A 57,671-nucleotide genomic window follows, 5' to 3' on the forward strand; every position below is an offset into this window, starting at 1 on the left:
AACAGCTGGTGGAACTCGGCATGTCGGATCTGCGGCATCCGCCCCTGCACGTGGCCACCGGGGTGCGCTTCGCGCGCCGCCTGCTGGAACAGTCCACGCCGCTGTGGAATCTGCGTTTCCGCGAAGAGGTCGCGCCCGCGCTGCTGACCGGCGTTGCCGCCCATGCGATTCGCCCGCCGCGCTCGATTCCGTCGGCGGGCGTGGCCGCCCTGCTCGGCGCCCTCGCCCATGTGGGCGGCTGGCCGGTGCCGCGCGGCGGTTCGCAGGCCATCATGGCCGCGCTGGCCGAGGACCTGAAAGCCCATGGGGGACGGATCATCACGGGACACCGGGTGGATTCCATCGACGAGTTCGCCGAGGTGAAGACGGTTCTGCTGGATATCGCCCCGGCCGAATTCCAGCGCATCGCCACGCTGCCCGCCCGCTACGACTTCTCGCTCCGGCACTTCCACTACGGCGGCGCGGCCTGCAAGGTCGACTTCGCGCTCTCCGGCCCGGTGCCGTGGCGGGCGCTGGGCTGCGATCGCGCGGGCACTCTGCATCTGGTCGGCACCCGCGCGGAAGCCGTCGCGGCCGAAAAGGCCGTCGCCGCCGGGCAACACGCCGAGCGCCCGTTCGTGCTTGCCATCCAGCCGGGCGTGGTCGACGATTCCCGCGCCCCGGCGGGCAAGCACACGCTGTACACCTACGCCCACGTCCCCAACGGTTCGACGCGCGATCTCACCGAAACCATTACCGCGCAGGTGGAACGCTTCGCCCCCGGCTTCCGCGATCTGATCCTGGCCACCCACGTGCGCACCGCCGCCAAGATGCCCGCGCACAATCCCAACTACATCGGCGGCGATATCTCGGCGGGCGCGATGACCTTGCGGCAGACCGTCTTACGCCCCGCCCCGCGCTGGAATCCGTATTCGACGCCGCTGCCGGGCGTGTACCTGTGCTCCTCGGCGACGCCGCCCGGCCCGGGCGTGCACGGCATGAACGGCTACTACGCCGCCCGGCACGCGCTGCGCCGCGAGTTCGGCGTGCGCACCGATCCGCTGGAACTACTGGCGCGCTGATTCGGACCGGTAGAGATCCGGTTCGATATAGAGGTGCCGGACGGCCGGAACCGCCTGCCGCACCCGCACTTCCGCCGCGTCGATGGCGATGGCCGCCGCCTCGATGTCCAGTCCCGGCGTCATCGCCACCTTGGCCGCCACCAGCAGCTCGTCGGGCGCGAGGTACTGGGTCTTGAGATCCAGCACCCGATCGATCCCGGGCCCGCCGACGAGCTGCTCCCGAATCCGCCGATCCTCTTCCGCCGGCGCGCCTTCCCCGATGAGCAGGCTCTTCATCTCCACGATCAGCACCACCGCGATGAATCCGAGCAGGACGCCGATGGCCACCGTCCCGACCCCGTCCCACACCGGATCGCCGGTGAGTGCGGTCAATCCGACGCCGAGGAACGCCAGCCCCAGCCCGATCAGCGCCCCGGAATCCTCCAGCAGCACCACCGGCAGTTCCGCGCTGCGCGTGCTCCGGATGAACGCCCACCAGCTCTTGCGCCCTTTCAGCGGCGCCGAGGCTTTTTTGGCGGTGAGCAGACTGTAGGACTCCAATGCCATCGCGATGACCAGGATGGCGATGGCCACCCAGGTATCGCTCAGATGCTCCGGATGCCGGATCTTGTGGATGCCCTCGTCGATCGCGTACAGCGAGCCCACGGTGAAGATGACCAGCGCGACCACGAACGAATAGAAGTACCGGTTCCGCCCGTACCCGAACTGATGCAGCTGATCGGCTTCCTGCTCGGCCCGCCGCCGGCCCACCAGCAGCAGGCCCTGATTGGCGGTGTCGGCCAGCGAGTGCACCGATTCGGCGAGCATGGACGCCGATCCGGTGATCGCCGCGCCGATGAACTTGGCGAGGGTGATGCCGGCGTCGGCGGAGAATGCCGCCAGCACCGCTTTGCGACTACCGGATGCCATATCGTTCACGCTACGGCGATTTCCGGCCGAACCGGCGCTACACGCCCTACGCGTCGACGGTCTTGGTCCGGTACAGGTCCGGCTCCAGGTAGATGACCCGCGTCGCCGGAACCGCCTCGCGCACACGCGCTTCGGCCGCGTCGATGGCATCGGCGATCTGGTCGATCTCCAGCCCCGGCACGATCGAGATCTTGGCGGCCACCAGCAGTTCCTCCGGCCCCAGATACTGGGTCCGCAAGTGGATGACCCGGTCGATGTGCTCCCCGTCGACCAGCCGGTCGCGAATCTTCGCCTCGTCCGCGGGCAGCGCGCCCTCACCGATCAGCAGGCTCTGCATCTCGATGATCAGAATGACCGCGATGATGCCCAGCAGCACGCCGATGCCCAGCGTGCCGACGCCGTCCCAGATCGGCTCCCCGGTCAGTACGGTCAAGGTGATCGCCACGAAGGCGATGAGCAGGCCGATGAGCGCCCCGGTGTCCTCGAGCAGCACCACCGGCAGTTCCGGATTGCGCGAGGTGCGGATGAACTGCCACCAGGAGGCATTGCCCTTGAGCGGCTTGGATTCCCGCATGGCGGTGACGAAGGAGAAGCCCTCCAGCGCGATGGCGATGCCGAGGATGACGATCGCCACGATGGCGTTCGAGAGCTCCTCCGGATGCTGGATCTTGTGGATGCCCTCGTAGATCGCGTACAGCGAGCCGAGCGCGAAGATCACCAAGGCGACCACGAACGAATAGAAGTACCGATTCCGCCCGTACCCGAAGGGATGCAGCTGATCGGCCTGCTGTTCGGCCCGCTTCTGCCCGAGCAGCAGCAGGCCCTGATTCGAGGTGTCCGCCACCGAGTGCACTGCCTCGGCCAGCATCGACGCCGACCCGGTGATCGCCGCGCCGATGAACTTCGCCGCCGCGATACCGGCGTTGGCGCTCAACGCCGCCAGGATCGCCTTCTTACCGCCGGACATTTCCGCCTCTCCGCGCCTTCAGCGCACGGCCTGAGGGCCGTATCGATTCGTGCACGCGTGGTGCGGTCGGGTGCTGAACAGATTCTGGGTGTGTCCCAGGAATTACCCGGATCTTACGAGATCAGTCGCCCGGTCGCGGCCGGTGAACTAGTCCGCTCCGGCGGTGGCGCAGAACAATTGGGCCGGTCCGTCCGCGGCGGCGGCCCGGATCGGTCCGTCGGCGGCCGAAATCCAAGCCGCGCTGCCGCATTCGACGATGAGTTCGTGCTTGCCCTGCAGCAGTCGCACATTCCCGTGCGTGCACAGCGCGATGCCGGGTCCGGCGTGCAGCGGGACCGGATCGGCGTCCGCCGCGAGTTCGATTCGGCTGAGCGCGAATTCGGGCGCCGGCGTGTCGTACCGGTAGATTCCCGGGCCCGTCTGCTCGGCTTCGATGATCGGCAGCTCGAGCGGTTCGAAGTCCAGCACGCGCAGCAGTTCCGGCACGTCCACGTGCTTGGGCGTGAGCCCGCCGCGCAGCACATTGTCGGAATTGGCCATGATCTCGACGCCGACGCCGCTGAGATAGGCGTGCAGATTTCCGGCCGCGAGGAACAGTCCCTGGCCCGGTTCCAGGGTGATGCGATTGAGCAGCAGCGCCGCCAGCACCCCGGCATCGCCCGGATAGGCCTCGGCCAGTTCCAGCGCGGTGCGCACCTCGGCGGTGAATTCCTTGGGCGTGCCGTCGTATCCGGCGTCCCGCTCGGACAGGTACCGCACGCACCCGTCCAGCACCTTCGGCAGCAGATTGGCCAGGGCGTGCTGCGGCAGCGCGATCCAGGTGGTGAACAGCGTGCGCAGCCCGGCCGAATCCGGCTGCGCCGCGAGCAGTTCCGCGTACGGCGTCAGTTCCGGCACGTCCAGCGCGGTCAGCAGCCGCACGGTCCGGCGCGGTTCGCGGAACCCGGCCAGGGCCTCGAACCGGTTCAGCGCCACCACCAGTTCGGGTTTGTGGTTCTCGTCCCGGTAGTTCCGCATCGGCGCGTCCAGGGCGACCCCGGCGTGATTCTCCCGGGCGTAGCCGGCCCGCGCCTGCTCGATGCTGGGATGCGCCTGCAGCGAGAGCGGTTCCTCGGCGGCCAGGATCTTCAGCAGGAACGGCAGCCGGCCGCCGAATTCGCCCGCGACCGGGCCCAATTCGCGTTGCGGGTCGGCGCTGACCAGCTCCAGCAGCGATTCGCTGTGGCCGTTGATCTGCACCCGCGCCGGATCGGCGGGGTGGGCGCCGAACCAGAGTTCGGCCTCCGGATGCGCGGAGGGAACCGGTCGTCCGCACAGCTGAGCGAGCGCGGTGCGTGATCCCCAGGCATAGGAGCGCAGCGCACCAACGAGTTCGTGCACTAGTAGTGTCCCCCGTCATAGCGTCCCGGTCCGGCGGCCGGGCGGGAACCGAGTAGTCGTAGGTAGGCGGCGGCCATTTCGAGCCGCAGGGCCAGCACCGCCAACTGTGCCAGTTCGCCGCCGGGCGCGGGCGCCAGGGGCTGCCCTTCGGCGCCGGCGGGGGGAGTACCGGCGGTGGCGGCCGCTTCCGCGTCCACATTCACCAGATCGGCGTCCACCAGCCCGGCATCGGCGGAGAACACCCCGAGCCGCCGCCGTACCGCGAATTCGTCGGGACTGGTGGTCAGCACGAACACCCGCACCTGCTGGACGGGCGCGGGCCCGTCGAGCTGCTCGTCGTGGAACAGCGGATCGAAGTCTGGCGCGGACACGCCGGCCGCCTCGACCAGACGGCCGTGCGCCGCAATGCTTTCCGCCAGGGTCGCGGCAGTGGCGATCTTCCCGGCGCCGGCCAGCAGCACCTCGCAGCCGTGCACGGCCAGCTCGGTGGTGGCGGCGGTGTCCCCGGCCAGCACCAGGCGCGGCCGCTGCTGCATGCGGGTGGCCAGGGTCTTGGCGGGATTGTGGAAGGCCTCGTGCTGCGGTCCGTCGCGCAGCGCCTCGGCGTCCAGCAGATCGGCGAGCTCGTTCAGATCCGGCACCAGCGGACCGACCCGATTGGGGTCGACGGCGGCCAGCACCGCCATGCCGACGGCGAAGAAACGCAGCAGCCGATTGTGATCGAGCACGGGCAGCCGCGGCGGCAGCATGGTGGCCCGGCCGGCGGCGGCCGCGCGCAGCGGTCCCTCGTCGGGCGCGGCCACGATGACCTCCGCACCCCGGCGCAGCGCCCGGTCCACGGCTTCGGCGAGACGCGGATCGCCCGCGTCGTCACCGGCCACCAGCACCACGTCCAGCGGTCCCACCCAGGGCGGGATCGAGGTCGCGGGCACCAGCGGCATACTCGTGCGATCACCGAGCGCGGTGATCAGCAGACCGGCGGCGCGGGCGGCCCGCCCGGCGCCGGAGACGAGTACCAGACTGCGCGGCCGCAGGTCCTGCAACCGAGCCAAAGCATCTTCGGAAATGGCCGCGGCGGTAGCCCTGACCAGGGCTCCGCCCGACGCGGCGGAGCGCAAGCCACCGCCGGTGTCGGCCGCCTCCAGCGAGGCGACGTCATCGAGGTCGAGTACCGGTGTCCCAGCGATCATCGGGCGTTGCCACCTCCCCTCATCGGGTCACCAGGCGCTGGTGAATCCAAGCTCTGTGATTCCACTATTCCAGTCAGGCGCGGACGATGCTCAGGATCTCGGTTACGAGTGCGTCTACTTCCTCCTGCGATCGTGCTTCGACATTGAGCCGAAGCAGCGGTTCGGTATTGGAGGCGCGCAGGTTGAACCAGGCGCCGTCGGGCAACTGCACCGTGACTCCGTCCAAACGGTCCACCGACTTGGCGCGCTTGCCGAACGCCTCCAGTACGGCGGTGGTCCGGTCCTGCGCGTCGGCGACCGTGGAGTTGATCTCCCCGGACGCGGCGTAGGTCGAATAGGCCGATGCCAGTTCCGACATCGGGCGCTCCTTCTCGCCGAGCGCCGCCAGCACGTGCAGGGCCGCGAGCATGCCGGAGTCGGCGCCCCAGAAGTCGCGGAAGTAGTAGTGCGCGGAATGCTCGCCGCCGAAGATGGCGCCGGTGGCGGCCATCTGCTGCTTGATGAACGAGTGGCCGACGCGGGTGCGCACGGGGGTGCCGCCGAGTTCGGTCACCAGCTCCGGCACCGCCTTGGAGGTGATCAGATTGTGGATGATGGTCGCGCCCGGCTCCTTGGTCAGCTCGCGCTCGGCAACCAGCGCGGTGACGGCCGACGGGGAGACCGGATCGCCCTTCTCGTCCACCACGAAGCAGCGGTCGGCGTCGCCGTCGAAGGCCAGGCCGATATCGGCGCCGGTCTTGCGGACGTAGGCCTGCAGATCCACCAGGTTCTTCGGATCCAGCGGGTTGGCTTCGTGATTGGGGAAGGTGCCGTCGAGTTCGAAGAACAGCGGCTCGATGGTGTACTGCGGCAGCGTGCCCAGCACGGCCGGGACGGTGAACCCGCCCATGCCGTTGCCGGCGTCCACCGCGATGCGCAGCGGGCGGGAATCGCTCAGGTCGACCAGCTTGTGCAGGAAGGCCGCGTAGGCGGCGAGCAGGTCCTGCTCGGTGGCGGCGCCGCGCGGGCCGTCGTAGGCCGGGACGCCGGTGACGACCTCGTCGGAGATGGTGGCCAGGCCGGTGTCCTGACCGACCGGCAGCGCCTTGGCGCGGCACAGCTTGATGCCGTTGTACTTGGCCGGATTGTGCGAGGCGGTGAACATGGCTCCGGGGCAATCCAAATGGCCGGAGGCGAAGTACAGCTCGTCGGTGGAGGCCAGCCCGATGTGCACCACGTCCAGGCCCTGCGACTGCACGCCGTCGGCGAACGCCTCGGCCAGGGCGGGGGAGGAATCGCGCATATCGTGCCCGATGACCACGCGCTGCGCGCCCTCGGAGCGCATCAGCCGGGCGAAGGCCCCGGCCACGTCCCGGACGAAGTCCGCGTCGATCTGTTCGCCGACTACTCCTCGAACGTCATAGGCCTTGATGACTGCTTGAACGGACTCGGCGGACCGGGCGACTGTCATAGGGAACACCCTAGTAGCTCTCGGCGACGAGTCGTATTCGGCGGTGCGCTGCATGTCCCGTATTCGCTCGTAAGGCGTCGAGCTAGTTCGGCGGATCCGGTAGGACACGTAGATGGCCCCTCCGGCCGGTGCGCCCCGTACGGGTCGGGCGCTGCGGGGCCGGGGCGTAGTCGGTGTAGCCGCGCGGGTCGGGATCCGGTGTCCGGCGGCGCAATCCGGCTTCGCGGACGGCTTCGGCCAGCGCGGTGAGATCGTCGTCGTCGGGCGTCGAGGAGGAGAACCCGCCCTCGTGCTTGACCAGCTCCCAGCCCTTCGGGGCGGTAATCCGGGAAGCGTGCGTTTCGCACAGGTCCCAGGAGTGCGGTTCGGCGACCGTCACGAGCGGACCGACCACGGCCATGGAGTCCGAGTACACATAGGTCAGCGTCGCGACGGCCGGGTTCTTGCAGCCGGGCCGGCAGCAACGACGCATGGGGATCACGCCAAGCAGGGTAACCCCGTTCGCGGCTCGCTGGGGACAGACACGCTCAATGGACTGCGTCTCACTTGTCCCCGTACGGGCCTTGGTTGCCAGGGCGAACACCGTTGTCGGCAACACAGTAGATTCGGGGTATGACTCGTTCCCGTCGTCGGCGACCGCCCACCGCGCGGTCCGTGATCCGCCGCGGGCGCGGTGTGCGCGGGCCGATGCTGCCGCCGACGGTGCCGGCCCGGCGGACCCGCGGCCAGCAGTTCGACCGCCTGGTGCTGGAGGCGTTCGCGCCGCTGGAGAGCCGCTGGCACGAACAGCTCACCAAGCTCGATATCGCGGTGGACGATGTGCCGAAAATCCGCCCGTTGCATCCGGATTCGGTGCAATGGCCGGACGAGGTGGTGGCCGACGGCCCGGTGCCGCTCTCCCGCCTCATCCCGGCCGGCGTGGATCGCTACGGCATGGCTACCCGAGCCCGGGTCGTGTTGTTCCGCAAGCCATTAGAGCTACGCGCCGGAGACCCCGACGACCTGGTGGACCTGCTGCGCGAAGTCCTGGTGCAGCAGATCGCCACCTATCTCGGTGTGGACCCGGACGTCATCGATCCGGAGCCGGAATAGGACCCCTCCCGTTCGGGGGAGATCCCGGGCGACTCGGCCCACTGCCGTTCGGGGGTGAAGCCCCTGGGATCCGGGCTTCCTCCCATCCGGGGGTTCGGGGGCGAAGCCCCTGAGGGTCCCGGGAGTGGGTCCATGAAAGCTGTTGCTACAGCCGAGCTTTCAAGATGCTGCGCCTGCCCGCGCAGCATCCTTCCCTAGATGATGCCGCGCTTGAGGCGACGGCGTTCGCGCTCGGACAGCCCGCCCCAGATGCCGAAGCGTTCGTCGTTCTGCAGCGCGTATTCGAGGCATTCGTCGCGGACCTCGCAGCCGAGGCAGATCCGCTTGGCCTCCCGGGTGGAACCGCCCTTCTCGGGGAAGAACGCCTCCGGGTCGGTCTGAGCGCAGAGCGCCCGTTCCTGCCACTGTTCGGCTTCGGTGAGCCGGCTTCCTCTGGAGAAATTGTCGAACATTTCGTCAGCACCGGTGACGATCAAGCTCAAACGCGGCGGTTCGGGCTGGTACTGGGCTCGCGCCCACTGCCCACCCCCCGGTCGTGCAGTCGTCAACGGTTCACCCCCCTCGTACCCGATTCGTTCGTCGGCGCAGAAGTCAGATGCTGCGCCAGCTGTGGAATCGGTTTGCGATACACCGCCCGGAATGCCTGACGGGGCCAGCTCATCGGCCATCGCTCCGCCTCCTCACTGTGTGTTAGCGCAGAATGATTAATCCGTCGGAGCCGATCCCACCGACGGCCCAACACCGCGACGTAGTCCCGCGGCCATCCCCGAGCTCGTCACCCCGGTGCGAACAGCTGTTCGAAAACCCGTCCGCGCCTTGCACTCTCACGCGGACCCGGAATGACATGCCTGTGATTAGACACGCCGGGAGCGTCGATGGTCAAGCTGCCGAAGCGATTCCGTTACCATCCTCGACCCCCTTTCCCACTGTTCCCGCAGTTCAAACAGCAAATTCACAGCAAATGGGTAGCGGGGCATCTTCCGGCGTAGAACGCATAGGCTGTGCGGATGTGACTCGAGAACAAGCGGACACCGCACCCGGCACCGGCCTCCGGATCGCGGTACTGGTCGGCGGAGTCGGCGGCGCGCGGTTCCTGATGGGCGTGCGCGAACTGCTCCCCGGCGCGGACATCACGGCCATCGTCAATGTCGGCGACGACGTCTGGATGCACGGCCTGCGCATCTGCCCTGACCTGGACACCTGCATGTACACCCTGGGTGGCGGCATCGATCAGGAGCGCGGCTGGGGGCATGCCGACGAGACCTGGCACGCCAAGGAGGAGCTGGCGAAATACAACGCGCAGCCCGATTGGTTCGGACTGGGCGACCGCGATATCGCGACCCATCTCATTCGCTCCGAAATGCTGCGTCAGGGTTACCCGCTCTCGCAGGTCACCGAGGCCCTCTGCAATCGGTGGCAACCCGGTGTGAAACTGCTTCCGGCAACCAACGACCGCTGTGAAACGCATGTAGTTATCGGGGACCCGGAGAACCCTGGCGAACGTCGCGCGATCCATTTCCAAGAGTGGTGGGTGCGCTATCGAGCGAACGTCGAGACCCATGGATTCGTGACTATTGGGGCAGAACAAGCAAAACCCGGCCCAGGTGTGACGGAAATCATAGAGGCCGCTGACGTGGTGTTGCTGGCCCCTTCCAACCCCGTCGTGAGCGTCGGCGCGATCCTCGCCGTACCGGGCATTCGGGGCGCGCTGCGCACCACCGCGGCCAAGATCGTCGGCCTCTCCCCGGTGATCGGCGGCAAGCCGCTGCGCGGCATGGCCGACGAATGCCTCTCGGTGATCGGCGTGGAGACCACCGCCGAAGCCGTCGGCAACCACTACGGATCCCGTTCCGCCACAGGCATATTGGACGGCTGGCTGATCCACAGCACGGACACCGCGGACGTCCCCGGCGTCGAGGTCCGCAGCGTCCCCCTCATCATGAGCGACCCGGCCGCGACCGCCGATATGGTCCGCGAGGCCCTCGACATCGCGGGAGTGAAGCCGTGAGCGCACTGGACGACACCACCGTGCCCGCCGCGGGCGCGCCGGGCGTCACCGCCACGACCCCGGGCGCGGCTTCCGCGCCGCTCGGCGATCACGCCGCGGGCGGCGAGCTGACCATCCTGCCCGTGCGCGGTCTGCCCGAATTCCGGCCCGGCGACGACCTCGCGGAAGCCCTTGCGGCGCAAGCGCCCTGGCTGCGCGACGGCGATGTGCTGGTGGTGACCAGCAAGATCGTGTCGAAGGTCGAGGGCCGCATCGTCGAGGCCCCCGCCGACCCGGAGGCGCGCGACGCCTTCCGCCGCGAACTGGTCACCCAGGAGGCGGTGCGCGTGCTCGCGCGCAAGAACCGCACCCTCATCACCGAGAACAAGCTCGGCATCGTGCAGGCCGCCTCCGGCATCGACGGCTCCAATGTGGAGCAGGGCGAATTGGTGCTGCTCCCGGTCGATCCCGACGCCAGCGCCAAAGCCCTGCGCACCGCCCTCGCCGCACGCCTCGGCGTCCAGGTCGCCGTGGTCATCACCGACACCATGGGCCGGGCCTGGCGCACCGGCCAGACCGACGCCGCCATCGGCTCCTCCGGGTTGCGGGTGCTGCACGACTACGAGGGCGCGATCGACCGCCAGGGCCACGAACTACAGGTCACCCTGGTCGCCGTCGCCGACGAACTGGCCGCCGCCGCGGACCTGGTGAAGGGCAAGCTGGGCGGCGTCCCGGTCGCGGTGGTGCGCGGCTTCGAATACACCGACGACGGTTCCACCGCCGCCGACCTGCTGCGCCGCGGCGAGGAAGACCTCTTCTGGCTGGGCAGTGCGGAGGCCATCGAACTGGGGCGCAATCAGGCTGTGCCGCTGCGCCGTTCGGTGCGTCAGTTCGCCGGCACTCCCGTCGAACCGGAGGTGATCCGGGCGGCCGTGAACGCGGCGCTGACCGCCCCGGCCCCGCATCACACCCGCCCCGTGCGATTCGTGTGGCTGCGCAAACGCGGCCTGCGCGACCAACTCCTGGAGGCCATGGCCGAGAAGTGGCGCGCCGATCTCACCGGCGACGGCCGCGACCCCGAATCGGTGGAACGCCGAGTAGCCCGCGGCCGCATCCTCTTCGACGCCCCCGAGGTGATCATCCCGTTCTGCGTCCCCGACGGCGCGCACGACTACCCCGACGAAACCCGCCGCGCCGCCGAGAAAACCATGTTCACCGTCGCGGTCGGCGCGGCCGTGCAGGGCCTGCTGGTCTCCCTCGCCGTCAAGGGCGTAGGCAGCTGCTGGATCGGCTCGACCATCTTCGCCCCCGAGGTCACCCGCGACGTCCTCGGCCTCGAACCGGACTGGAACCCCTTGGGCGCGATCGCGATCGGCTACCCCCTCGAGGAACTCGCCCCCCGCGAGGCCCGCGAGTCCGGCATCGGACTGGTGGAGCTGTGATGCGCGGCGGTCCGGAGTCGCGGCGCGGTGCGGCGGCGGAGGTGCGGGCGTGAGCGCCGAATCCTTGCACAAGTCGGCGGTAGACCTGCTCGAAACCTGGTCCCCGGCAACGGGTCCGGAGCAGTCCATCCGCGAATCCATGCTCGCCTTCCTGGGCTCGGCCCCGCGCGGCTGCCTGCGCGAGCACGCCGCCGGCCACATCACGGCCTCGGCGGTGGTCTTCTCCCACGACGAGAAGCAAGTCCTGCTGACCCTGCACCCCCGCGTCGGCCGCTGGATCCAATTGGGCGGCCACTGCGAGGAATCCGACGATTCGGTCAGTGCCGCGGCCTTCCGCGAAGCCACCGAGGAATCCGGCATCCCCGACCTGATCCTGCAACCCGGCCTCTACGGCGCGCAGGCACACCCCATCACCTGCTCCCTCGGCATCCCCACCCGCCACCTCGATCTGCTCTTCAAGATCAAGGCCCCGGCCGGCGCCGTCCCGGTACGCAGCTCGGAATCCACCGACCTCCGCTGGTGGCCGGTGGACGCCCTCCCCGCCGACGCGGACGTCCTGTTGTTCCCGTAATCTCGAAGCCGTACACGTTCTCAGGGCGGGGTGAAATTCCCCACCGGCGGTAATGGCAGACGGACCGATCCGTTTGCACGAGCCCGCGAGCGCCACCCGCGAGGGTGGGTCAGCAGATTCCGGTGTGATCCCGGAGCCGACGGTCACAGTCCGGATGAAAGAGAACGCGGCACCGGCCCGTCCGCTCCGCGCGGTCGGCCTGTTCGCGTATTTCTGCCCTGGGTGACATCGCGAACAGGAGGAAATTCCATGTCACCCACTACGAATCGAATCGCACTCGTCGCCGCGGGCTGGCACTCCGAGATCGTCGGCAAGGCGGTCGAAGCCTGCCGGAACGGTTTGGCCGAGCGTGGTTTCCCCGAGGTCGACGTCATCGAGGTCCCCGGGGCCTTCGAAATCCCTTTGCAGGCCAAGCGTTTGGCGACCAGCGGCGCCTACGCCGCCGTCGCGGGCTGCGCGCTGGTGGTGGACGGCGGCATCTACCGGCACGATTTCGTGGCCTCGACGGTGGTGGACGCGCTCATGCGGGTGCAGCTGGAAACCGATGTGCCGGTGTTCTCGGCCGTCCTCACCCCGCACCACTTCCATGAGCACGCCGAACATCTGGAGTACTTCGCCCGGCACTTCGAGGTGAAGGGCGCGGAACTGGCCAAGGCGATCGTCGCGACACTGGCCATCGACCTGAAGGTGTAGACAGTGGAAAACCGCCCGGCGCGTAACGGGGGGAAATGCGCGCCGGGCGGTTCACTGGTCCAGACCCTGGGTGGGTTGGGTTCAGGCCGGGACCAGGTTCTTGCCGGCCGGAGCGTCGGCCGGATGTTCGTCGACCATGGTGGTCTCGTCGAAGGGCAGCTTCTTGTCCAGCACCGCGCGGACCCGCTCGGTGTCGATGCTGTTGGTCCAGGTGCCGACCAGCACAGTGGCGACGGCATTGCCCGAGAAGTTGGTCAGCGCACGGGCTTCGGACATGAACCGGTCGATGCCCACGATCAGCCCGACCCCGTCCAGCAGTTCCGGGCGGTGACTCTGCAGGCCGCCGGCCAGTGTGGCCAGGCCGGCACCTGTCACACCGGCCGCGCCCTTGGACGCCACGATCATGAACACCAGCAGGCCCAGCTGCTCGGTCCAGGACAGCGGCTTGCCCATGGCATCGGCGACGAAGAGGGTCGCCATGGTCAGGTAGATGGCGGTGCCGTCCAGATTGAACGAATATCCGGTCGGCACCACGACACCCACGGTGGTGCGCTCCACGCCCAGATGCTCCATCTTGGCGATGAGCCGCGGCAGCGCCGACTCCGAGGACGAGGTGGCCACGATGAGCAGGTACTCCCGCGCCAGGTAGCGGCACAGCTTGAAGATCGACACCCCGGCCACCGCCCGCAGCAGCGCGCCCAGCACGCCGAAGACGAACACCACGCAGGTGAGGTAGAAGGCCACCATCAGCAGCGCCAGCTGTTTGACCGCGTCGAGTCCGGTGCGCGCCACCACATTCGCGATGGCGCCGAACGCGCCGATCGGGGCCAGCCACAGGATCATGGTCAGGATCCGGAACACCAGCTGCTGCACCAGCGCGATGCCGCGCAGCAGCGGTTCGCCCTTGGCACCCATGGCCTGGATGCCGAAGCCCACCAGCAGCGCCACGAACAGCGTCTGCAGCACCTTGCCCGCGGTGAGCGAGCTGACCAGCGTGGTCGGCACGATCTCCTTGATGAAATCCCAAGTGCCGCCCGCGCTTTGCGCGTCCTTGGCGTACTTGGCGACCTCCTTGGCGTGCGCGGCCACATTCAGCCCGTCGCCCGGATGCAGCAGGTTGCCGACCACCAGGCCGATGGCCAGCGCCGCCGTGGACATGATCAGGAAGTAGCCGATGGCCAGCCCGCCGACCTTGCCGACCTTGGCCGCGGCCCGCACCGAGCCGATGCCGAGCACGATGGTGCAGAAGATGACCGGTGAGATCATCATCTTGATCAGGTTCACGAACAGGGTGCCGAGTTCGCCCACCGATTTGCCGAATCCGGGCGCCAGCCAGCCGACGAGAATGCCCGCGAGCACCGCCAGGATGACGGCCAGATACAGCCAGTGCGTGCGATCCCGCTTCTTCGGCGCCGCCGCGGGGGATAGCGCAGTTGTCGATTCAGTCAATTTCGGAAAGCCTTCGGGTACCGGATGGTGTGAGCCCGCTCACGTACTTGCATAGAGAATGATGTCCTGGGCAGTGACGCGGGTCACTGTTTCGTAAGTTATGTTCACGCGGCGATTGGCAGGACCGCCGCGCGCGGAAGGTTTCACGGAGGCGTGGTGACAGGTCTGAGCAGGCGGCCCCGGCGTGGGCGCACCCTGGCCGGGCAGGTGTTCGTGGTGCAGCTGGTGGTGCTCGCGGTGGTGATCGCCACCGGTACCGCGCTGGCGGTGCTGCGCTTACGCAGCGCCCAGGACGACGCCATCCGGGTGCAGGTCACCGATATCGCCGTCAGCGTCGCCCGTGCGCCGTCCACGGTGTCCGGGGTGCGCGCGCCCAATCCCACCACGCTGCTGCAACCGGTCACCGAGAGCATTCGCCAGGCGACCGGAGTCGACTTCATCGTGGTGATGGCCCCCGACCGCACCCGCTACACCCACACCGACACCACCCGCATCGGCCAGCCCTTCAGCGGCAATATCGATCGCGCGCTGGCGGGGGAGACCTTCACCGAAACCTACACCGGCACACTGGGTCCCTCGATCCGCGCCGTCACGCCGGTGCGTGATGCCGACGGCCGCATCGTCGCGCTGGTGTCGGCGGGCGTCACCCGCGCGCACATCGGCGATCAGGTGCGGGCGCAGCTGCCCACCATCCTGGCGGTGGCGCTGGCCGGGCTGGCGGTGGTCACGCTCGGCTCACTGTTGTTGCGGCGCAGGCTGTTGCGGCAGACGCACGGGCTCGGCACGGCCGAGTTGCGCGCCATGTACGAGCATCACGACGCGGTACTGCATTCGGTGCACGAGGGCCTGCTGGTGTTCGGCCGCGACGGCGAGCACGCCGAGGTGGTCAACGACGAGGCCCGCCGCCTGCTCGATCTGCCCGACGGCCCGATCACCCGCGCCGACCTGCCGGTCTCGTTGCAGCGCATGGGAACCGAGGAGGTGCGCGACGAGATGCACGTGACCGCGGACCGGGTGCTGGTGGTGAATCAGGACGAGGTGGAGCACGACGGCCGCCGCATCGGCACCGTGCTCACCCTGCGCGATCACACCGAATTGCGGGACGTGCTGGGCGAATTGGATTCGGTGCGCGACTTCGCCGAATCGCTGCGCGCCCAGGCGCACGAGGCGGCCAACCGGCTGCACACCGTGATCAGCATGGTGGAGCTGGGCCGGCCCGAGGACGCGGTGGACTTCGCGACCGCCGAACTCGAACTCTCCCAAGCCCTCATCGACCGGCTCACCAGCGCGGTCGCCGAACCGGCGGTGGTGGCGTTGCTGCTGGGCAAGGTGGAGAAGGCCGCCGAGCAGGGGGTGGAATTGACGGTCACCGGGGACACCGTGGTGGATTCGGTGGAACCGCTCACCGCGCACGAGATGGTCACGCTGCTGGGCAATCTCATCGACAACGCGGTGGACGCGGTGCATCACGACGAGGACGCCTGGGTGGAGGTGACGGTGCGCAGCGACGCCGCGGAACTGTATGTGCGGGTGGCCGACAGCGGTCCGGGCATGTCCGAGGAGGTGTTCACGCGCGCCACCGAACGCGGCTATTCCACCAAGACCGACCATCAGGGTCTGGGGCTGGCGCTGGTGCGGCGGCTGGTGGCGCGCCGCGGCGGTGAGCTGCGGGCGCAGTCGGAGCCGGAATCGGCGGTGCTGGTGACGTTTTCGCGGGACGGCAAGCGATGATCCGGGTGCTGATCGTGGAGGACGATCCGAAAATCGCGGCGGCGCACCGGTCCTACGTGGAGCGGTTGCCGGGCTTCACGGTCGTGGCGGTGGTGCACACCGGAAAGGACGCGATCGCAGCCGCCGGGAAGTCACAAACCGATTGCGATCCGGTGGATTTGGTCTTGATGGATATCGGTTTACCGGATATGAGCGGTCTCGCCGTGGCCGCCGCATTGGCCGGGCTGCGACCGCGGCCCGATGTCATCGCGGTGACCTCCGCGCGCGATCTGGCCATGGTGCGGGCCGCGGTCGCGCACGGCGTGGTGCTGTATCTGTTGAAGCCGTTCACCTTCGCGGCTTTCCGGGAGAAGCTCGATCGCTATCTGCGATACCGGGCCGCGCTGCCGGCGGGGGAAGCGGCGGTCTCGCAGCAGGACATCGACCGCGCCTTCGGGGCGCTGCGAACGTCGGATCATCGTGCGACCTCGCCGAAAGGCATTGCGCCGCAGACCATGGACGAGGTGGCGCGGGCGGTGCGAGCAAACTCCGGCGGGTTGTCCGCCGGGGAAGTCGGGCGTGCCGTCGGCGTTTCGCGGGTTACCGCTTGGCGATACCTGGAACGTATGGCCGAAGACGGTGTGCTGGAACGCCGGACCGACTACGGTCGGACCGGGCGGCCACAGGTTCGATACGTCTGGTCGCACTGAGCGGTTGCTCACCGCAGGTTTGCAGGTGATGTGCGGTGACCGACACCACAGGGACGGGTGCTCCGGAACAGACCGTCCTGGTTGTAACGGTTGCCACCTTCGCCACTCAAAATGTTCTGTAACAGCGTTAGTGTCTGTACATATCTAGCTGCGAAGTTATAGAGGTATCTGATTAGCGGGGCAAACGTGCAAAACGTCGGCAAACGGTCGAGTTCGCCGGATTCCAAACGCCACTTGTGGTTCCTGGGGCTCATCGCCCCTGCGAGTGCGTTGCTGCCTTCACAGTTGGTACTGCGAACCGACCTCGAGGTCTTCTGGTGGATCGGACCCATCATCGTCCTCATAGTCATCCCCGTCCTGGATTGGGTCGTCGGCGAAGACGGCAGCAATCCCAAGGACGAGGACTACGAGCTACTCAGCAACGACCGGTATTACCGGTGGTGCACCTACCTGTTCCTGCCGGTGCAACTCGTCGGCCTGGTCATCGCGTCCGCGATGTGGGCCGGATCGGATCTGTCCGTGGTCGACAAGCTCGGCCTGGCCGCCACCCTCGGCTTCGTCAGCGGGATCGGCATCAACGCGGCCCACGAGCTCGGGCATCGTTCCGAGCAGCTGGAGCGCTGGCTGTCGAAAATCGCTCTGGCGCAGTCGGGTTACGGTCATTTCTTCGTCGAGCACAACCGGGGGCACCACGCCCGGGTGGCCACCCCGACCGATCCGGCCAGCGCCCGGCTGGGTGAATCGCTGTGGGAGTTCCTGCCGCGCAGCGTGATCGGCGGTTTCCGGTCCGGCATCGGCATCGAACGCGACCGGCTGCGCCGCAAGGGGCACCGCTGGTTCTCCATCCACAATCACATCCTGCAGGCCTGGTCGATGACGCTGGTGCTCTTCGGCACCCTGATCGCGATCTTCGGCTGGGCGCTGCTGCCCTGGCTGCTGCTGCAGGCCGTCATCGGCGTCGGCCTGCTGGAAACCGTCAACTACGTGGAGCATTACGGCCTGCTGCGCCGTCGCCGTCCCAACGGCCGCTGGGCCCGTACCTCGCCCCGCGACAGCTGGAACAGCGATCGCCTGGTCACCAATATCTTCCTGTTCCACCTGCAGCGGCACAGCGACCATCACGCCAATCCGGGACGCCGGTACCAGACGCTCCGGACTTCCGAGGAGGCTCCCCAGCTCCCCGCCGGATATGCCACGATGCTCCTGCTGGCCGCCGTCCCGCCGCTATGGCGCTACGTCATGGATCAACGTGTGCTCGCGCACTATGACGGCGACATCAGCCAGGCCAATATCCAGCCCCGCAAACGGGAGCGGATTCTGGTGCGGCACGGGCTGGCCGCGGCGGCGTAATCGACAAACCGGGGCAAGCGTGCGTACAGTGTACGCACGCTTGCCTTCCCGCATGTCCGCCTCCAGGCCGGACCGTCTAGCCTTTAGGGCAAGCAGCCGACCAGGAGAGGCAGATGACGACCGCAGTGTCCAGCATGATGACCGCTGACGTCCGCAATGGGATCGACTTCAAGGTGGCGGACCTGTCCGAGGCCGAGTTCGGCCGCAAGGAGATTCGCCTCGCCGAGCACGAGATGCCCGGCCTGATGGCGCTCCGCCGCGAATACCACGACGTGCAGCCCCTCAAGGGCGCGCGCATCTCCGGCTCCCTGCACATGACCGTGCAGACCGCCGTCCTCATCGAGACCCTCACCGCGCTCGGCGCGGAAGTCCGCTGGGCCTCCTGCAATATCTTCTCCACCCAGGACCACGCCGCCGCCGCGGTCGTCGTCGGCCCGCACGGCACCGTCGACGAGCCCAAGGGCACTCCCGTCTTCGCCTGGAAGGGCGAGACCCTGGAGGAGTACTGGTGGGCCGCCGAGCAGATGCTCACCTGGCCGGGCGAACCCGCCAACATGATCCTGGACGACGGCGGCGACGCCACCATGCTCGTCCTGCGCGGCGCCCAGTTCGAGAAGGCCGGCGTCGTTCCGCCCGAGGACGAGACCCACTCCGCCGAGTACAAGGTCTTCCTGAACCTGTTGCGCGCCAGCCTCGAAGCCGACAAGGGCAAGTGGGGCAAGATCGCCGAGTCGGTCAAGGGCGTCACGGAGGAGACCACCACCGGCGTCCTGCGCCTGTACCAGTTCGCCGCCGCCGGCGAATTGTCCTTCCCCGCAATCAATGTCAACGACTCGGTCACCAAGTCCAAGTTCGACAACAAGTACGGCACCCGCCACTCCCTGGTCGACGGCATCAACCGCGGCACCGACGTCCTGATCGGCGGCAAGAAGGTGCTGATCTGCGGCTACGGCGACGTCGGCAAGGGCTGCGCCGAATCCCTGAAGGGCCAGGGCGCCCGCGTCCAGGTCACCGAGATCGACCCCATCAACGCCCTCCAGGCGCTGATGGACGGCTTCGACGTCGTGACGGTCGAGCAGGCCATCGCCGACGCCGACATCGTGGTCACCTCGACCGGCAACAAGGACATCATCACCCTCGATCACATGAAGGCGATGAAGGCCCAGGCCATCCTCGGCAATATCGGCCACTTCGACAACGAGATCGACATGGCGGCCCTGGAGCGCTCCGGCGCCACCCGCCTGAACATCAAGCCCCAGGTCGACCTGTGGACGTTCCCGGACTCCGGCCGCTCCATCATCGTCCTCTCCGAAGGCCGCTTGTTGAACCTCGGCAACGCGACGGGCCACCCCTCCTTCGTCATGTCGAACTCCTTCTCCAACCAGGTGATCGCCCAGATCGAACTCTGGACCAAGCCCCAGGAGTACGACAACGAGGTCTACCGCCTCCCCAAACACCTCGACGAAAAGGTTGCCCGCATCCACGTGGAAGCCCTCGGCGGCACCCTCACCAAGCTCACCAAGGACCAGGCCGAATACATCGGCGTGGACGTGGAGGGCCCCTACAAGCCGGAGCACTACCGCTACTGAGCGAATCCGCTTGTAACCCAAGCTGAACGGGCCGGTCGCCAATGCGACCGGCCCGTCTGGTCTGCGGTCCAGCTATGCTCGTCGAACATGATCACCGTAGGGGTGCGGGGAGGGGAGGGGCTTCGGCATGATCGATCTGGGATCCGATACCGCCGTATTGCGTGACGAGATCGAGGCTTTCTACGCGGGTTTCGGCAATGCCGCCGCCTTGAAGGAAGCGTTTCGCGCGGCGGCGCTGCTGGTGCCGATCACCGCGGAGCGGCAGTTCACTGTCTCGAAATTCGGGGGAGTCGCCTGGTTGTGTGTGTTCACCGGGGAGGAGCCTTTCGCGGAATGGCTTTCGGCGCGTGCGCAGTTGCAGCCTGGCGGTAACCATCGCTATCAGACGTTGAGTGGCTGGCGGTTGGCCGAATACGCCGACGGTTGCGCCGAGCCCACCGGGGTCGCGGTGGATATCGTCGGCCCGAGGCCGATGGCGTTCCCGCCGGCACTCGCCGACGATCAACTCGAAGAGCTTCGGAAGCAGGGGGTGTAAATCGTGTCGGACAATTTGGAAGTCCCGGCGGAAACGTTGATTCAGGCCGCGCAGGGGATCACCGCGACCATCGGCGAGCTGTCGGAGATCGGGGTGAAGGAGGCGGCGGCCTCGGGTCGCGGTTTCTCGGCCTTGGCGCTGTCGCCGCTGGAGGCCGGAAAAGAAGTCGTGCAGAAGGGGTTCGAGGAATTCACCAACCGGTGGTCCTGGGGCGTGCGGAATCTCGTGCAGGCCGGCAATTCGATTGCGGAGACGCTGGGTCTGGCGGCCGGTCGCTACAACATGATGGAGCAGGCCAGCAAGGACACGCTCAAGCAGATCTACACCAACCTGGTGGGCAATCCGCACCTGTCGAGTGACGAGATCAAGAAACGGACGCTGGGGGAGACGCTGGCGGACAATCCGTTCAACCAGGTCCTCAATGCCGACTACTCGGCCGCGTCTTTTCGCGAAGCACAGGCGAAGATGCAGCAGAACGCGCAGGTCATCCAAACGGTCGGGCCGCAGGCGCTGGCGAATGTGAGTGCCGCATCGCAATTCCTGGGCGGACCCAAACTCCCGGCCAGCGGTCTGCCCGACGCGGGCTGGAACACTCAGGGAGCGGAACAGGCTGCCGCCATTCTGAATCCGCAGAAGAGCTGAACCGTGGGGTTGTCCAATCGTCTGGGCCTCGACAACCTGGTCGACATCATCGACCGCGGCGTGGAGAAGGCGACCGAGACGCTCGGCCACGCCGCCGATACCGTCCTCGAAGGTCAGGCCGCGCTCGCCGACAAGCTCGGTCTCGACGGGGTATCCGAGTTCCTCAACGACCTCGGCGACCAGATCGAATCGATCACCGGTGGGGCGGTCGACGAGCGTGAACTGTGGCAGTCCGAGGATCCGAAGGAATTGATCCGCGGCGAGCCGAGCGAGATCGATTCCGTCGTCAAGACATTGGGGAAGATGGCGGAATCCATCTCCTCCACCGGCGACGCGCTGCGCGCCATCGACACCGCGAACTGGACCGGCGAGGGTGCGGACGCTTTCAACGCCGTCTACGACAAGCAGCCGAAACTCTGGTGGGACAGCGCCGAAGCATTCACCGCCACGGCCGGCCACCTGAACGTCTGGTCCCACGCGGTCCAGACCGCGCAAACCCGTGCCTCCGAAGCCGTCACGGAATGGAAGCGGGCCGCCACAGAGGAAGAAACCAAGAAGAAGTGGTGGAACTCCCTCACCGGCGATCAGCAGAAACAGCAGGGCTCCCTGAAGGACACCTGGAGCGAGATCCGGCGCAACGCACACCAGATCCTGCTGGACGCCCGTACCGCCCGTGACACCACCGCCACCGAAGTCGCCGCCAATATCGCGGTTTCGACCGGCAAAGCCCCTGAGAAACCGCCATTCACCTCCCGTCTGGCAGCCGACTTCAGCGACCTTTCGGACATCGCCGAACACGCCAAGAACAGTTTTTCCAACGGCTTCCTGACCGGTCTGTCCAGCACGGTCGCGTTCATACGCGCGGTCAATCCGACCGACACCTACAACATGACCCACCCGGCGAAATACCAGGAGGCCATGTCGAACCTGGGCACCGGCCTGGTCATCGCCGCCTCCGACCCCGCCGCAGTCATCGACACCATGGTGACCGAGGCCCGCACCAACCCGTTCGAATTCGCGGGCATGCTCACCAGCGAGGTCGCGCTCAACCTCGTCACCGGTGGTGGCGGCAGCGCCAAAACCGCTGTGTCGCTGATGGACAAGGCGGGCACCGCGGCCGTCAAGACCACACGCCTGGTGGACGATCTCCCCACCGGGGTCCGCCCCAAATCGAATCTGGCCGACAATCTCGGCGACACTCACGGACCCTCCCACTCGGCCCCCGCCGCGGAGAAACCGGTGGCGGAGAAGCCCAGCGCCGGCGTGCCGCGCGAGACCGACCCCGCACCCAATACGTCGATCGACGCCGGTACCCAGCACGGTCCCGCCCCGGAATCCGCCGCGCCGAAACCGGAATCCGAAGCGCCGGGCCACACCACACACGCAGACCCCGAGCCCGATGCCCCGGTCTCGCACGGCGAACCGAAATCCGAGGCGCCGTCGAGCCTGCACGACCGCGGAGAATCCGGGCAGCCGAACCCCGGAACCCACACCAACCTCGAAAACCCCTCTCCCCGTGCCGATTCCCCCGCCGCGCACCCGAGCGCTGAAACGCATGCGCGTACCGAAGCCCCGACCGGCAGCCACCCCGCGTCCGAGGCGCCCGCGCGCGCAGAGCCCGCCGCGCCGCACTCCAGTGCCCCGGAATCCGGGTCCCCTGCCGCGCCCCACTCCAGCGCCCCGGAATCGGCATCTCCGGCCGCGACCCACGAGCCGGCTCCGGCCCGGTCCGAACCGGCGGCATCCACCCATGAACCCGGCGCCACTCCGGCCCGGGATGTCTCCGACGCAGCTCCGGCGGCACCGAAATCCGATGCGGCTCCGAGCAGTCCGAGATCCGATGTGGCTCCGGCGTCGCTGAGATCGGACGCCGACCCTGCCCCGCACGCACCGAACCGAATCGGCGACGAGGCTCCGGTAGCTCGCACCCCGGACCACGCTCCCAGCGAGGGTCGCGCCAACCCCGACTCTCCAGCGACGACGGTCCATCCCAACAACACCGCGCCGACCCATGCGGGCCGGGCACCCGAATCCTCCACCGCGCCCAAGCCGCACGACAGTTCTCCCTCGCGCCCCGGCGAGGCGAACAACCGCCCCCACGGCCGCGACGCCGAGCCCGCCCGCCGCGAACCCGCATCCGAGCGTCCCGGTCCGCACGCCGAGGAACCCAGCGGCCCGCGCCACGCCGACCCGGAACCACGAGACCGCACACCGGACTCGGAGCACCGCACCCCATCCGATCGCGATGGCGCGGGTGACGGGACGCCGCCCCATGCCGAATCACCCACCGCCCGAGCCCTTCCCGACGAAGGCGCCCCGCGCTGGCCGGGCGAGTCCGGTGCGAGCCACGGCCCCAGCACGCACGAAGCTCCCAACGCTCACGAAAGACCCGGGCACGCCGAAGCGCCCGACCACGCGCCGGACGGTGACGGTCCCGGAAACAAGGGCACTCCCGAACCCGACGATGCCGGCGGCCCGAAGCACACCGACACCGAACCCGCCGCCGACGATGCGGGCCCGGCCCACCGCGCCGACTCCGATCAACAACAACTCGGCGAAGGTTCACACGACGGCCCCGAGGCCTCTCAAACACCCGGCAAGGTCGACGGCTGCGGCGACCCGGTCGACGCCGCCACGGGCGAATTCTTCGTCCCCGAAACCGATCTCACGCTGCCGGGCATCCTCCCGCTCATCCTGGTCCGCCGCCACCGCTCCAACTACCGCCTCGGCCGCTGGTTCGGCCCTTCGTGGTCGGCCACTCTCGACATCCGCCTGGTAGTAACCGACCACTCCGTAACTTTCATCGGCGAAGACGGCCTCGTCCTCACCTACCCCCACCCCGAGATCGACCACCCCGTAACCCCCACCACCAGCGCCCTCCGCTGGACCCTCACCCGCACCGACTCCGGCGGCTACCGCGTCTGGGACTGCGACCGAGAACTCCTGTGGCACTTCGCCCCCGACCCCGTCCTGGGCGGACTCGACGCAGCCCTCGGCAACTACGCCATCTCCGCCATCACCGACCGCCACCGCAATCGCATCCGCTTCCACTACGACGCCGACGGCAACCCCACCGAGATCACCCACACCGGCGGCTACACCGTGCGCCTCACCACCGCCCACGGCCGCGTAACCAGCGTCGCCGTGGTCGACCGCACCACAGCCACCGAAACCCTCATCCCCGTCCGGCATTTCGGCTACGAAGCAGGCCAACTCGCCGCGGTCACCAACTCCTACGGCGGCACCACCCGCTACACCTACGACGACCACCACCGCATGCTGTCGTGGACCGACTCCAACGACAACTACATGCTCAACACCTACGACGAGCAAGGCCGCGTCGTTCGCCAACAGGGCATCGGCGGCGTCCTCAGCTGCGAATTCGACTACCTCACCTTCCCCGACGGGACCGGCTCCCTCACCACCCACACCAACTCCCTGGGCGCCCGCACCGCCCGCGGTTACGACACCGACCTCCGCCTCCGGGACATCCTCGACCCCGCCGGCGCCCAAACCCATTTCGACTACAACACCGACCGCAACCCCCTGCGCGTTATCGCCCCCGACGGCGCCACCACCCACTACGCCTATACCGAACACGGCGACGTAGCTTCCATCACCCGCCCCGACGGCCACGCCCTCACCATCGACTACCTGTTCCGCCACCGTCCCATCCGCATCACCGAGGTGGATGGCACTGTGCGGCAGCGTGAATGGGACGACCAGGGCAACTTGATAGCCGGCGTCGACCCATTGGGCAATCGCACTGAACGCACATATCACTCCTCCGGTGCTACCGCCACCGTCACTGACTCCACCGGTGCAAGGACCATTCTCGAAGCAGACGCGGCTGGTCTTCCCTCTCTCATCACCGACCCGTTCGAAGCCCGAACGCAAATCATCCGAGACGCTTTCGGTCGGCCTCATCGAATCACCGACGCCCTGGGAGCCACCTCCACCTACACCTGGACCCCAGAAGGCAAACCCCTAACCCATACTGATGCCACCGGGCACACCGAATCTTGGACCTATGACGGCGAGGGCAATCTCCTCACACACACTGACTCCAACGGCGGCACGACTCGCTACACCTACAAAGCCTTCGACCTACCTGCCACTCGTACCGATCCAACAGGTGCAACCACAAAATTCACCCATGACACCGAACGTCGTCTCACCGCTGTAACCAATCCCAACGGTCAAACCTGGCACTACGAGTACTCGTTGGCGGGACGTCTCGTATCCCAGACCGACTACCAGGGTGCAACCACCCGCTACACCCACGATCACGTCGGACGCACTGCGACCATCACACCCGCCAACGGCATCACTCGCCACCACGAGTACGACATCCTTGGTCGTCTGACGTCCATTACCGCCGATTCCGGTGAGTGGATCACCTACACCCACGACATCGTGGGTCGCCCCCTAACCGCCACCACGGGACACGAGGATTCCCCTGTACATTCTCTGGAATTCGCTTATAGCCCAGCAGGTGTACTTGTTTCCCAACAAATCGACGACCAAGCTCCGATGCGGTTCGAATACGACCAATATGGCCGTCGAATCAGCCGTGTTACTCCCTCTGGTGGGGAAACCTGCTGGAGCTATGACTACCTCGGCCGTCCGAGTTCCCTTTCTGTCGACGGCAACGGCGTCGATTTCACATATGATTCGTCAGGCCGTCTGACGCGGTGGCAGGCGGACGAGCTGGCCGTCGATCACATCCGTGATCCAGTTGGTCGTCTCCTTCGCCAAGAGGTGACAGCTCACCCGGCTAGATTCCTCAATCTGGGACTCGATACCGCGCCGCGCCCGATGCCGCGCCTGGTTCGCAACGACGAATACGGTTGGCGTTCAGACGGATACATAACGAGCCTGACCACTCACCGCCCAGAAGACACACCGCAGCATTACGACTATGAATTGGATCCAGTCGGGCGAATCGCACTTGTCACTCACAATGGCACGGCCGTTGAGCGCTATGCCTACGATGAGCTCGGCAATATTACGAGTAGTGCCACGCCTATCGTGAAGTCGGAAATGGGCGTCGGCGCCGAATTCGGTGTAGGCTCGAGTTCTCTCGAACATCTCGCACCGCATGAATACCTCAACAACCTGCTCGTCAGTGATGGCCGTCGCCGCTATGAATACGATGATGCTGGCCGTCTCGTTCGTAAGGCTTCAGTTGGCATTTCGGGCGACTCGGATGAGTGGTCTTATCGCTACAATGGATTCGATCAGCTTACTGACATATTAACCCCGGAGGGGCAGCATTGGAATTACACCTATGATGCCCTAGGTCGTAGGGTGAGTAAGCGAAAGCTCGCTCCGCAAGGTGCCGTGCTTGAACAGGTGGATTACATCTGGGACGGCACTGATCTTATCGAACAGATGGTGGCCGGGTCATATACTCGTTGGTGCTATCACCCTAAGTCCAAGAAGCCGATCGGCCAAACCGTCGGTGGAGGCACGAAAAAGCGCGAATTCCGGGTGATTATCACTGACCTGGTCGGGCGGCCGATCGAGTTGGTGGATCCCAGTACTGGGCACACCGTTGGCACTGCGAATGCCAGCACCTGGGGTCGTACGACCTGGTCGGGATCGGACAGCACCTTGTTGCGGTTCTGTGGTCAGTACGAAGACATGGAGACCGGCCTGCATTTCAACGTGCATCGGTACTACGATCCCGAAATCGGTCGGTATCTTACGTCGGATCCGCTGGGGTTGACTCCGTCTCAGAATCCGAATTCGTATCCTCACAATCCAATGGTATGGAGTGACCCGCTTGGCCTAACTCCTGAGGGGTGTGACCCACCGGTATTTCGCGGCACAACGGTGGGTTATGAGGGATCGCCGGGAACGCAACGCGTCGAGGTTACTCCGACCTCATCGGATCCCGGAGTAGCAACCATTTTCGGGACACACTCGGAGCAGTTCGGCGAAGCAGTTGTGCAGATCGCTCGTCCCGAGGATATTTTGGGAGTGGAGCGATATCTCGGATATATTCCTGCAGAGGCAGAGGTCGGCCTCGGGATCATCCCGGTGGAGTTTGCTGCCAGGGCGAGTATTGAAATACCTGTATCATTCGCCCGATCTATTCTTGAGGAAATGGGTATAAGACTGCCTGCTAAGATTGGGGTAGACGATCTTAGCCCATTGCTCCTGGAGACTCCTAAGCTGTCCCCAGGGCAAATCGAGCACTTCATAGAGAGGGCGGCTAATTATGGGAAATAGTGGTGCGATGGAAATATTGCAACCAGTCGAGTTTGCTCATGGCTCCGCAACCTGCGTGGTTCGGTGCGTTGATGGCACAGTGAGTGTAGGCGACTCTGTCGTTGGTGGAGTAGACGAAAATGGATCTGAGCGTACGATTGATGGATTCAATATTGCGGGGATTCGGCGATATGGAAAGTCGGTAGAGTTCTTCGACACGCCGCACTCGGCTGAGGTTCGGATATCGGGTGGGTCGCCTGATCGAATGTCCGGCCTGGTTACCATTCGTACGGAGCCTTCGACCATCGATGAATGTTGATAAGTTGATTGAACTTGTCCACCAGGCTGTTAGTGACGGGTTGGTCGCGGAGGGTGCATACGAGGGTATCGATGAACTAGCAACGGTAAGCACTGGTCGGACCCATGTATCGGGGTTGTTGAGTACATACCGGAGAAGATCGAGGCTTGCCAGCAACGGACCGCAACTTCAGCGGTGGACTGACGATCTTATCCAGTTTCTGGAAGGTTATGACGGCGGGATTGTCACCTCCGTGTATGTGCATCGATCAGATGGCTGGGATCGTACATTTTTGGCTGACCGCGAAGGTTCCAGAATTCTCTTCTGGATGAAGATGTTGGACTTACCTACCTGGGTGCCACCGGCCGGTAGTGATGGGTGGTATGTGAGAACCTGGGTCCGGCCGGCGGAGGTTGAACCCGGCAGCGGGGTTGCGGAGCAGCTCCGGCTTATGCAGCTGCTCGCCACGGGCATGGTTTCCGCGCCGGAATTTGCCAGGGCCTGGTATGCGGCCAGGCACCGGTCGATCGATCGAGATGAGCGTGTTCGAGAACCGTTCGGTCGTCTGCTTGATCGGGTGTTCTTCTGTTTAGAGGATTACCCCATGGATTCCTCCAGCAGGGAGGAAGGCGACTTGACTGATGAAGAGCTGATCGCGGAAGTTCGAGTGGTGTTGGGTGACATCACTCGTCTGTGAAATTGGCCAAGGACGTTCGCGCGGTGGAAACGGTTGGGTGAGGGAGCTCAGGCGCGGATGAGGGTGCTGGTTCGGCCTGTGGGCGTGGTGGTTTCGGAGAATCGGGTGCGGCGTTCGCCGGGGTGTAGTGGAGGGTGGGCTTTTGCTCCACTAATGGCGTCTGTTGGTAGTTTTCTGCGGGTGGGGCCGGAAAGTGGAGCAAAAGGCTCATGATGTTGCGGGGGTGGTGATGGGTGTGTTTGTATCGGCTGTCGGGCGGGGTGGCTGATTGGCTGCGGCGCGGGGTGTTTGGGGAGGCGAGGGTATGTTCGAACTGCTTGGGGCGGTTACGGGGATCGGGTTGGTGATTTTCGTGGTCGTGATGTTGATCGTGAACGGTAGGTCCTCGAAACGGCCGCCGTATGGTTCGCCGGGGGCTGGAATGCCGTACTACCCGCCGGGGCGGTATCCGCAGCCGGGACCGTATGCGCCGCAAGGGCAATGGTCTCAGCAGCCTGCGGGCTATCAGCCGCAGCAGGGTTACCGGTATCCGCAGCCGAATGGTCCGCAGCCGGGGCAGTATGGGCATCCGCAACAGCCGCCCGGGTATCCGCCTGCGCAGTAGGGCGAGTCGAAGGTTGAATCGCCAATTTTGAAACGTTGGTTGTTCAATCCTTGTAGGCTGCCTGGCATGTCGAAAAGTGCTGTGACCCGCCGGTTCTCGCGGGCGACCTTGGGTGCGTTCGCTGTTTCCGCTGTTATCGCTACTGCGGGTACCGCTTCTGCGGCTCCGGTTGTGCTCGAGCCCGTTGCGCCGGTCGCGGGTGGTAGTACCGGGTCGCTGGACTCGTTGTCGGGGAATGGGCCGTCCGGGTCTGCGGGGACGGGGTCGAGTGCCAGTCAGTTGATCAATGCTGCTATTTGCACTTTGACGGGTGGGACTTGGTTGCCGGTTATCGATATTTGCGTGAAATAGACCCCCGGGTAAGGGGACGGGCCGGTCGCTCAGTGCGGCCGGCCCGTTTTCGGGGATTGTGAAAGGTGTTGTGTTACCGGGAATTTCGGTGCGTCACTTGTGGAATGCGGGTGGGAGGGGGTAGCCCTTCTCCTGCATTGCTTCTCGGGCTCGGTTCGGGTAGTCGGTGATGATGCCGTCTACGCCCTGGTCGAGGACCAGGGCGATCGTTGCCTTGTCGTTGACGGTCCACGGGATCACCTTGATGCCGAGATCGTGTGCCTTGGAGACGTATTCGGCGGTGGTGGTGAGCTTGAAGTCGGCGTCGCCGGCCTTCACCTCGCTGTTCCAGGGGTTCACATAACTCGGGGAGGAGATGTCGGCGCCGAGAGCCTTGATCGCGCCCAGGGGATCTCCGACGTGATCCTCATAGCGGATGGGCTGGAGCCAGGGGCTGTTCGGTTTGAAGGTGGAGTCGTCGTAGAGGGCCACGGTGGGGATGGTGGAGTTGCGGGCTTTCACCAGGGGGAGGCTGCGCCAGTCGAAGGATTGGATTTCGACCTTGTCGGTGGCGCCGGCGTCGTGGACGGCGCCGAGGATGACGTCCACGAATTCCTCGGGGGTGGCGGACTGTTCGGGCTTTTCGCCCTCGATCTTCGTTTCGATGTTGTAGCGGAGCGCTTCGAACGCGCCGGGGTAGGTCTTCACCAGCTCGAAGAGCTCGGGGAGGCGGGCGATCTTGTTGCCTGGAAGTTCTTGGGCCTCGGGGAAACCGGCGAGCTTCTTGCCGCAGTCGAGGGTGCGGATCTGGTCGTAGTTCAGGTCGTGGACCAGTTTGCCTACATAGGGGAACTGCGGGTCGTCGGGGAAGGCGGGGGCGGTGTCGGTGCACTTCTCGGCTTGGATGGCGGGGTCGTGCCAGATGAGCGGCACCTTGTCCTTGGTGAGGACGATATCGAGTTCGAGGGTGGAGACACCCAGTTCGATGGCCTTGGCGAAACCGGGCAGCGACTCCTCGATGGTCATGCCGCGCCCGCCGCGATGGGCTTGCAGATCGAACTTGCGGGTCGCGTCCGCGGCGGCGGTGGCGCTGGTGGTGGCCGAACCCTTGTCGTCCGAGCTGCCACAGGCGGTCAATCCGACTGCCGCTATCGCTGCTCCTAAGATCGCAAAAGCGCGCTTGAGCTGCACTGACTTGACGCCTAGGGAAGTCATGGGCGGGACTATAGCAATCATTCAGCCACTGAAAATTCGGATGTTCGGCGCAAACCGCCTCCCAGCGCCGCTCGACCACGATCGTTAGGTACCCTCGCGGACATGGGTGCGTTGGTGGTCATCGAGGGTCTGGACGGCGCGGGCAAGCGCACGCTGACCGATGCCGTGGTGGCCACGCTCACCGCACGCGGGCTGCGGGTCGCGACGCTCGCCTTCCCGCGCTACGGCGCGTCGGTGCACGCCGACCTGGCGGCCGAGGCGCTGCGCGGTGGCCATGGAGATACCGCCCAGTCGGTCAACGCCATGGCGCTGCTGTTCGCCCTCGACCGCGCCGGCGCCCGCGACGAATTGGCGAAACTGCTGGCGGACAATGACATTGTGCTGCTGGACCGGTATGTGGCGTCCAATGCCGCCTACTCCGCCGCCCGCACCGAGCAGGACGCGCGCGGCGAAACCGTCGCCTGGATCGGCCAATTGGAGTTCGAAAGGTTCGCCCTGCCTGTCCCGGATGTCCAGATTCTCCTGGATGTCCCGGTCGATGTGGCGGAGGAACGCGCCCGGCTGCGGGGTGAAGCCGATGCGACTCGCGCACTCGACGCCTACGAGAAAGACGGAGGGCTGCAACGGCGGACCGGAAACGTCTATCGTGAGCTGGCCGAAATCAACTGGTTTGGACCGTGGTGGGTGCATCGGAGCGGTGACGATCCGGCAACACTGGCGGCGCGGCTCGCGGAAAATGTTGCTGGATAGGGTTGGATGTGCGCCGACAGGTCACGAGTGTTGGCGTGGCGGCCCGATCGGAGCGCGGAAGGTGACAACATAGTAGTTATGAAGCCGAAGATTCTGGTCGTCGACGACGATATGGCTCTCGCGGAGATGCTCACGATCGTCTTGCGCGGTGAGGGTTTCGACCCTCACGTCGTCGGTGACGGCACGCAGGCGCTGACCGCGGTCCGGGAGCTGCGTCCGGATCTCGTGTTGCTGGATCTCATGCTGCCCGGCATGAACGGCATCGACGTGTGCCGGGTGCTGCGAGCCGACTCGGGAGTGCCGATCGTGATGCTGACGGCGAAGACCGATACGGTCGACGTCGTCCTGGGGTTGGAGTCGGGCGCAGACGATTACATCGTCAAGCCGTTCAAGCCGAAGGAACTCGTTGCTCGCGTGCGGGCCCGCCTGCGCCGCACCGAGGAGGAGCCGCAGGAACTGCTCTCCATCGCCGACATCGTCATCGATGTGCCCGCGCACAAGGTGACTCGCGGCGGTCAGCAGATCTCGCTGACTCCTTTGGAATTCGATCTGCTGGTCGCGCTTGCCCGCAAGCCGCGCCAGGTGTTCACCCGCGAAGTGCTCCTGGAACAGGTCTGGGGTTACCGGCATGCCGCCGACACCCGCCTGGTCAATGTGCACGTACAGCGGTTGCGCGCCAAGGTGGAGAAGGATCCGGAGAACCCTGAGATCGTGCTGACCGTGCGAGGTGTGGGCTACAAGGCCGGACCGCCGTGATCGCTGGTTCCAGAAACCGCGTTCAGCGGTGGCTGGCGGTAGTGGTGGCCTGGTTCCGCAATGTCGGAGAACAACTGGGCCACGTCTGGCGGCGTTCGCTGCAATTGCGCGTCGTCGTGTCCACCCTCACCCTGTCGCTGATCGTGATCACGATTCTCGGAGTCGTGCTCACGAGTCAGATCACCGACCGGCTGCTGGACGCGAAGATCAACGCGGCCGTCGAGGAGATGGGCCGTGCGCGAAACACGGTGCAGGCCACGCTGACCGGCGTGCACGATTCGAGCACCCAGCTCGCCCGCTTGGAGGATGCCCGCCGCGCCCTGGCCGGGGGCGGCGGCTCCCAATCCGGCGGCGCGGCAGGCAGTTACGACTCGGCGCTGGCCATGATCGGCGATTCGCAGTCCGAGCTGAATGCCGGCCCGATCCAGGAAATCCCCGCGGAACTGCGCCATTTCGTGCAGGAACGACAGGTCAGCTATCAATTCGCCACGGTCTCCGATCCGGATGGGTACCGCGGTTCAGCGCTGATCATCGGATCGCCCGCCGCCGACATCCCCACGCTGGAGATCTACCTGATCTTCCCGCTCACCAACGAGCAGAACAGCCTCAGCCTCATGCGCGGCACCATGCTCATCGGCGGCATCGTGCTGCTGGTGCTGCTGGCCGCCATCACCGCGCTCGTCACGCGACAGGTCGTGCTGCCCATCCGATCCGCCGCGCGCATCGCGAGTCGTTTCGCCGACGGACGCCTCAAAGAGCGCATGCTGGTGCGCGGCGAGGACGACATGGCCAGGCTGGCCATGTCGTTCAACGAGATGGCCGAGAGTCTGTCCAACCAGATCACCCAACTCGAGGAGTTCGGAAATCTGCAGCGCCGCTTCACCTCCGACGTCAGCCACGAGCTGCGCACGCCGTTGACCACGGTGCGTATGGCGGCCGACCTCATCCACGGCTCCAGCGACGACCTGGATCCGGCGCTGGCGCGCTCCGCCGAACTGCTCGTCAACGAACTCGACCGGTTCGAGGGCCTGCTCAACGACCTGCTCGAAATCAGCCGCCACGACGCGGGTGTGGCCGAGCTGCAAGTGGAATCGCTGGATGTGCGCATGTGCGCGCGGGCCGCCGTGTCCACAGTCCGGCACCTGGCCAAGGAATCCGGCGTCGAGCTGGTGGTCGACATGCCCGAGGAACCGCTGGTGGCGGAAGTGGATCCGCGCCGCGTGGAACGCGTGCTGCGCAACCTGCTCGCCAATGCCATCGACCACAGCGAAGGCAAACCGGTGCTGATGCGCATGCGCGGTGACGGCGACGCCAATGCCGTGGCGATCGTGGTGCGCGATCAAGGCGTGGGCCTGCGGCCGGGCGAAGAGAAGCTGGTGTTCAACCGGTTCTGGCGCTCCGACCCGTCGCGCATGCGGCGCTCCGGCGGCACCGGACTCGGCCTGTCCATCAGCGTCGAGGACGCCAACCTGCACGAGGGCAAGCTCGAGGCCTGGGGTGAACTCGGCGTCGGCGCCTGCTTCCGGCTCACCCTGCCGCTGGTGCGCGGCAAGAAGCTCGGGCCCAGCCCGCTCTCGCTGGAACCGCCCAAGAAGCGGCCCCTGGAGGAGACCCTCGCCCTCGAGGCCGTGCCGGCCGCCCAGCCGGACACCGCAGAAGCCGATTCCGCCCCCGCCACCACGGGATTCGCCACCCTCCCCGCGGGCGGCGTGATCACCGAACCCGGTCCGGCCGATCCGCAGACCCCCGCCGCCGAACCCGTCGTGATCGACGCGGAACTCCCCGCGGCCGATCACGCTGCGGGCGACACCGCCGGCGCCCCGGACGGCGCGGCCGCCGACGCCACGGACGGCAAACCATGAGCGCACGCTCCCCGCGCCTGGCCCGGGCGCTCGTGGCCCTCGCCTGCCTGGTGGGTCTCACCGCCTGTGCCAGCCTGCCGGATTCGTCCGCCCCGCAGGCGCTGGGCACGCTGGACCGGCAACCCACCAGCGCCGGTCCCACCCCGCCCATCTCCGGACGGGAACCCGATCAGCTGCTGCGGGACTTCCTGCAGGCCACCGCCGATCCCACCAACCGGCATCAGGCGGCCCGGCAATTCCTCTCGCCCTCGGCCAATATCCGCTGGGACGACGCGGCCGGGACCACCATCGTCGATCGCCCGGACACGCTCCGTGAGTCCCGTACGGCCGATACCGCCACCTATGTGATCCGAGCCCGCAAGATAGGCGAATTGGCCGCTGACAGCTCGTACAGGGCCTCGGAAGGCACCCTCGAGCAAAAGGTCGAACTGGTCAAAGTGGACGGCGAGTGGCGGGTCGACGAACTGCCGCCGGGCGTCATCGTCGAGCAGACCGCGTTCGCCAAGTCCTACAAACGCTATTCGCTGTTCTTCCCGAATGTCGCGGGCGCGGCCATGGTTCCGGACCTGCGCTGGATCTCCGCGCGCAAGGACCAGCTCGCCCAGAAACTGATGGGCATGCTGGCCGACGGCCCGCAGAACGCGCTCACCGCCGCGGTGCGCAATCCGCTCTCCGGCGGCGTCACCCTGCGCGGCCCGGTCAGCAAACCCAATGGCGAGACCGATAATGTCGGCGTCGGCGCGGGCGGCGTGCAGATCGATTTCGCCGGGGCGTCCAATCTGGATCCGAAAGCCAAGGAGCTCTTGGCCACCCAGACCGTGCTGACCCTGGCCGGCGCCGAGGTGATCGGACCGTACTTCCTGCTGGCCGACGGCAAACCCCTGGACGAGCGCTACGCCACCATCGGCTGGAATCCCGCCGACGTGGAGGCCATGAGCCCGGACGCGGTGGCGCGCAATCGTGTCGGACTGCACGCGGTGCGCGACGGTTCGCTGGTCGCGGTCACCGAGAACGGCATCACCGCCGCGCCCGGCTTCTTCGGCAGCACGCACGGCCTGCAATCGGTGGCACTGTCCCCGGACGGGCAGCTGGTGGCCGCCGTCGCCGGATCCGGCCGTCCCGCACCCGAACCCGAGCGCACCCTGGTCATCGGCACCTATGACGGCCAGGGCTTCCCGGTCGCCACCGCCGGCACCTTCACCCGCCCGTCCTGGCCCGCCGACGGCGGCTCGGCCTGGACCGTGCAGGACGGCGACAAGGTGATCCGGGCCGTGCACGACCGGGCCACCGGCAATGTGTCGGTGCAGGAGGTGACCATCGGCGAATTGACCACGCCCCCGGCCGCTTCCGGCGCCAACGCCGCCAGCGCCCCGCGCGGGCCGATCACCGAACTGCGCATCTCGCCGTCCGGGGCGCGCGCCGCGCTCATCGCCAACGGCAAGGTGTACGTGGCCGTGGTGACCCCGCAGGGCGGCGGCAAGTACGCGCTCACCTCGCCGCTGCCGCTGGCGGTCGGGTTGAGCACGTCGGCGGTCACGCTGGACTGGCAGAACGACGAGAAGGTGATCGTCGGCCGCGAGGGCAATGTGGATCCGGTCGCCACCGTGCTGGTCGACGGCTCCGGATTCCAGCCGCAGAGCACCCAGAACCTGACCCCGCCGGTGCGGGTGGTCAGCGCCGCGCCCGATCACGAATACGTGGCCGACTCGCGCGCGGTGCTGGAACTGACCCGCAATCCCGAAGGCGGCGAATACTTCTGGCGCGAAGTTCCGGGTCTGGGCGCCAATGCCATTCCGGTGCTGCCCGGCTAGGCGCACACTGGAGGGCATGGGGGAGCTGCTGGAGCTGATCCTGCCGCGCGCCTGCGGGGGTTGCGGGCGGTCCGGAACCGCGTGGTGCGCAGGGTGTTCCGCCGCCCTGTCCGGCCCGCCCGTGCGCGTCCGCCCGCGCGCCGATCCCGGGGTGCCGTGCTGGGCGCTGGCGCCCTACCGGGGTGCGCCGCGGCGCGCCGTGCTGGCCGCCAAGGAGCATCGCCGCACGGACCTGGCGGCCCCGTTGGGTGCGGCGCTGGCCAGGGGGCTGGATTATTTGCGGGACGCCGCGCGACCGCTGATTCTGGTCCCCGCGCCCAGCCGGGCGGCGGCCGCGCGCCGGCGCGGCGGTGACCCGGTGGTGCGCGCGGCGGCCGTCGCCGCGAGTTGGCTGCCGGATTGCCGATTGGTACGCATGTTGGGTTCCGGGGCCGGTGTGCGGGACTCGGCGGGGCTCGGCGAGAGCGATCGCCAGCACAATCTGCGCGGGCGGATCATCGTAGCTCCCACCCGGCCGGATTCCGCCGGTTTTCCGGCAAATGCCGAGGTAGTCCTGGTCGATGACGTGCTGACCACCGGTACGACGGTGTCCGAATCCACCCGCGCGCTGGTTACCGCCGGAGTTCCGGTGCGTGCCGTGCTGGTTACGTGTTCCGCTTGATTATTCGATATTTGCGTGAACACTGGCGGACAGGTCGCTGACGTACTACCGTCGCGATCAGACACCCGAACCGCAAGTTTGGAGGTGGCGCCTCGGACCATATGTGCCGAGCGAGTCAGTCGATCGGCACACGTTTCAATCCCGCCGCACGAGCGGCTTGTGCGGCCAGATCCGGGAGGTACGCGTGACGACTACTTCACGACCTTCAGCGAAGAACGCAGACACCGCGCTGCTGGATGACGAATTCATTCCCGACGAGCAATCCGGTCGGGCAACCAGTGCCGATGTCGTGGTCAAGGGACGAACCCTCGGTGAGGGTGGAGTGCCCGATCATTTCCGAATCCATGTGGCGGACAAGCTCTCTCGCTTGGAGCGCTTCGACCCCACCATCTATCTCTTCGACGTGGAACTCACCCACGAACGCAACCGTCGTCAGCGCAAGAACTGCCAGCGGATAGAGATCACCGCACGCGGTAAGGGCCCCGTTGTCCGTGCCGAAGCCTGTGCGGACAGTTTCTACGCCGCGCTCGAACTCGCGGTGGAACGCCTGGAAGGCCGGTTGCGTCGCCTCAAGGACCGCCGCCGCGTGCATCACGGCGACAAGACGCCGATCTCGGTCGCCGAAGCGACGGCCGGACTCATCGACGACTCCCTGTTCGCCGCCGCCTCGAACGGAGCCTCCGGGCACGACCACGGGGCCGAGGAACAGGACGAAGCCGGTCCCGGCCATGTGGTGCGCACCAAGACGCACCCGGCGATCCCCATGACGGTCGACGACGCTCTCTACCAGATGGAGCTGGTCGGCCACGATTTCTTCATGTTCATGGACAAGGAGACCGACCGACCGTCGGTCGTCTATCGTCGCCACGCCTTCGACTACGGCCTCATCCGGCTCGCGTAGTAGAACGCGCTGAACCCATTTCCGACCGGGGCTTTTTCAGAGCCCCGGTCGTCTGACTCTGTCGCCCGTCACACTTGCTGTTACATCCTGTATCAGTTACACATGACTGGTGAGTAAGAATCGTGCCGTCATCGTCGCCGGAGCGCGCACCCCCTTCGTGCGCGCCTTCACCGACTACACCCGGATGGACTCCATCGACCTGGCCGATGCGGCCGTGCGGGGGCTGCTCGAACGCACCGGACTGCCGGGCGCGGCCGTGCAATCCATCGTGTGGGGCGGGGTGATCCTGCCGGCCGCCGCGCCGAACATCGCCCGCGAGATCGCGCTCGACCTCGGCCTGGATCCCGGCTGCGAGGGGTACACCGTGACCCGCGCCTGCGCGTCCGGGCTGCAGGCGGTGGTGTCGGCGGCGGCCGCCATCGAGCGCGGCGAATACGACGTGATGATCGCCGGCGGCAGTGATTCGGTCTCCAATGCGGAGGTGAAGCTGCCGCAGAAGATCATTCACGCCGCCGCGCCCCTGGCCCTGGGCAAGCCCAAGCCGAAGGATTACCTCACGGCCGCGACCCAGCTCGCGCCGTTCTTCGATCTGCTGCCCAAGCGCCCGAAGATCGCCGAGCGCACCACCGGCGAGGTGATGGGGGAGTCCGCCGAGAAGATGGCGCGCATTCACAATATCGGCCGCGCCGCCCAGGACCGGTTCGCGGTCATCTCGCACCACCGCGCCGCGGCGGCCATCGAATCCGGGCGCTTCGACTCCGAAGTCCTGACCGTCACCACCCCCGACGGCACCCGCGTCAGCCGCGACGGCCTGGTCCGCAAGGACACCAGCATGGCGAAATTGGCCAAGCTGCCACCGGTTTTCGCCGAACCGGGCACCGTCACCGCCGGCAATGCCAGCCCGCTCACCGACGGCGCGTCGGCCGTGCTGCTGATGAGCGAGGAGAAGGCGCGCGCGCTCGGTTACGAACCCCTCGCGGCCTTCCGCTCCTGGAGCTTCGTCAGCGTCGACCCGCGCGACCAGGTGCTCATCGGCCCCGCCATCTCCATGCCGCGCGCGCTCGACAAGGCCGGAATGTCGTTGGCCGACATCGATTTCGTGGATATCCACGAGGCCTTCGCGGCGCAGACGCTCTCGGTCGTGTCGGCCCTGGCCAGCGCCGACTGGGCCAAGACCCGCCTCGACCGCGATACCGCCGTCGGCGAGATCGACCCGGAAATCTTGAACGTGCACGGCGGTTCGGTCTCGCTCGGCCATCCGTTCGGCGCGACCGGTGCGCGCATGGTCACCACCATGGCCAACGAACTCGCCCGCACCGGCAAGTCCACCGCGCTGCTCGGCATCTGCGCGGCCGGTGGCATCGGCGCGTCGGCGGTGCTGGAACGGGTCTGATCCATCCGGCCGAATTGCGCCGCGGCGGCCGGTCGCGGCTGTCTCGATCGGGAAAATTTCGGCCCATTCGGTTTCGACCGGGTGGGCCGGAGTTATTCCAAGAGCATCAACCGATGAGGGAGTTGGTGCGAGATGGCGGGCAGGAGCGCCGTCGCCGCGGCGATCGCCGTGGCCACGACCATATGCGGATTCGCGGGAGCCGGTGCGGCGGCAGCGGATTCGGCGCCGCAGGATCAGATGAAGGCGGTACTGCAGGACTACCGCGCACACGCCGGCGAGCGCTACCAGGTACACGGCCTGGTCTATTCCGACGCCGCCACTTGGACCTTGGCGTTCATCACCGGCGGCCCGACCGAGTTCTACACCCTGAACGGCGCCCGCGCCGAACTGGTCGGCCCGAAGATGCGCGAGGTCAGCACGGGTGACGAGTTCGCCGGGACCATCACCATCACCGGTCGCGCCGGATCGGGAGACCCGGAGGTCACCCTCGACGACGTGCGGGTCGTCGGGCACCGTTACTGACGACGGATCGCGCCGCCCGGATATGGATCGCCCGACATGATCGGGCCGTACCGACTCCTGCGTCACATGTGACCGAGGAAGCATTTCGGGAGGGGCGCACCGCCGTCGACCGGGGGATTCTCCGAGTGAGTGCGCTCATTTTGTCTGCTGGGTCACGGCCTTGACCGAATCCCACCTACTTGGTCAATCGACCATATCGGATTAGCTTCGAACTAGCTCAATCGAATCGACAAAGAAGCTGGTCAAGCCATGTTCGTTCGTAAGATCGCCTACACCACCATGATCGCGCTCCCCGTCGCAGCGGCCGTCGCCCTCGTCGGCGCCGGATCCGCCTCCGCGGCAGTCACTTCCGATCCGGCCCCCGCCGCCGTCGCGGCCCCGGCGGCCGACGTGCCCCGGGACCCCACCACCGGAATCCCGGTCGACACCCTGAATCGCATGGGCCAGAGCGCCGCCGCCGGGGCCGGGATCGGTGCGGTCGCCGGCGGTGTGGCGGGCGGTGTCGCAGGTGGCGTCGTCGGACTGCCGCTGGGCATCACCGGCGCGGTGGTCGGCGCGGCCATCGGCGATGGCATCGGCAGCGTGGTCGGCCCGGCCACCGGCGGTGCGGCCGGAGCGGCCGCGGGTGCTGCCGCCGGCGCCGGAGTCGGCGCGGTGCCCGGTGCGGTCGGGGCGCTGCCGCCGGTGAGGCCGCCGGTCTCGGCGTCGGCACCGTGGTCGGCGGCGCGCTGGGATTCGCTGCGGGCGAGGCCATTCCGGTCGCGGTCGGCGCTGCCGGTGGTGCGCTGATCGGCGCGGGTGCGGGCGCCGCCATCGGCGCGGGTGTCGGTTACGCGACCGCGCCGCAGCACTGAATTCGTAAGTGGTCCGGCCCCGATCCGCTTGCGCGGGCCGGGGTTTCGGCTATTCGGGGGCGAGTTCCGGGGAGCCGAAGCGTTCCCAGTGGATCGCGGCGTCGAGGGGGCGGCGGTTGCGCCAGCCGAAGCGCTCGAGGTCGGGGACGGTCTGGAATTCGCGGACCGGGCCCACGCAGAGCCAGGCCACCGGCCGCACATCGGCGGGGAGGTCGAGGAGTTCGGTGAGGAACGGGGTGTCGTAGAAGCTGACCCAGCCGACGCCGACGCCTTCGGCGGTGGCCGCCAGCCAGAGGTTCTGGATGGCCAGGATGGTCGAGTAGATGCCGGTTTCGGGGACCGTGGCGCGGCCGAGCACATGGGTGCCGCCGCGCGATTGGGAGTGCGTCACCACGATGCCGGTGCCGGACTCGACAATTCCCTCGATCTTGATCGGGTTGAAGGTCTCGGCCCGATCGTCCGGCAGGGATTCCTGGAATTCGCGGCGCTTCTCCGCGACATGATCGGCGAACCTGCCCAGTGTGTCCGGATTGCGGACCATGACGAAATCCCACGGCATGGAATTGCCGACGCTCGGCGCCCGGTGCGCCGCCTCCAGAATCCGCAGCAGTGTGCTGTCGTCCACGACTTCACCGGTGAATTCGGCGCGCACATCGCGCCGCAATCGGATCGCGTCGTAGACGCTCAGACATTCGGATTCGGAAATAGGACCTTCGGAACGCACGCCCCCCAGTGAACCAGAGCGCGCCCCCGCCGGATCGGCGGGGGCGCGCTCGGTAATGAACGGCGATCAGTGTTGCTCGCGGGCCGAAATTCAGCCCGCCAGCGCGTGGTCCTGACGGCGGGACAGGCGGCGACGGCCTTCCTTCAGCGCGGTGCGCAGCCCGCGGCGGCGGCCGGTCATGGCATCGATGGTCGGGGCGCCGCCGAACACCTTCTCGGACTTGGTTTCCGGGGCGTCGTCGGTGCTGCGCGAGAGGTACTTGTTCGGCAGCGACAGCTTCATGATGGTGCGCCAGGACTTGGCGTACTGCACCGGCAGCGAACCGGTGGTGTACGGCAGATCGTACTTATCGCAGAGCGCGCGCACGCGAACGGCGATGGACGCCAAGTGATTCGACGGCAGATCGGGGAACAGGTGGTGCTCGATCTGGTGCGAGAGGTTGCCGGTCATGAAGTGCAGCAGCGGGCCGCCGGAGATATTGGCCGAGCCCAGCATCTGGCGCAGGTACCACTCGCCCTGGGTCTCGCCGTCGATATCGGCCTTGGTGAATTTCTCGGCGCCGTCGGGGAAATGGCCGCAGAAGATGACCGCGTTGGTCCACACATTGCGGATGACATTGGCGGTCAGGTTGGCGGTCAGGGTGCCGAAGAAGGCGGGACCGGTGAGCAGCGGGAAGATCAGGTAGTCCTTGGCGGCCTGCTTGCCGATCTTCTTGAGCACCAGATTGCGGTCCTCCTCGAACTGGATGCGTTCGGGGGTGCCGGGCGCCCACTTCTTCTTGGCGACCTTGCCGAGCTCCAGATGCTGGATGGCGACGCCGTATTCGAAGAACATCTGCAGCAGCAGGTTGTACACCGGCTGGCCCAGGTAGAACGGGCTCCAGCGCTGATCGCGGGTGACGCGCAGCAGGCCGTAGCCGATATCGTCGTCCATGCCCAGCACATTGGTGTACTTGTGGTGCAGGAAGTTGTGGGTGATCTTCCAGTGCTCGGAGGGACCGGCGTTGTCCCATTCCCATTTGGTGGAGTGGATTTCCGGATCGTTCATCCAGTCCCACTGGCCGTGCATGACGTTGTGCCCGATCTCCATATTCTCGATGATCTTGGCGGCGCCGAGCATGGCGGTGCCGGCCAGCCAGGCCGGCGGGAACAGGCTCGCGAAAAGCACCGCGCGGCCGCCGATTTCGAGGCCGCGCTGGATACGGATCACCTTGCGGATGTAGGCCGCGTCCTTTTCACCCCGAATGGATTCCACCTCACGGCGAATCGAATCGAGTTCCGCGCCGATAGCTTCGACATCTTCCGGGGTGAGGTGTGCGTATTCCTTGACATCCGAGATCGCCATGCAACTTACAGTACCGTAGGTTACGGCTCCGTAGGTTACGGACGTTTGAATCCGTAGCGTGTCGAACGCCGCATTGCGTTCGAAATCTGTATCTGCTAGCGGTTGCGGCGCAGCTTACCCGAGAGCGACCAGCGCCGCTTGGCTTCGGTGCGCAGCGGCTCCGCCTTCGAACGCAGCAGTTCCTTTTCCGCCCTTGCCTTTTCCTGCAGAGCGATCTTGGCCTCGCGCAATACCTGCTGCTCGTGCAGGGCCTTCTCCTTGAGCACGATCTTGGCCTCCTGCATGGCCGAGCGCAGCCCGCGCCGCTGCCCGGTCACCGGATCCACGCTCCACTGCGGCTGATGTTCGGCCAGCCATTCACTGTTCAGCGAGGGCAGCGAAGGCAAGGTGACGCCCGCGAACTTGCGTTCGGAGGATGTTTCCGGCGCATTGTCCGAAGTCGCCTTGAGCCAGCTGTCCGGCAGCGCCAGCTTGTGAATGGTGCGGAACGCCAACAGGTATTGCTTGAGCAGCGAACCGGTGGTGTACGGCAGGTCGTACTTCTCGCACAGTTCGCGCACCTTCACCGAGACCTCGGCATACCGGTTCGACGGCAGGTCCGGGAACATGTGGTGTTCGATCTGGTAGCTGAGATTGCCGCTCATGAACGCCATGGCCGGGCCGGAATTGAAATTCGCGCTGCCCAGCATCTGGCGCAGGTACCACTCGCCCTGCGTCTCGTTCTCGAACTGATCGACCGTGAACTTCTCCGCGCCGTCCGGGAAATGCCCGCAGAAGATGACCGCGTAGGCCCACAGATTGCGGACCAGGTTGGCGGTGGCATTGGCCTTCAGCGTGGACTTCCAGGCCGGACCGGTGAGCGCCGGATAGATGACGAAATCCTTGGCGACCTGCTTGCCCGCTTTACGCCAGAACGCCTTGTTCGGCTCGGAGAAGATCTGCTTGGGGTCGATGCCCAGCTGCTGCTTCTGTGCCGACAGGTCGTGCAGCGCGATGCCCCACTCGAACAGCGCCGCCAGGATCAGATTCGCGAACGGCTGCGCCAGATTGATGGGCCGCCATTCCTCGTCGCGGGTCATGCGCAGAATGCCGAAACCCAGATCCTCGTCCATGTCGAGGATGTTGGTGTACATGTGATGCGAGTAGTTGTGGGCGGCCTTCCACTGCTCGGAAGTGCCGGTCTGATCCCACTCCCAGGTGGTGGAGTGGATTTCGGGATCGTTCATCCAATCCCATTGCCCGTGGCTGATGTTGTGCCCGAGCTCCATGTTCTCGATGATCTTGGCGACCGAGAGCAGCGCGGTGCCGGTGAGCCAGGCCCAGCGCTTCTTGGACGCGAACAGGGTCGCGCGGCCCGCCGCTTCGATAATCCGTTGCGCGGCAATGGTGCGGCGGATGTACTTGGCATCGCGCGCACCGAGCGACAGTTCCACGTCGCGGCGAATGGCATCGAGTTCATGGCCGAGAGCCTCGATGTCCGACGCCGAGAGATGGCTGAACGCTTTGATGTCGGTGATGGCCACCGGCAAATCCTTCCGTGGGTTTATCCGCCTCGCACCGCTGCGCGGGTCCGCGGCTCCGGCGCCTCCAGCGGAGGCACGAACGGAGCCGCGTCAGGCTCGACTGCTATCGAGGGTAGCCGTTCCCGGGCCCTTCGGCCGCAGCCGGTCCGCGCGTCACACCTCGAGGGTGCAGTCGCCCGCCGCGGCCGAAATGCAGGTTTGCACCTTTTCGCCCGCCCGCTTCTCGTTTCCGTTGCGCAGATCGCGTACGTGACCGTCGGTGATGGTCACCACGCAGGTCTGGCAGATGCCCATCCGGCAGCCGAACGGCATCTGCACGCCCGCGCCCTCACCGGCCTGCAACAGCGTGGTCGCGCCGTCCACCTCGACGGTGCGGCCGGTCTTGGCGAAGGTGACCTTGCCGCCCTCGCCCTGCGCCTGGCGTTCGATCTCGAACCGCTCCACGTGCAGCTTGTTCTCGATACCCGCTGCCGCCCAATGCTTCTCGATCTCGTCGAGCATGCCCAGCGGACCGCAGGCCCAGGTCTCGCGCTCGCGCCAATCCGGCACCAGTTCGTCCAGATAGCTCAGCGCGAACTTGCCGTTCTCGCCGGTGAGGTGCAGGTGGGCGGTGAAACTCGGGTGCTTGTCGTGCATTTCGCGCAGTTCGTCGCCGAACATGACATCGTCCGGGGTGCGCGCGGAGTGCACGTGCATGACATCCGGGACGCCGTCGCGGCGATCCATGGTGCGCAGCATGGCCATCACGGGCGTGATGCCCGAACCCGCGGTCAGGAACAGCACCTTGGCCGGCGGTGGCTCCGGCAGCACGAACCCGCCGGCCGGCGCGGCCAGGCGCACGATGGCGCCCACCGGCACCCCGCTGACCAGGTGGCTGGACAGGAAACCCTCCGGCATCGCCTTCACCGCGATGGAGATGAGCCGCTTGCCCTTGTGCCCGGGATCGGTCCAATCCGGCGGGCAGGTCAGCGAATACGAGCGCCAGTGCCAGCGGCCGTCCACCAGCACGCCGATGCCGATGTACTGGCCCGGCTCGAACTTGAAGTCGAAGCCCCAGCCCGGCTTGATCACCAGGGTGGCCGAGTCGGCGGTCTCCTTGCGCACCTCCACGATCCGGCCGCGCAGCTCGCGCGCCGACCACAGCGGGTTCACCAGATGCAGATAGTCGTCCGGCAACAGCGGAGTGGTGATCCGCGCCGCGGCGCCGCGCAGCGTGTCCAGCGGTGTGCGGCCCGCGGTCGAACCGCCGTCGGCCACCGGGGCCTCGAGCCATTCCCGCAGCCCTCGCACGGAGAAGCCCCCACTTTTCGATGCCATGTTCTGGAATGCTTTCCTGTCGTCGTGTGCGCTGGTGAGCGCGACCTGAACCATCCGCGGGCGTCGTCGCCGCCGGTGGTCACAGCAAGGTTACGTTACCGTAGGTTACGGCGCTGCGACCGGACAGGAAAGACCTTCGTCAGAGGGCCCCTCGGACTCCGGAGGGGGTTCGGGGGCTTGCCCCCGAGGCCCGCATACCGCTCTTTCAGAGCAGGTCCAGCAGGAACGGGAGTTCCTGGGTGGCGTACCAGGCCAGCTGATGGTCCTCGGCGTCGCCCAGCACGAATTCCGCGTCCGGATCGCCCAGATCGGCGGCGTCGATGATCTCGACCGCCTTGGACACCTCGGACTCGGCCTCGGCCAGATCGACGTGCACCGAGGCGATGCGGTCGTAGGCGATCGGCCCGGCCAGCTTCACCACCGCGTCGTCGAGATCCGGGCGCAGGGTCGCGCCGGTGACATCGGCGGCGATGACCGCGCGCCGGAAGATCGGCCCCTGCGCGGGAGCCGCCGCGTCCCCGGCGTCCTCGCCGCCCAGATCCGCCGAGGCCTGCTCCTCGGCCAGCAGCCGCAGCGAGGCCCGCGCGGCTTCGGCCATCGCGACCTCGGCGAGTTCCTCGTCGTCTCCGGAGGCGTACGCCTCGCGCAGCGCCGGCGTCACCGCGAACGCGGTGTTCCCGATCGCCTGGATCTCCCGGTCCGCGACCAGCTCCCGCAGCATCGGGACGGTGGCCGGGACATAGACCCGCAGCTTGGCGGACGACTCACTGGACGCAGGCACCGAGCATCTCCTCCATCGACTCGTGCACCGAAGCGGTCAGCACCGCGATATCGGCCATGGCGTCGCGATCGGCGTTGAGCCCGTAGAAGACTCGCCCGTCATAGGACGTGAGCCCGATGCTCAGAGCTTGAAAGCGCAGCAATGGCGACACCGGGTACATCTCCAGCATCCGCGCGCCGCCGATGTACATGGGCTGCTGCGGACCCGGCGCGTTGGTGATCACCAGATTGAACGTGTGCTCTGCAAAAGTACTCGCAGACCGCACGCTCATGGCATGCAGGCTCGCCGGAGCGAATCCGGCCATGTGCACCAGGGTGCGCGCCCGCACCCCGCGCTGATGCCGCACGTGCGCCTCGGTGGCGTGCTTGATGTGCGACATGCGGATCACCGGATTCGGCTCGCCCACAGGCAGATCCACCACCAGCGAGGTCACCTCGCCGGCCGGTTTCAGCTCCCCGTTGGGCCCGTCCGCGTACACCGACATGGGCACGATCGCGCGCAGGGCGTCGGCCTCGGTGAGGACCTGGCCACGCGAGAGCAACCAGTTCCGCAGCGCGCCGGTGACCACCGCCAGGATGACGTCGTTGATGGAGCAGTCGAAGCGTTTGCGGATCTTGCGGTAGTCCTCCAGATCCGTGCGCACCACCTCGAAGCGGCGATTGCGCGAGGTGCGGATGTTCAGCGGGCTGTCCGGTGCGCCGAGCGCCGCGGCCCGCAGCATCGACACCATCTTGCGGACCGCCTTGCCGGTGGCGTCGATCAGCGCGAACGCCTCCGCGCTGTGATGCCGCGCCACGTCCAGGGCCTCACGCGGCTGGGTGGCCAGGTGCAGGATCGCGCCGATCAGCAGTTCCACGTCGGCCGGCTCCCGATGCGGCATCCAGGCGTCGTCGGCCACCTCGCGGGGCGCGGCCGAGGTGTCCAGGATCACGTGCCCGATCTCCAGCGCGGAATCGCCGTCCACCAGCGCCGAATGCGTCTTGGTGAAGATGGCGCAACGCCCGCCGGAGAGGCCCTCGACGAAGTACATCTCCCAGAGCGGGCGGGTGTTGTCCAGCGGCCGCGACGCCAGCCGCGCGACCAGGTCCAGCAATTGATCGTCGGTGCCCGGAGCGGGCAGCGCCGACCGCCGGATGTGATAGGTGATGTCGAAGTTCGCGTCGTCCACCCAGACCGGGCGGCCCAGGTCGAACGGGATCTCGCGCACCTTGTTCCGATACCGCGGCACCAATGGCAGCCGCGCCTCGACGAGCGTGAGCAGCCGTTCGTAGTCCAGGGGCGCGTGTCCGGAATTCCCGCCCGGGGCGGGATTGCGCAGAATGGCGAGCGAACCGATGTGCATCGGATTACTGCTCGATTCCAGTCGATAGAACGACGCGTCCTGCGGCGTCAGTCTGGTGATCACGCTGCCCGCTACTCCCTTGGTTCTCCGCATCGAGCCCGCATTCGTCCCCTGCCAGGCATCGACGCCCCCGTCCAGGTGTGCGGGCGCAAGCTTCCACACGACGGGCCGACTACATCCTACGTCAGGGGTCTCGAATCAGCCTCGGCAGCAAAACGATTCACTGACGGATCACCGCAGCTCATCGATACCATCCGGAAGGAACGACGCCCGCCGCCGGGCCCGGCCCGGCCGGGCACCCCGCCCGCGCCCCGGCCGCCGCACTCGCACTTCAACGCCTACGATGGGGCTCGCATTACCATGGCAGTGGTTGCGTGCCTGCGCGCTGAACCTTCCCGCCATGGCGGGGGCCAATGACACACCGACCAGAGGACTACAAGACCCGTGCCTGCGCTGACGTTTTCGAGGTTGCTACGGATTGGTGAGGGTCGCACCGTCAAGCGGCTTGCGAACCTGGCCGACGAGGTCATCGCCCTGGATGAGGAGTTCACCGCCCTCACCGACGCCGAACTGCAGGCCAAGACCGACGAGTTCAAGCAGCGTTACGCGGATGGGGAGTCCCTCGACGAACTGCTGCTCGAGGCCTTCGCCACCGCTCGCGAGGCGTCCTGGCGCGTGCTCAACCAGAAGCACTACAAGGTGCAGATCATGGGTGGCGCGGCGCTGCACATCGGCAATGTGTCGGAGATGAAGACCGGTGAGGGCAAGACCCTGACCTGTGTGCTCCCGGCCTACCTGAACGCCATCTCCGGCGAAGGCGTGCACGTCGTCACCGTCAACGACTACCTGGCCAAGCGCGACGCCGAGTGGATGGGCCGCGTGCACCGCTTCCTCGGGCTCGAGGTCGGCGTGATCCTGGGCGGCATGACCCCGGCCGAGCGCCGCGTGGCCTACGCCGCCGACATCACCTACGGCACCAACAACGAGTTCGGCTTCGACTACCTGCGCGACAATATGACGCACTCGCTGGACGATCTGGTGCAGCGCGGGCACAACTTCGCCATCGTGGACGAGGTCGACTCCATCCTCATCGACGAGGCCCGGACGCCGCTGATCATCTCGGGTCCGGCCGACGCCTCCTCGAAGTGGTACGCCGAATTCGCGCGCATCGCGCCGCTGCTGAAGAAGGACCTGCACTACGAGGTCGACATCAAGAAGCGCACCATCGGCGTGCACGAGGCCGGCGTCGAATTCGTCGAGGACCAGCTGGGTATCGACAACCTGTACGAGGCCGCGAACTCGCCGCTGGTCAGCTACCTGAACAACGCGGTGAAGGCCAAGGAGCTCTACACCCGCGACAAGGACTACATCGTCCGCGACGGCGAAGTGATCATCGTCGACGAGTTCACCGGTCGTATTCTCGTGGGCCGCCGCTACAACGAGGGCATGCACCAGGCCATCGAGGCCAAAGAGGGCGTGGAGATCCAGCCGGAGAACCAGACCCTGGCGACCATCACGCTGCAGAACTACTTCCGCCTCTACGACAAGCTGTCCGGTATGACCGGTACCGCCGAGACCGAGGCGGCCGAGCTGCACCAGACCTACGACCTCGGCGTGGTCCCGATCCCGACCAACAAGCCGATGGTCCGCGTCGACCAGTCCGACCTCATCTACAAGACCGAAGAAGCCAAGTACTCCGCCGTCGCCGACGATATCGCCGAACGGCACGAGAAGGGCCAGCCGGTGCTGGTCGGCACCACCTCGGTCGAGCGCTCGGAGTACCTGTCCAAGCTGCTGACCAAGCGCGGTATCGCGCACTCGGTGCTGAACGCCAAGTTCCACGAGCAGGAAGCGCAGATCGTCGCCGAGGCCGGGCGGCCGGGCGCGGTCACCGTCGCCACCAATATGGCCGGTCGCGGTACCGATATCGTGCTGGGCGGCAACCCGGACATCATCGCCGACCTGCTGCTGCGCCGGCAGGGCCTGGACCCGGTGGAGACGCCGGTCGAGTACGAGGCCCAGTGGCACACCGCGCTGGAGCGGGTGAAGGAGCAGACCGAGGAGGACGCCGAGGCGGTGCGGGCGGCCGGCGGTCTCTACGTGCTGGGCACCGAGCGGCACGAGTCGCGGCGCATCGACAACCAGCTGCGCGGTCGTTCCGGCCGGCAGGGCGACCCGGGCGAATCCCGGTTCTACCTGTCGCTGGGTGACGAGCTGATGCGGCGCTTCAACGGCGCGGCGCTGGAATCGATCATGACGCGGCTGAACCTGCCCGACGATGTGCCGATCGAGGCCAAGATGGTCTCGCGCGCCATCAAGTCCGCGCAGACCCAGGTCGAGCAGCAGAACTTCGAGATCCGCAAGAACGTTCTGAAGTACGACGAGGTCATGAACCAGCAGCGCAAGGTGATCTACGCCGAGCGCGCCCGCATCCTCGAAGGCGAGGATATGGAGGGCCAGGTGCAGGAGATGATCACCGACGTGATCACCGCCTACGTCAATGGCGCCACCGCCGAGGGCTATGTCGAGGACTGGGATCTGGCCAAGCTGTGGGGCGCGCTGAAGACGCTGTACCCCATCGGCATCGACTACAAGGACCTCACCGGCGAGAACGCCGATGGCGAGGTGGGCGACCTGTCCCGCGAGGAACTCCTGGAAGCCGTTCTCGACGACGCGCACGGCGCCTACGAGGCTCGGGAAGCCGAGATCGACGGGCTGGCCGGCGAGGGCAGCATGCGCAATCTGGAACGCCAGATCCTGCTGTCGGTGCTGGACCGCAAGTGGCGCGAGCACCTCTACGAGATGGACTACCTCAAGGAAGGCATCGGCCTGCGGGCCATGGCGCAGCGCGACCCGCTGGTCGAATACCAGCGCGAGGGCTTCGACATGTTCTCCGCCATGCTCGAGGGCCTGAAGGAAGAGTCGGTCGGGTTCCTGTTCAACCTCCAGGTCGAGGTGCAGGCGCCGCAGCCCGCCGGGGTGCAGGTCGCGCCCGGGCTGCAGTCGCCGGTCGGGAACCGCCCGCTGCCCACCCAGCAGGCCACGCCGCAGGGCAATGGCGCGCCGGCCGCGTTGCGGGCCAAGGGCATCGACGACTCGGGTCCGCGCGGGCTGTCCTACTCCGGTCCGGCCGGACCGGACGAGGGCGGGCGCGCGGCCGTGCACAGCGACGCCGAGGAATACGGCGACGGTGACGGCGGCACCCGGCGGGAGCGCCGGGAAGCGGCGCGCGCGCAGGGCAAGCAGGACCGGGCGCCGAAGTCCAAGCGGCGGCGCTGAATTCGGTGACGAAATGAGTTGAACGCGAGCGCCCCGGGTGGGAACACCCGGGGCGCTCGCGTTTTCGGCGCGAATTCGCGAAATGGGCTGTGCGTGGCGGGATATCGAGATGCCAACCCCGCTGTGGCAGCTCGATCCGGGGAAATACCGCGGCGTTTCCGGTGGCCCGCTTTCGCGCCGCGAAGGATGCTAGGCGATGGCTGGCCTGCGGAAATCGGTCATCGAAGCGGGGGTTCCGGGGCGCGGTGTTCGTCCCCGAACGCGTTTCGTTACATGTGATTTCCTACATAAGGATGGACGTTAACGAATTTGATTGCCGGTAATTAACGGGCAATACTTCTCGCGTGCTTAACGAGGGGTTGGGGATGTACGGCCGGGATCACGAACAACGACATATCGAGCGGGCGCTGGAAACGGCCCGCACCGGCCGCTGCGCCACCCTCGCCCTGTACGGCGAATCCGGTATCGGCAAATCCGCGCTGCTGCGCGACGCCGTCACCCGGGCCGAAGGGTTCCATCTCCTCGAATGCCACGGTCGCGCGGCCGAATCGCCCTTTCCCTATGCCGCCCTGCACGAACTCCTGCTGCCCCTGACCGGGGCGACGGGCGACCTGCCCGAGCCGCAGGCGCATGCGCTGGCTCGCGCGTTCGGCCGGGAGTCCGGTCCCGCGGACGGCTTCCTGGTCGGCGCGGCCCTGGTCACGCTGCTCTCGCAACTCGCCGCCACCGGTCCGGTGCTGCTGATCGTCGATGACGCCCACCTGCTCGACGCCGCCAGCGTGCACGCGCTGCTGTTCGCCCTGCGCCGGCTCGTCGCCGCCCCGATCGCGCTACTGTGCGCGCTGCGCGAGGATCCCGCCGGCACCGCCTGGCATCGGCTGCCGAGCCTGCCGCTCGCGGGTCTCGCCGAACCGGCCGCGCGGCAGCTGCTGACCGAGCGCTGCGGCGACCTCGGTGCGCTGCGGGCGGCCCGCATCCTGACCGCCGCCGCGGGCAACCCGCTCGCCCTGCACGAGTTGCCCATCGGCGCCGAGGAATTCGCCGGCACCGCCCGCGGCCCGATCCCCGTCGGCCCCCGTTTGCGCCGCGCCTTCGCCGACCGCCTGGCCGATCTCCCCGATCCGGTTCGCGCTCTCCTGGTCGCCGTAGCGGCCGAGGACACCGGTGCGCTGTGCACGGTCAGCCGGGCCGCCGCCACCCTCGGCATTCCCGAAACCGCCTGGGAGCAAGCCGAATCCGCGGCGCTGCTGACGGTCGGCGACGGCCGCATCGACATGCGCGACCGCCTGCTCTGCGCAGCCGCCTACGACGCCGCAGCTCCCGATCAGCGCCGCACCATCCACCGCGCCCTGGCCGCCGCCACCACCCATCCCGAACATCGCCACTGGCACGAGGCCGCAGCCCTCGCCGGACCCCACGAACCCACCGCCGCCGCCCTCACCCACACCGCCCACCACCTCGGCGGCACCACGGCCGCCCTCCTGGGATCGGTGCGCGACGAGCACGAAGCGCCGTCCCGGTGCGAACCGCACGCCGCGAACGAATCGTCGGAGACCCGGTCGGCGCCCGGCGCTACCTCGGGCTCGACCCCACCGCCGGAAGGCGGCTACTCGCAATGGGACGGCAGCCGCCCGCATTCGGACGGCGGCCACCTCGGGTCGTTGGGGGCGGCGGCTTTGTTGCGGCGGGCGGCCGCTATCACGCCGGATGCGGGGGATGCGGGGGAGCGTTTGGCCACGGCGGCTCGGTTCGCTTGGGGCGGTGGGGATATCGAATCGGCGCGGCGGCTGCTGGAGCGGGCCGGGGAGCGGATCGGGGCGGATCGGGTGGCGGCCGCCAGCGGGGGAATGGCGGGGTTGCTGGAATTCGTTGCGGGAGAGCCGGAACGGGCCGGTGCGTTCCTGCTGCGGGATGCGGCTGTGATCGGCGGGGGCCTGGGCGAGAGCCTGCGGGAGATGGCGGAGCGGGCGCGCTGGGCGGCGGGGCTCGAGGACGCGCATCCGGCGCCCGGCGGGTTCGAGGTGTTCCGGACGGCGCCGCACATCAGCACCGCCATGCACCAATTGCCGCCCGCGCCTTTGGTTTTGCTGTGGGGGCTGGCGGATGCGGCGCTGGAACCGTACACCGCAGCGGCCGCGTATCTGCGCGGGGTGTCGCGGTCGGCGGCGCTGCTCATGCTGCCGCAGCTGGCCATCGTGCAATTCGCTACGGGGCGCTGGGATTCCGCGACGGCCACCGTGGCCGAGGGACTGGAGCTGGCGCGGCCCAGCGACGCGGGCAATGTGCTGGCGCAATGCCTGAACATGCAGGCGAAAATCGCTTCGCTGCGCGGGGATTCGGAGACCGCGCTGGACAATCTCGATCGGGCGCTGGCGCTGGCCCGCCCGGTGCGCTCGCACGCGCTGATCGCCTCCTCGCACTGGCATCTCGGCTTCCACGCCCTCTCGGCCGGCGATCCCGAGACCGCGTACCTGCGCCTGCGCACGCTCGCACAGCCCGGGCACGACGCCCGCCACACCACTTACGCGCGCCTGGCCGCCCTGGACATGGTCGAGGCCGCCTTCCGGGTCGGCCGGCTCACCGACGCCACCGAGTACTACGAGACCATCCGCGACTGGGCGATCCGCTCCCGCGCCGACTGGGCCGTCGCCACCGCGCACGCCTGCCGCGCGCTGCTGAGCCCGGATCAGCAGGCGGAGTATCACTTCCGCCGGGCGCTGGCGCAGCGGCGCACCCGCCACGATCTCTCGCACGCCCGCATCCGGCTGCTCTACGGCAAGTGGCTGCGCCGGGCCCGCCGGCGCGGTGACGCGGCCGAGCAGCTGGTGGCCGCGCGGGAAGCGTTCGGGTACATGGGCGCGACGCCGTGGGTGGAACGCGCCCAGCAGGAACTCGACCTGACCGGCCGCCGCCCCGCCCCCACCACCGGCCACAGCACCGATTCGGTGCTCACCGCCCAGGAATTGCGGGTGGCGCGGCTGGCCGCGCAGGGGCTGACCAACCGGGCCATCGGCGCGGAACTGGTGCTGAGCCCGCGCACCGTCGGCCATCACCTGTCCCGGATCTTCGGCAAGCTGGGCCTGGCCGGGCGCGCCGAACTCGCCGACATCGACTTCGACAACGGGCTGCGGATCGTCCGCCCGCGTTGAGCGGCAAGGGTTTCCGGCGTCAGTCGAGTTGCACGGATTCGCCCCAATAGCGCGGATCCCAATTGATCAGAATCATGCCCGCCACACTGCCCGCGCACGGACCGCAGGAATTCACGTGGATGTGACTGTCCACATCGGTGTCGCCGTCGAGCATGGCGCGGGTGGAAAGCCAGACGGCGCGCAGATAGAGCACCGCGTCCCGTCCGCAGCGCACGCATTCGGGCAGCGGCTGCCCGTCGTCGTTGCGGCCGACGCGCACTTCGGGCGTCACCGGGGCGCCGGGGCCGAGATCGTCGTCTAGGAGCGGCGAAAAATCATTGCGCTCATGGTCTTCCACGCCGGAAGGCTAGCGATTTCCGGCCGCGAGCGCATCCCGGGCGAACTTCGCCCGCGCCGGCGGTGGCGGGGACGGCCCGAGGGTGCCGTCGCGGTCGGGGCCGCCGGGGCCGTGCGGGTCAGGCGCACCGATAACTCCCCGATGTTCCGGGTGACTCGGCGGCTCGATTTCCCCGGCCGGAATGGTCTTTGTGTGCTTCTTTCGAAGTCGTCGCGGACTTAATTGCGATCAGCGGACTTTCCGGTCGGGCATTTGGGATCGAAATAGAAAACTTCGTGGTGAAGGGTTCGCGGCCCAGGCTCGGGTATGGCCGCCTATCCCGCTGCGGGCGACGGCTCGCCGACTTGCCGCAGGCCGAGGATCCGCCCAGGTGGAGACAGGTTTGTCCACCAATAGGTTTGCGTCGTGACATGGTGGGTAACGATGTAGAGGAAAGCCTGATCAGCCCGTACATCACCCTCGCTGACGGCTAAATCGGTCACTGTATCGGTCGGTCTGATGTGACCGACATGTGATATTCACGTGATATCTATTTGACCAGGATGAACTGGGGCGAGGGAATTGATTGCCAGCCGATTGCCGAGGTGATCGGGGCAGGGCATGAACACGGCCTACTCGGACGGGGAGCCGAGCAGACCGACACGGAACAGCTGCTGACCGCGGCGCACGCCGGTCGCGGCGGCACCCAGGTGCTGTGGGGCGACCCCGGCATCGGCCGCACCGCGTTGCTGCGCGATATCGCGGACCGCGCCACCGGCTTCCGCACCCTCACCTGCAATGGCGCCGCGGCCGAAGCCGGCCTGCCCTACGCGGCCCTGCACGAACTCCTGCTTTCCCTCGAAAACCGCCTCCACACCCTCCCCGAACCGCAGGCCGCCGCGCTCGGCGCCGCGCTGGGACTGCACGGTCACGGCGGGTCGGCGGCCGCTCCGGACCGCGATTCCGGTGCGCCGCCGGACCTTTCCCCGCGCCGAGATACCGGTGCGGCGGACGGCTTCCTGGTCGGCGCCGCACTGGTCACCCTGCTGTCCGCGACCGCCGCCGCGCGCCCGCTGCTCCTGCTCATCGACGACGCGCATTTCATCGACCGCGCCACCGCGCAAGCCCTCGTCTTCGCCGTCCGCCGCCTCGCCGCCAGCCCGGTCGTCCTGTTCGTCACCCTCCCCGACGACCCGGCGGGCACCGCCTGGGAGGCCCTGCCCGCGCACCGGCTGCGCACCCTGTCCGCCCCGGACGCTCGCCTGTTGCTGGCTCGTCGGGGCGGCGCCCGCGGGGCCGCGCGCACCGCCCGCGCCCTGGCCGTCGCCGCCGGCAACCCGCTGGCGCTCCGCGAACTTCCAGTGGACGCCGAGGAATTCGCCGGCATCGCCTGGGGTCCGGTCCCGCTCGGTCCGCGCCTGCGTTCGGCCTTCGCGCCCCGCCTGGCGGCTCTCCCCGCCGGCCTGCGCACCCTGCTGGCCTTGGCCGCCGCCGAGGACCGCGGCATCATCGCCGCCGTCACCACCGCCGCCACCGCACTCGGCGTCACCCCCGCCGATTGGGAGCAGGCGCTCACCACCGGCCTGCTCGCGCTCGGCGACGGGCGCGTGGAACAACGGCACCGCCTGCTCTGCAACGCCGCCTACGACGCCCTCCCGCGCGCCCGGCGCCGCGCCATCCACCAGGCCCTCGCCGCCGCCCTGACGATTCCCGCTGCAACGTCGGGCAGTGGCGCCCCGAACGGCAGGCCGGAGGACACCGCTGCAGTTTCCGAAGGTCGTGCCGGCGACCGGCCGGGAGCTTCCGCGGTCGTTCCGAGCGGCCTCGGTGGGCCAGGTGGCGCAGTGGGGTTTACCGCTATGCCCGGCGGCCGAGGTGATTCGGGTGGCGCGGCGGGGTTCACCGCTATGCCCGGCGGCCGAGGTGATTCGGGTGGCGCGGCGGGGTTCACCATTTTGCCCGCCGGTCGGGGCGATTCGGGTGACGTGCCGGAGAGCGTTGCGCACGGCGGGCTCGAAAGCGTGGTGGATCTGCGGAATTGGCACAGCTCCATGGCCACGGACGGGCCGGACGGAGAGCTGGCGGACGCGCTCGCTGCCGGGGCCGAGCGGGTGCGGGCGCGGTACGGTCCGGCGGCCGCGGCGGCGATGTTGCGGCGGGCGGCGGCCATTACCCCGGAGTCCGATGCCGCCGGGGTGCGGTTGTCGCTGGCGGCCCGGTTCGCTTGGGACAGTGGGGATATCGAATCGGCGCGGCGGTTGCTGGCGCTGGCGGCGACGCGGACCTCGGCGGCGCGGGTGGCGGCGGCCGGGGGCGGGCTGGCCGGCATGCTGGAGTTGATCACGGGCGATATGGCGCGGGCGGGCACCATGCTGCTGCGCGATACCGCGGTGGTGGACGCGGAGACGGCGGCCCAATTGCGTTTGCTGGCAGCGCGATCGCGCTGGGCGACGGGTGCGGACGACCTGGAGCCGATCACCGGTCAGCTCGAAATCGCGCATACGGCAACGCATCCCGCCGTGGCGGCCCGGCTGCTGCCGCCCGCCGCGCAGGTCATGGCCTGGGGGCTGGCGGATCGGGCGGTGGAGTCCTACACCCGGGTGGCGGCGCAATTGCAGATGACGGGCGCGCACACCGGCGCGATCGGACTGCTCCCGCAACTCGCCATCCTGCAACTCGCCACCGGTCGCTGGGAAGCCGGAAAGTCCACGCTCGCCGAGGCTTTCGACCTGGCCCGCGCCGGCGATACCGACAATGTCCTGGCCCAATGCTGGACGATCCGCGCCCGCCTGGCCGCCCTGCGCGGCAATGCCGCCGATGTCGCCGAGAGCGCGGAGAACGCCCAGCTGCTGGCCCGCCCGCGCAATGCCACCTTCCTGATCGCCGCCTCCTACTGGCACCAGGGCTTCCACGCCCTCACCGTCGGCGACCCCGAAACCGCCCACCTGCGCCTGCGGGCCCTGGTCACCGCCGGCCATGAGGCCCGCCACCCCACCCTGGCCCGCCTGGCCGCCGTCGACCTGGTCGAAGCCGCCACCCGCGCCGGCCGTTTCGACGAGGCCGCCGACTACACCGATCTGATCCGCGCCTGGGCCCTGCGCACCCGCGCCCCCTGGGCCATCGCCGCCGCCTACACCTGCAGCGCCCTGCTCAGCGAAGACGACCGCGCCGACCATTGCTACCGCCGCGCCCTGGCCGTCGACGCCACCGGCCACCACACCTTCGCCCGCGCCCGCATCCAGCTGCTCTACGGCAAATGGCTCCGCCGCGCCCGCCGCCGCCGCGATGCCGCCGAACAACTCCGCACCGCCGCCGAAGCCTTCGACCTGATGGACGCCGCCCCCTGGTCCGACAACGCCCGCCGCGAACTGGAACTCACCGTCCCCCGCCCCAAAACCCCTGCCGCCCTGGGCGAAAGCCCCCTCACCATGCAAGAACTCAAAGTCGCCCAGCTGGCCGCCCAAGGCATGACCAACCGCGAAATCGGCGCCGAACTCATCCTCAGCCCCCGCACCGTAGGCCACCACCTGTCCCGCATCTTCGAAAAACTAGGCCTCAGCGGCCGCGGCGAACTGGCCCGAGTCGACTTCGACAACGGCCTCCGAATCATCCGCCCCCGCTGAAACCCACGGCGCGGCAGGCACATTCACCCCGCCGCACCGCTTCCCCGGGTCGATCTCTCAGCCGCCCGGCCTATTTGACCGCGACCCGCGCCCCACCCGAGAACATCGAGTCATGGAATTCGATCGCCGCGGGCGAAGTCCCCTTGGGTACATCGAAAACCAGCACCACCGACAGCTTGTTCCCGGGATTTATCTCCGCGACCAGATCTTTATTGACATTCATCTCCGCCGCCGTGTCGTTGGTGAACAACCGCCCTTGATCATCGACCAGCTTCTGATTGTCACCGAAGTAGGTCTGCGCCGAATTCCCGGTATTCCGGACATCGACGTAAACCAGCACGAACTCCCCTTGCGCGTCCTTACGTAAAAACTCGTTGTCCCCCAACGTATTCACCGGCGGATCGACGCGCGTGACCAAGAATCCGAACTTCCCGTCCCGCACCTCCGTCCCGGCCGCCGCCGCGGTGGTCCGCTTCTCCTCCTGTTTGCCGGCCTCACTGGCGATCCCGCTGATCAGCGCAGCGCACCCGCCGAACAGCAGCACCACGCACGCGAGGAATCCACCCAGCACCCACGGCCACACGGCCCGTTTCTTCTGCGGCGGTGGATAATTCGGCACCGGAGGTTGACCGTTGGGCCAGGATTGCGGCATCTGCGCATTGCTCATGACGTGGAA

The 57,671-nt window shown here is 67.4% G+C and carries 43 protein-coding genes and 1 riboswitch (1 of these 44 cut by a window edge); of the genes, 26 read left to right on the forward strand and 17 right to left on the reverse strand.

Annotated elements, in window-relative coordinates; genetic code table 11:
• On the forward strand, positions 1–1,061 hold the 3' portion of the coding sequence (locus tag NY1_RS29275) for a phytoene desaturase family protein (RefSeq protein WP_067720274.1). 385 nt of this gene lie to the left of the window's left edge; 1,061 of the gene's 1,446 nt are visible here — the last part of the coding sequence; its start codon lies off the left edge, out of view; the stop codon is at positions 1,059–1,061.
• Here the strand turns inward: NY1_RS29275 and NY1_RS29280 are convergent.
• From NY1_RS29280 to NY1_RS29305, 6 genes are all read right to left on the reverse strand, one after another.
• On the reverse strand, positions 1,047–1,970 hold the full coding sequence (locus NY1_RS29280; RefSeq protein WP_067720405.1) for a cation diffusion facilitator family transporter: 924 nt from the start codon (positions 1,968–1,970) through the stop codon (positions 1,047–1,049). The genes NY1_RS29275 and NY1_RS29280 overlap by 15 nt on opposite strands.
• A gap of 46 nt (positions 1,971–2,016) precedes the next feature.
• On the reverse strand, positions 2,017–2,937 hold the full coding sequence (locus tag NY1_RS29285) for a cation diffusion facilitator family transporter (protein ID WP_067720276.1): 921 nt from the start codon (positions 2,935–2,937) through the stop codon (positions 2,017–2,019).
• Positions 2,938–3,084: 147 nt separating this feature from the next.
• Complete coding sequence (manA, locus tag NY1_RS29290; protein WP_067720278.1) at positions 3,085–4,317, reverse strand: mannose-6-phosphate isomerase, class I; 1,233 nt, start codon at positions 4,315–4,317, stop codon at positions 3,085–3,087.
• Positions 4,317–5,507 carry a tobH protein gene (locus NY1_RS29295; RefSeq protein ID WP_067720280.1) on the reverse strand — a complete coding sequence of 397 codons (1,191 nt, stop codon included), beginning with the start codon at positions 5,505–5,507 and terminating at the stop codon, positions 4,317–4,319. Before NY1_RS29295 ends, manA begins: the two co-directional genes overlap by 1 nt.
• Positions 5,508–5,580: 73 nt before the next feature.
• The gene (locus tag NY1_RS29300) at positions 5,581–6,957 is read right to left on the reverse strand and encodes a phosphomannomutase/phosphoglucomutase (protein WP_067720281.1); all 1,377 of its coding nucleotides are present in this window, start codon (positions 6,955–6,957) and stop codon (positions 5,581–5,583) included.
• An 82-nt stretch (positions 6,958–7,039) separates the two neighbouring features.
• Entirely contained in the window at positions 7,040–7,429 is a 390-nt protein-coding gene (locus tag NY1_RS29305) for a DUF3499 domain-containing protein (protein WP_067720283.1), read from the reverse strand.
• A gap of 140 nt (positions 7,430–7,569) precedes the next feature.
• On the opposite strand from NY1_RS29305, the gene NY1_RS29310 reads away from it, so the two are divergent.
• On the forward strand, positions 7,570–8,049 hold the full coding sequence (locus NY1_RS29310; protein ID WP_067817419.1) for a metallopeptidase family protein: 480 nt from the start codon (positions 7,570–7,572) through the stop codon (positions 8,047–8,049).
• Between the two features lie 194 nt (positions 8,050–8,243).
• Here NY1_RS29310 and NY1_RS29315 read toward each other — a convergent pair whose 3' ends face one another.
• Entirely contained in the window at positions 8,244–8,501 is a 258-nt protein-coding gene (locus NY1_RS29315) for a WhiB family transcriptional regulator (protein WP_169815418.1), read from the reverse strand.
• Positions 8,502–9,058: 557 nt separating this feature from the next.
• Between NY1_RS29315 and cofD the strand changes: the two genes are divergently transcribed.
• From cofD to NY1_RS29335, 4 genes are all read left to right on the forward strand, one after another.
• Positions 9,059–10,057, forward strand: coding sequence for a 2-phospho-L-lactate transferase (gene cofD / locus NY1_RS29320; RefSeq protein WP_369690457.1), 999 nt, complete (start codon positions 9,059–9,061; stop codon positions 10,055–10,057).
• Positions 10,058–10,077: 20 nt separating this feature from the next.
• Positions 10,078–11,478 carry a coenzyme F420-0:L-glutamate ligase gene (locus NY1_RS29325; RefSeq protein ID WP_084535565.1) on the forward strand — a complete coding sequence of 467 codons (1,401 nt, stop codon included), beginning with the start codon at positions 10,078–10,080 and terminating at the stop codon, positions 11,476–11,478.
• A gap of 49 nt (positions 11,479–11,527) precedes the next feature.
• Positions 11,528–12,049: an NUDIX hydrolase gene (locus NY1_RS29330; protein WP_067720290.1), complete on the forward strand. Its 522-nt coding sequence runs from the start codon at positions 11,528–11,530 to the stop codon at positions 12,047–12,049.
• Between the two features lie 12 nt (positions 12,050–12,061).
• Positions 12,062–12,219, forward strand: a riboswitch (FMN riboswitch).
• Between the two features lie 79 nt (positions 12,220–12,298).
• Positions 12,299–12,742 (forward strand): 6,7-dimethyl-8-ribityllumazine synthase, encoded by a 444-nt coding sequence (locus tag NY1_RS29335; protein WP_067720292.1) that lies wholly within the window; start codon positions 12,299–12,301, stop codon positions 12,740–12,742.
• Between the two features lie 81 nt (positions 12,743–12,823).
• Here NY1_RS29335 and NY1_RS29340 read toward each other — a convergent pair whose 3' ends face one another.
• Positions 12,824–14,191 carry a cation:dicarboxylate symporter family transporter gene (locus NY1_RS29340; protein WP_067720294.1) on the reverse strand — a complete coding sequence of 456 codons (1,368 nt, stop codon included), beginning with the start codon at positions 14,189–14,191 and terminating at the stop codon, positions 12,824–12,826.
• A 153-nt stretch (positions 14,192–14,344) separates the two neighbouring features.
• Between NY1_RS29340 and NY1_RS29345 the strand changes: the two genes are divergently transcribed.
• From NY1_RS29345 to NY1_RS43180, 8 genes are all read left to right on the forward strand, one after another.
• Entirely contained in the window at positions 14,345–15,922 is a 1,578-nt protein-coding gene (locus NY1_RS29345; protein WP_233434548.1) for a sensor histidine kinase, read from the forward strand.
• Complete coding sequence (locus NY1_RS29350; protein WP_067720296.1) at positions 15,919–16,611, forward strand: response regulator; 693 nt, start codon at positions 15,919–15,921, stop codon at positions 16,609–16,611. The genes NY1_RS29345 and NY1_RS29350 overlap by 4 nt, the downstream gene beginning before the upstream one ends.
• A gap of 186 nt (positions 16,612–16,797) precedes the next feature.
• The gene (locus tag NY1_RS29355) at positions 16,798–17,961 is read left to right on the forward strand and encodes an alkane 1-monooxygenase (RefSeq protein ID WP_067720298.1); all 1,164 of its coding nucleotides are present in this window, start codon (positions 16,798–16,800) and stop codon (positions 17,959–17,961) included.
• A gap of 113 nt (positions 17,962–18,074) precedes the next feature.
• Positions 18,075–19,550 (forward strand): adenosylhomocysteinase, encoded by a 1,476-nt coding sequence (gene ahcY, locus NY1_RS29360; protein WP_067720301.1) that lies wholly within the window; start codon positions 18,075–18,077, stop codon positions 19,548–19,550.
• A gap of 127 nt (positions 19,551–19,677) precedes the next feature.
• The gene (locus NY1_RS29365; RefSeq protein ID WP_067720303.1) at positions 19,678–20,085 is read left to right on the forward strand and encodes an SseB family protein; all 408 of its coding nucleotides are present in this window, start codon (positions 19,678–19,680) and stop codon (positions 20,083–20,085) included.
• 3 nt (positions 20,086–20,088) lie between these two features.
• Positions 20,089–20,727 (forward strand): hypothetical protein, encoded by a 639-nt coding sequence (locus NY1_RS29370; RefSeq protein ID WP_067720305.1) that lies wholly within the window; start codon positions 20,089–20,091, stop codon positions 20,725–20,727.
• Positions 20,728–20,730: 3 nt separating this feature from the next.
• The gene (locus tag NY1_RS29375) at positions 20,731–26,964 is read left to right on the forward strand and encodes a putative T7SS-secreted protein (RefSeq protein WP_157762538.1); all 6,234 of its coding nucleotides are present in this window, start codon (positions 20,731–20,733) and stop codon (positions 26,962–26,964) included.
• A gap of 287 nt (positions 26,965–27,251) precedes the next feature.
• Positions 27,252–27,938, forward strand: coding sequence for a colicin immunity domain-containing protein (locus tag NY1_RS43180; protein WP_157762539.1), 687 nt, complete (start codon positions 27,252–27,254; stop codon positions 27,936–27,938).
• 1,048 nt (positions 27,939–28,986) lie between these two features.
• On the opposite strand, the gene NY1_RS29385 is transcribed toward NY1_RS43180, so the two are convergent.
• Positions 28,987–30,087 carry a glycerophosphodiester phosphodiesterase gene (locus tag NY1_RS29385; protein WP_067720311.1) on the reverse strand — a complete coding sequence of 367 codons (1,101 nt, stop codon included), beginning with the start codon at positions 30,085–30,087 and terminating at the stop codon, positions 28,987–28,989.
• A 102-nt stretch (positions 30,088–30,189) separates the two neighbouring features.
• Here NY1_RS29385 and NY1_RS29390 point away from each other — a divergent pair, with 102 nt between their 5' ends.
• The 9 genes from NY1_RS29390 to NY1_RS45185 all read left to right on the forward strand — a co-directional run bounded on the left by NY1_RS29390 (position 30,190) and on the right by NY1_RS45185 (position 39,532).
• On the forward strand, positions 30,190–30,837 hold the full coding sequence (locus tag NY1_RS29390; RefSeq protein WP_067720312.1) for a dTMP kinase: 648 nt from the start codon (positions 30,190–30,192) through the stop codon (positions 30,835–30,837).
• Positions 30,838–30,915: 78 nt separating this feature from the next.
• Entirely contained in the window at positions 30,916–31,593 is a 678-nt protein-coding gene (mtrA, locus tag NY1_RS29395; RefSeq protein ID WP_029931579.1) for an MtrAB system response regulator MtrA, read from the forward strand.
• Positions 31,590–33,455 carry an MtrAB system histidine kinase MtrB gene (gene mtrB, locus NY1_RS29400; protein ID WP_067720314.1) on the forward strand — a complete coding sequence of 622 codons (1,866 nt, stop codon included), beginning with the start codon at positions 31,590–31,592 and terminating at the stop codon, positions 33,453–33,455. Before mtrA ends, mtrB begins: the two co-directional genes overlap by 4 nt.
• Complete coding sequence (gene lpqB, locus NY1_RS29405) at positions 33,452–35,266, forward strand: MtrAB system accessory lipoprotein LpqB (RefSeq protein ID WP_067720316.1); 1,815 nt, start codon at positions 33,452–33,454, stop codon at positions 35,264–35,266. The genes mtrB and lpqB overlap by 4 nt, the downstream gene beginning before the upstream one ends.
• A gap of 16 nt (positions 35,267–35,282) precedes the next feature.
• Entirely contained in the window at positions 35,283–35,927 is a 645-nt protein-coding gene (locus NY1_RS29410) for a ComF family protein (RefSeq protein ID WP_067720318.1), read from the forward strand.
• A gap of 184 nt (positions 35,928–36,111) precedes the next feature.
• Complete coding sequence (gene hpf / locus NY1_RS29415) at positions 36,112–36,828, forward strand: ribosome hibernation-promoting factor, HPF/YfiA family (protein WP_084535569.1); 717 nt, start codon at positions 36,112–36,114, stop codon at positions 36,826–36,828.
• Positions 36,829–36,937: 109 nt separating this feature from the next.
• Positions 36,938–38,221, forward strand: a complete 1,284-nt coding sequence (locus tag NY1_RS29420) for an acetyl-CoA C-acyltransferase (RefSeq protein ID WP_267888459.1) — start codon at positions 36,938–36,940, stop codon at positions 38,219–38,221.
• A 132-nt stretch (positions 38,222–38,353) separates the two neighbouring features.
• Positions 38,354–38,743 carry a hypothetical protein gene (locus NY1_RS29425; protein ID WP_067720322.1) on the forward strand — a complete coding sequence of 130 codons (390 nt, stop codon included), beginning with the start codon at positions 38,354–38,356 and terminating at the stop codon, positions 38,741–38,743.
• Between the two features lie 249 nt (positions 38,744–38,992).
• Positions 38,993–39,532, forward strand: coding sequence for a hypothetical protein (locus tag NY1_RS45185; protein ID WP_067720324.1), 540 nt, complete (start codon positions 38,993–38,995; stop codon positions 39,530–39,532).
• Between the two features lie 114 nt (positions 39,533–39,646).
• On the opposite strand, the gene bluB is transcribed toward NY1_RS45185, so the two are convergent.
• The 6 genes from bluB to NY1_RS29460 form a co-directional block, all read right to left on the reverse strand.
• Positions 39,647–40,303 (reverse strand): 5,6-dimethylbenzimidazole synthase, encoded by a 657-nt coding sequence (gene bluB / locus NY1_RS29435; protein ID WP_067720414.1) that lies wholly within the window; start codon positions 40,301–40,303, stop codon positions 39,647–39,649.
• A gap of 108 nt (positions 40,304–40,411) precedes the next feature.
• The gene (locus tag NY1_RS29440) at positions 40,412–41,665 is read right to left on the reverse strand and encodes a fatty acid desaturase family protein (protein WP_067720326.1); all 1,254 of its coding nucleotides are present in this window, start codon (positions 41,663–41,665) and stop codon (positions 40,412–40,414) included.
• A 95-nt stretch (positions 41,666–41,760) separates the two neighbouring features.
• A complete protein-coding gene (locus NY1_RS29445; protein ID WP_067720415.1) occupies positions 41,761–43,188 on the reverse strand; it encodes a fatty acid desaturase family protein in 1,428 nt (475 codons plus the stop codon).
• Positions 43,189–43,341: 153 nt separating this feature from the next.
• Positions 43,342–44,505: a ferredoxin reductase gene (locus tag NY1_RS29450; protein ID WP_067720416.1), complete on the reverse strand. Its 1,164-nt coding sequence runs from the start codon at positions 44,503–44,505 to the stop codon at positions 43,342–43,344.
• Between the two features lie 205 nt (positions 44,506–44,710).
• Positions 44,711–45,256 carry a DUF6912 family protein gene (locus NY1_RS29455; protein ID WP_067720417.1) on the reverse strand — a complete coding sequence of 182 codons (546 nt, stop codon included), beginning with the start codon at positions 45,254–45,256 and terminating at the stop codon, positions 44,711–44,713.
• A 13-nt stretch (positions 45,257–45,269) separates the two neighbouring features.
• A complete protein-coding gene (locus tag NY1_RS29460; protein WP_174567232.1) occupies positions 45,270–46,691 on the reverse strand; it encodes a WS/DGAT/MGAT family O-acyltransferase in 1,422 nt (473 codons plus the stop codon).
• Between the two features lie 381 nt (positions 46,692–47,072).
• On the opposite strand from NY1_RS29460, the gene secA reads away from it, so the two are divergent.
• The gene (secA, locus tag NY1_RS29465) at positions 47,073–49,907 is read left to right on the forward strand and encodes a preprotein translocase subunit SecA (RefSeq protein WP_067720330.1); all 2,835 of its coding nucleotides are present in this window, start codon (positions 47,073–47,075) and stop codon (positions 49,905–49,907) included.
• A 344-nt stretch (positions 49,908–50,251) separates the two neighbouring features.
• The gene (locus NY1_RS29470; protein WP_157762540.1) at positions 50,252–53,056 is read left to right on the forward strand and encodes an AAA family ATPase; all 2,805 of its coding nucleotides are present in this window, start codon (positions 50,252–50,254) and stop codon (positions 53,054–53,056) included.
• 19 nt (positions 53,057–53,075) lie between these two features.
• On the opposite strand, the gene NY1_RS29475 is transcribed toward NY1_RS29470, so the two are convergent.
• Entirely contained in the window at positions 53,076–53,393 is a 318-nt protein-coding gene (locus NY1_RS29475; protein ID WP_067720334.1) for a hypothetical protein, read from the reverse strand.
• Positions 53,394–53,935: 542 nt separating this feature from the next.
• Between NY1_RS29475 and NY1_RS45190 the strand changes: the two genes are divergently transcribed.
• A complete protein-coding gene (locus NY1_RS45190) occupies positions 53,936–56,995 on the forward strand; it encodes a helix-turn-helix transcriptional regulator (RefSeq protein ID WP_084535549.1) in 3,060 nt (1,019 codons plus the stop codon).
• A 70-nt stretch (positions 56,996–57,065) separates the two neighbouring features.
• Here the strand turns inward: NY1_RS45190 and NY1_RS29485 are convergent, their stop codons facing one another.
• On the reverse strand, positions 57,066–57,542 hold the full coding sequence (locus tag NY1_RS29485; protein WP_233434550.1) for a DUF4352 domain-containing protein: 477 nt from the start codon (positions 57,540–57,542) through the stop codon (positions 57,066–57,068).
• Positions 57,543–57,671 lie beyond the last annotated feature (129 nt).

The organism is Nocardia yamanashiensis NBRC 100130 (assembly GCF_001613325.1).
Taxonomy (GTDB): Bacteria; Actinomycetota; Actinomycetes; order Mycobacteriales; family Mycobacteriaceae; genus Nocardia; species Nocardia yamanashiensis.

Bases quoted from the DNA above. Each gene is read 5' to 3' on its own strand.
- NY1_RS29350 (WP_067720296.1), top strand. From the start codon at position 15,919: ATGATCCGGGTGCTGATCGTGGAGGACGATCCGAAAATCGCGGCGGCG.
- NY1_RS29280 (WP_067720405.1), bottom strand. From the start codon at position 1,970: ATGGCATCCGGTAGTCGCAAAGCGGTGCTGGCGGCATTCTCCGCCGAC.
- NY1_RS29425 (WP_067720322.1), top strand. From the start codon at position 38,354: ATGGCGGGCAGGAGCGCCGTCGCCGCGGCGATCGCCGTGGCCACGACC.
- NY1_RS29440 (WP_067720326.1), bottom strand. From the start codon at position 41,665: ATGGCGATCTCGGATGTCAAGGAATACGCACACCTCACCCCGGAAGAT.
- NY1_RS29365 (WP_067720303.1), top strand. From the start codon at position 19,678: ATGATCGATCTGGGATCCGATACCGCCGTATTGCGTGACGAGATCGAG.
- lpqB (WP_067720316.1), top strand. From the start codon at position 33,452: ATGAGCGCACGCTCCCCGCGCCTGGCCCGGGCGCTCGTGGCCCTCGCC.
- NY1_RS29450 (WP_067720416.1), bottom strand. From the start codon at position 44,505: ATGGCATCGAAAAGTGGGGGCTTCTCCGTGCGAGGGCTGCGGGAATGG.
- NY1_RS43180 (WP_157762539.1), top strand. From the start codon at position 27,252: ATGAATGTTGATAAGTTGATTGAACTTGTCCACCAGGCTGTTAGTGAC.
- mtrA (WP_029931579.1), top strand. From the start codon at position 30,916: ATGAAGCCGAAGATTCTGGTCGTCGACGACGATATGGCTCTCGCGGAG.
- NY1_RS29295 (WP_067720280.1), bottom strand. From the start codon at position 5,507: ATGATCGCTGGGACACCGGTACTCGACCTCGATGACGTCGCCTCGCTG.
- NY1_RS29315 (WP_169815418.1), bottom strand. From the start codon at position 8,501: ATGTTCGACAATTTCTCCAGAGGAAGCCGGCTCACCGAAGCCGAACAG.
- NY1_RS29385 (WP_067720311.1), bottom strand. From the start codon at position 30,087: ATGACTTCCCTAGGCGTCAAGTCAGTGCAGCTCAAGCGCGCTTTTGCG.
- NY1_RS29310 (WP_067817419.1), top strand. From the start codon at position 7,570: ATGACTCGTTCCCGTCGTCGGCGACCGCCCACCGCGCGGTCCGTGATC.
- NY1_RS45185 (WP_067720324.1), top strand. From the start codon at position 38,993: ATGTTCGTTCGTAAGATCGCCTACACCACCATGATCGCGCTCCCCGTC.
- NY1_RS29305 (WP_067720283.1), bottom strand. From the start codon at position 7,429: ATGCGTCGTTGCTGCCGGCCCGGCTGCAAGAACCCGGCCGTCGCGACG.
- NY1_RS29390 (WP_067720312.1), top strand. From the start codon at position 30,190: ATGGGTGCGTTGGTGGTCATCGAGGGTCTGGACGGCGCGGGCAAGCGC.
- NY1_RS29335 (WP_067720292.1), top strand. From the start codon at position 12,299: ATGTCACCCACTACGAATCGAATCGCACTCGTCGCCGCGGGCTGGCAC.
- NY1_RS29410 (WP_067720318.1), top strand. From the start codon at position 35,283: ATGGGGGAGCTGCTGGAGCTGATCCTGCCGCGCGCCTGCGGGGGTTGC.
- NY1_RS29285 (WP_067720276.1), bottom strand. From the start codon at position 2,937: ATGTCCGGCGGTAAGAAGGCGATCCTGGCGGCGTTGAGCGCCAACGCC.
- ahcY (WP_067720301.1), top strand. From the start codon at position 18,075: ATGACGACCGCAGTGTCCAGCATGATGACCGCTGACGTCCGCAATGGG.
- NY1_RS45190 (WP_084535549.1), top strand. From the start codon at position 53,936: ATGAACTGGGGCGAGGGAATTGATTGCCAGCCGATTGCCGAGGTGATC.
- NY1_RS29300 (WP_067720281.1), bottom strand. From the start codon at position 6,957: ATGACAGTCGCCCGGTCCGCCGAGTCCGTTCAAGCAGTCATCAAGGCC.